The 57,671-nt window shown below is 38.8% G+C and carries 53 protein-coding genes and 2 pseudogenes (1 of these 55 running past the window's edge); 44 read left to right on the top strand and 11 right to left on the bottom strand.

Features of this window, described 5'->3' with window-relative positions; all coding sequences use genetic code 11:
• From miaB to lnt, 5 genes are all read left to right on the top strand, one after another.
• Positions 1-686, top strand: partial view of a tRNA (N6-isopentenyl adenosine(37)-C2)-methylthiotransferase MiaB gene (gene miaB, locus JEP36_RS10495; protein ID WP_198620398.1) — the final stretch only. It extends 745 nt beyond the left edge of the window; 686 of the gene's 1,431 nt are visible here — the last part of the coding sequence; the start codon falls outside the window, past its left edge; the stop codon is at positions 684-686.
• A 28-nt stretch (positions 687-714) separates the two neighbouring features.
• Complete coding sequence (locus JEP36_RS10490; protein WP_198620397.1) at positions 715-1,776, top strand: PhoH family protein; 1,062 nt, start codon at positions 715-717, stop codon at positions 1,774-1,776.
• Entirely contained in the window at positions 1,769-2,236 is a 468-nt protein-coding gene (gene ybeY, locus JEP36_RS10485) for an rRNA maturation RNase YbeY (RefSeq protein WP_151434555.1), read from the top strand. The genes JEP36_RS10490 and ybeY overlap by 8 nt, the downstream gene beginning before the upstream one ends.
• 71 nt (positions 2,237-2,307) lie before the next feature.
• Positions 2,308-3,189 carry a CNNM family magnesium/cobalt transport protein CorC gene (gene corC / locus JEP36_RS10480; RefSeq protein WP_023581153.1) on the top strand — a complete coding sequence of 294 codons (882 nt, stop codon included), beginning with the start codon at positions 2,308-2,310 and terminating at the stop codon, positions 3,187-3,189.
• A gap of 7 nt (positions 3,190-3,196) precedes the next feature.
• Entirely contained in the window at positions 3,197-4,723 is a 1,527-nt protein-coding gene (gene lnt, locus JEP36_RS10475) for an apolipoprotein N-acyltransferase (RefSeq protein WP_198620396.1), read from the top strand.
• A gap of 87 nt (positions 4,724-4,810) precedes the next feature.
• Here the strand turns inward: lnt and JEP36_RS10470 are convergent, their stop codons facing one another.
• From JEP36_RS10470 to JEP36_RS10455, 4 genes are all read right to left on the bottom strand, one after another.
• A complete protein-coding gene (locus JEP36_RS10470; RefSeq protein ID WP_198630175.1) occupies positions 4,811-5,314 on the bottom strand; it encodes a protein disulfide oxidoreductase in 504 nt (167 codons plus the stop codon).
• Positions 5,314-6,045 carry a DsbA family protein gene (locus JEP36_RS10465; protein WP_151434551.1) on the bottom strand — a complete coding sequence of 244 codons (732 nt, stop codon included), beginning with the start codon at positions 6,043-6,045 and terminating at the stop codon, positions 5,314-5,316. The genes JEP36_RS10470 and JEP36_RS10465 overlap by 1 nt, the downstream gene beginning before the upstream one ends.
• Complete coding sequence (locus JEP36_RS10460) at positions 6,045-8,084, bottom strand: protein-disulfide reductase DsbD family protein (RefSeq protein WP_198630174.1); 2,040 nt, start codon at positions 8,082-8,084, stop codon at positions 6,045-6,047. The genes JEP36_RS10465 and JEP36_RS10460 overlap by 1 nt, the downstream gene beginning before the upstream one ends.
• A gap of 84 nt (positions 8,085-8,168) precedes the next feature.
• On the bottom strand, positions 8,169-8,558 hold the full coding sequence (locus JEP36_RS10455; RefSeq protein ID WP_198620392.1) for a metal resistance protein: 390 nt from the start codon (positions 8,556-8,558) through the stop codon (positions 8,169-8,171).
• A 365-nt stretch (positions 8,559-8,923) separates the two neighbouring features.
• Here JEP36_RS10455 and JEP36_RS10450 point away from each other — a divergent pair, with 365 nt between their 5' ends.
• The 8 genes from JEP36_RS10450 (at position 8,924) to nadD (ending at position 17,239) form a co-directional block, all read left to right on the top strand.
• The gene (locus JEP36_RS10450; RefSeq protein WP_109374089.1) at positions 8,924-9,817 is read left to right on the top strand and encodes an amino acid ABC transporter substrate-binding protein; all 894 of its coding nucleotides are present in this window, start codon (positions 8,924-8,926) and stop codon (positions 9,815-9,817) included.
• A gap of 116 nt (positions 9,818-9,933) precedes the next feature.
• The gene (locus tag JEP36_RS10445) at positions 9,934-10,674 is read left to right on the top strand and encodes an amino acid ABC transporter permease (protein WP_099075884.1); all 741 of its coding nucleotides are present in this window, start codon (positions 9,934-9,936) and stop codon (positions 10,672-10,674) included.
• Positions 10,674-11,348: a glutamate/aspartate ABC transporter permease GltK gene (gene gltK / locus JEP36_RS10440; protein ID WP_006537724.1), complete on the top strand. Its 675-nt coding sequence runs from the start codon at positions 10,674-10,676 to the stop codon at positions 11,346-11,348. The genes JEP36_RS10445 and gltK overlap by 1 nt, the downstream gene beginning before the upstream one ends.
• Positions 11,349-12,074, top strand: a complete 726-nt coding sequence (locus JEP36_RS10435; RefSeq protein WP_109374086.1) for an amino acid ABC transporter ATP-binding protein — start codon at positions 11,349-11,351, stop codon at positions 12,072-12,074.
• A gap of 326 nt (positions 12,075-12,400) precedes the next feature.
• The gene (leuS, locus tag JEP36_RS10430; protein ID WP_198630173.1) at positions 12,401-14,983 is read left to right on the top strand and encodes a leucine--tRNA ligase; all 2,583 of its coding nucleotides are present in this window, start codon (positions 12,401-12,403) and stop codon (positions 14,981-14,983) included.
• A 12-nt stretch (positions 14,984-14,995) separates the two neighbouring features.
• Entirely contained in the window at positions 14,996-15,544 is a 549-nt protein-coding gene (gene lptE / locus JEP36_RS10425; protein ID WP_198620390.1) for an LPS assembly lipoprotein LptE, read from the top strand.
• A complete protein-coding gene (gene holA, locus JEP36_RS10420) occupies positions 15,541-16,575 on the top strand; it encodes a DNA polymerase III subunit delta (protein WP_198620389.1) in 1,035 nt (344 codons plus the stop codon). The genes lptE and holA overlap by 4 nt, the downstream gene beginning before the upstream one ends.
• On the top strand, positions 16,568-17,239 hold the full coding sequence (gene nadD / locus JEP36_RS10415; RefSeq protein ID WP_198630172.1) for a nicotinate-nucleotide adenylyltransferase: 672 nt from the start codon (positions 16,568-16,570) through the stop codon (positions 17,237-17,239). The genes holA and nadD overlap by 8 nt, the downstream gene beginning before the upstream one ends.
• A 10-nt stretch (positions 17,240-17,249) precedes the next feature.
• On the opposite strand, the gene JEP36_RS10410 is transcribed toward nadD, so the two are convergent.
• A complete protein-coding gene (locus tag JEP36_RS10410; protein ID WP_198630171.1) occupies positions 17,250-17,996 on the bottom strand; it encodes a YbgA family protein in 747 nt (248 codons plus the stop codon).
• Positions 17,997-18,511: 515 nt separating this feature from the next.
• Between JEP36_RS10410 and rsfS the strand changes: the two genes are divergently transcribed.
• The 10 genes from rsfS (at position 18,512) to crcB (ending at position 27,428) form a co-directional block, all read left to right on the top strand.
• On the top strand, positions 18,512-18,838 hold the full coding sequence (gene rsfS / locus JEP36_RS10405; protein WP_006537732.1) for a ribosome silencing factor: 327 nt from the start codon (positions 18,512-18,514) through the stop codon (positions 18,836-18,838).
• 2 nt (positions 18,839-18,840) lie between these two features.
• The gene (gene rlmH / locus JEP36_RS10400; RefSeq protein WP_004246050.1) at positions 18,841-19,311 is read left to right on the top strand and encodes a 23S rRNA (pseudouridine(1915)-N(3))-methyltransferase RlmH; all 471 of its coding nucleotides are present in this window, start codon (positions 18,841-18,843) and stop codon (positions 19,309-19,311) included.
• 38 nt (positions 19,312-19,349) lie between these two features.
• Positions 19,350-21,245, top strand: coding sequence for a peptidoglycan DD-transpeptidase MrdA (gene mrdA / locus JEP36_RS10395; protein WP_198620385.1), 1,896 nt, complete (start codon positions 19,350-19,352; stop codon positions 21,243-21,245).
• Between the two features lie 5 nt (positions 21,246-21,250).
• A complete protein-coding gene (mrdB, locus tag JEP36_RS10390; protein ID WP_198620384.1) occupies positions 21,251-22,363 on the top strand; it encodes a peptidoglycan glycosyltransferase MrdB in 1,113 nt (370 codons plus the stop codon).
• Positions 22,364-22,373: 10 nt separating this feature from the next.
• Entirely contained in the window at positions 22,374-23,375 is a 1,002-nt protein-coding gene (gene rlpA, locus JEP36_RS10385) for an endolytic peptidoglycan transglycosylase RlpA (RefSeq protein WP_198620383.1), read from the top strand.
• A gap of 122 nt (positions 23,376-23,497) precedes the next feature.
• Positions 23,498-24,709 carry a D-alanyl-D-alanine carboxypeptidase DacA gene (dacA, locus tag JEP36_RS10380; protein ID WP_198620382.1) on the top strand — a complete coding sequence of 404 codons (1,212 nt, stop codon included), beginning with the start codon at positions 23,498-23,500 and terminating at the stop codon, positions 24,707-24,709.
• 192 nt (positions 24,710-24,901) lie between these two features.
• Entirely contained in the window at positions 24,902-25,165 is a 264-nt protein-coding gene (gene ybeD, locus JEP36_RS10375; protein ID WP_036912266.1) for a DUF493 family protein YbeD, read from the top strand.
• A gap of 163 nt (positions 25,166-25,328) precedes the next feature.
• The gene (lipB, locus tag JEP36_RS10370; protein WP_109374076.1) at positions 25,329-25,973 is read left to right on the top strand and encodes a lipoyl(octanoyl) transferase LipB; all 645 of its coding nucleotides are present in this window, start codon (positions 25,329-25,331) and stop codon (positions 25,971-25,973) included.
• Between the two features lie 101 nt (positions 25,974-26,074).
• Complete coding sequence (gene lipA, locus JEP36_RS10365) at positions 26,075-27,040, top strand: lipoyl synthase (protein ID WP_198630170.1); 966 nt, start codon at positions 26,075-26,077, stop codon at positions 27,038-27,040.
• A gap of 13 nt (positions 27,041-27,053) precedes the next feature.
• Complete coding sequence (gene crcB, locus JEP36_RS10360) at positions 27,054-27,428, top strand: fluoride efflux transporter CrcB (protein ID WP_023581134.1); 375 nt, start codon at positions 27,054-27,056, stop codon at positions 27,426-27,428.
• A gap of 136 nt (positions 27,429-27,564) precedes the next feature.
• On the opposite strand, the gene cspE is transcribed toward crcB, so the two are convergent.
• Both cspE and JEP36_RS10350 read right to left on the bottom strand, forming a co-directional pair.
• Complete coding sequence (gene cspE, locus JEP36_RS10355) at positions 27,565-27,774, bottom strand: transcription antiterminator/RNA stability regulator CspE (RefSeq protein ID WP_023581133.1); 210 nt, start codon at positions 27,772-27,774, stop codon at positions 27,565-27,567.
• Positions 27,775-27,971: 197 nt separating this feature from the next.
• Entirely contained in the window at positions 27,972-28,445 is a 474-nt protein-coding gene (locus JEP36_RS10350; RefSeq protein ID WP_109374074.1) for a methylated-DNA--[protein]-cysteine S-methyltransferase, read from the bottom strand.
• Between the two features lie 283 nt (positions 28,446-28,728).
• Here JEP36_RS10350 and nrdH point away from each other — a divergent pair, with 283 nt between their 5' ends.
• From nrdH to JEP36_RS10335, 3 genes and pseudogenes are all read left to right on the top strand, one after another.
• Complete coding sequence (gene nrdH, locus JEP36_RS10345) at positions 28,729-28,953, top strand: glutaredoxin-like protein NrdH (RefSeq protein ID WP_023581131.1); 225 nt, start codon at positions 28,729-28,731, stop codon at positions 28,951-28,953.
• Between the two features lie 11 nt (positions 28,954-28,964).
• Positions 28,965-29,384 (top strand): class Ib ribonucleoside-diphosphate reductase assembly flavoprotein NrdI, encoded by a 420-nt coding sequence (gene nrdI, locus JEP36_RS10340; protein WP_198630169.1) that lies wholly within the window; start codon positions 28,965-28,967, stop codon positions 29,382-29,384.
• Positions 29,385-29,389: 5 nt separating this feature from the next.
• A pseudogene (locus tag JEP36_RS10335) lies at positions 29,390-30,292 on the top strand (ribonucleotide reductase N-terminal alpha domain-containing protein); the annotation flags it as partial.
• Between the two features lie 2 nt (positions 30,293-30,294).
• Here JEP36_RS10335 and JEP36_RS10330 read toward each other — a convergent pair.
• Positions 30,295-30,810, bottom strand: coding sequence for an IS630 family transposase (locus tag JEP36_RS10330; RefSeq protein WP_332872990.1), 516 nt, complete (start codon positions 30,808-30,810; stop codon positions 30,295-30,297).
• Positions 30,794-31,144, bottom strand: coding sequence for an IS630 transposase-related protein (locus JEP36_RS10325; protein ID WP_192529622.1), 351 nt, complete (start codon positions 31,142-31,144; stop codon positions 30,794-30,796). The genes JEP36_RS10330 and JEP36_RS10325 overlap by 17 nt, the downstream gene beginning before the upstream one ends.
• A gap of 60 nt (positions 31,145-31,204) precedes the next feature.
• On the opposite strand from JEP36_RS10325, the pseudogene JEP36_RS10320 reads away from it, so the two are divergent.
• The 6 genes and pseudogenes from JEP36_RS10320 to JEP36_RS10295 all read left to right on the top strand — a co-directional run.
• Positions 31,205-32,434 (top strand): annotated as a pseudogene (locus JEP36_RS10320) (class 1b ribonucleoside-diphosphate reductase subunit alpha); the annotation flags it as partial.
• Positions 32,435-32,458: 24 nt separating this feature from the next.
• Entirely contained in the window at positions 32,459-33,427 is a 969-nt protein-coding gene (gene nrdF, locus JEP36_RS10315) for a class 1b ribonucleoside-diphosphate reductase subunit beta (RefSeq protein WP_198630168.1), read from the top strand.
• 623 nt (positions 33,428-34,050) lie between these two features.
• On the top strand, positions 34,051-35,250 hold the full coding sequence (gene proV / locus JEP36_RS10310; protein WP_100159403.1) for a glycine betaine/L-proline ABC transporter ATP-binding protein ProV: 1,200 nt from the start codon (positions 34,051-34,053) through the stop codon (positions 35,248-35,250).
• Complete coding sequence (gene proW / locus JEP36_RS10305) at positions 35,243-36,442, top strand: glycine betaine/L-proline ABC transporter permease ProW (RefSeq protein ID WP_198626102.1); 1,200 nt, start codon at positions 35,243-35,245, stop codon at positions 36,440-36,442. Before proV ends, proW begins: the two co-directional genes overlap by 8 nt.
• Before the next feature lie 134 nt (positions 36,443-36,576).
• Positions 36,577-37,572, top strand: a complete 996-nt coding sequence (proX, locus tag JEP36_RS10300; protein WP_198630167.1) for a glycine betaine/L-proline ABC transporter substrate-binding protein ProX — start codon at positions 36,577-36,579, stop codon at positions 37,570-37,572.
• Positions 37,573-37,855: 283 nt separating this feature from the next.
• On the top strand, positions 37,856-38,206 hold the full coding sequence (locus tag JEP36_RS10295; protein WP_198620374.1) for a ribonuclease G: 351 nt from the start codon (positions 37,856-37,858) through the stop codon (positions 38,204-38,206).
• A 101-nt stretch (positions 38,207-38,307) separates the two neighbouring features.
• Here JEP36_RS10295 and JEP36_RS10290 read toward each other — a convergent pair whose 3' ends face one another.
• Positions 38,308-40,641, bottom strand: a complete 2,334-nt coding sequence (locus tag JEP36_RS10290) for a TonB-dependent hemoglobin/transferrin/lactoferrin family receptor (RefSeq protein WP_232805441.1) — start codon at positions 40,639-40,641, stop codon at positions 38,308-38,310.
• Between the two features lie 542 nt (positions 40,642-41,183).
• Here JEP36_RS10290 and JEP36_RS10285 point away from each other — a divergent pair.
• The 8 genes from JEP36_RS10285 (at position 41,184) to emrB (ending at position 50,736) form a co-directional block, all read left to right on the top strand.
• Positions 41,184-41,819: a CDP-alcohol phosphatidyltransferase family protein gene (locus JEP36_RS10285; RefSeq protein ID WP_198620373.1), complete on the top strand. Its 636-nt coding sequence runs from the start codon at positions 41,184-41,186 to the stop codon at positions 41,817-41,819.
• Positions 41,816-43,585, top strand: coding sequence for a bifunctional alpha/beta hydrolase/class I SAM-dependent methyltransferase (locus JEP36_RS10280; protein WP_198630166.1), 1,770 nt, complete (start codon positions 41,816-41,818; stop codon positions 43,583-43,585). Before JEP36_RS10285 ends, JEP36_RS10280 begins: the two co-directional genes overlap by 4 nt.
• 104 nt (positions 43,586-43,689) lie before the next feature.
• Entirely contained in the window at positions 43,690-45,021 is a 1,332-nt protein-coding gene (locus JEP36_RS10275) for a phosphatase PAP2/dual specificity phosphatase family protein (protein ID WP_198630165.1), read from the top strand.
• A gap of 10 nt (positions 45,022-45,031) precedes the next feature.
• A complete protein-coding gene (locus JEP36_RS10270) occupies positions 45,032-45,439 on the top strand; it encodes a hypothetical protein (protein ID WP_198630164.1) in 408 nt (135 codons plus the stop codon).
• A gap of 166 nt (positions 45,440-45,605) precedes the next feature.
• Positions 45,606-46,814 carry an MFS transporter gene (locus JEP36_RS10265; RefSeq protein ID WP_198620369.1) on the top strand — a complete coding sequence of 403 codons (1,209 nt, stop codon included), beginning with the start codon at positions 45,606-45,608 and terminating at the stop codon, positions 46,812-46,814.
• Between the two features lie 490 nt (positions 46,815-47,304).
• Positions 47,305-47,832 (top strand): transcriptional repressor MprA, encoded by a 528-nt coding sequence (gene mprA / locus JEP36_RS10260; RefSeq protein ID WP_023581117.1) that lies wholly within the window; start codon positions 47,305-47,307, stop codon positions 47,830-47,832.
• A 192-nt stretch (positions 47,833-48,024) separates the two neighbouring features.
• The gene (gene emrA / locus JEP36_RS10255) at positions 48,025-49,203 is read left to right on the top strand and encodes a multidrug efflux MFS transporter periplasmic adaptor subunit EmrA (protein WP_109374059.1); all 1,179 of its coding nucleotides are present in this window, start codon (positions 48,025-48,027) and stop codon (positions 49,201-49,203) included.
• Positions 49,204-49,218: 15 nt separating this feature from the next.
• A complete protein-coding gene (gene emrB / locus JEP36_RS10250) occupies positions 49,219-50,736 on the top strand; it encodes a multidrug efflux MFS transporter permease subunit EmrB (protein WP_109374058.1) in 1,518 nt (505 codons plus the stop codon).
• 90 nt (positions 50,737-50,826) lie between these two features.
• Here emrB and JEP36_RS10245 read toward each other — a convergent pair whose 3' ends face one another.
• Positions 50,827-51,990, bottom strand: coding sequence for a tRNA/rRNA methyltransferase (locus JEP36_RS10245; RefSeq protein WP_100159391.1), 1,164 nt, complete (start codon positions 51,988-51,990; stop codon positions 50,827-50,829).
• A gap of 231 nt (positions 51,991-52,221) precedes the next feature.
• Between JEP36_RS10245 and JEP36_RS10240 the strand changes: the two genes are divergently transcribed.
• From JEP36_RS10240 to JEP36_RS10225, 4 genes are all read left to right on the top strand, one after another.
• Positions 52,222-52,923 (top strand): tRNA-uridine aminocarboxypropyltransferase, encoded by a 702-nt coding sequence (locus tag JEP36_RS10240; RefSeq protein ID WP_196534197.1) that lies wholly within the window; start codon positions 52,222-52,224, stop codon positions 52,921-52,923.
• Positions 52,924-52,951: 28 nt separating this feature from the next.
• The gene (locus JEP36_RS10235) at positions 52,952-55,621 is read left to right on the top strand and encodes a bifunctional acetate--CoA ligase family protein/GNAT family N-acetyltransferase (RefSeq protein ID WP_198620367.1); all 2,670 of its coding nucleotides are present in this window, start codon (positions 52,952-52,954) and stop codon (positions 55,619-55,621) included.
• 178 nt (positions 55,622-55,799) lie between these two features.
• A complete protein-coding gene (gene pssA / locus JEP36_RS10230; protein ID WP_198630185.1) occupies positions 55,800-57,158 on the top strand; it encodes a CDP-diacylglycerol--serine O-phosphatidyltransferase in 1,359 nt (452 codons plus the stop codon).
• A gap of 131 nt (positions 57,159-57,289) precedes the next feature.
• Entirely contained in the window at positions 57,290-57,637 is a 348-nt protein-coding gene (locus JEP36_RS10225; RefSeq protein ID WP_198620366.1) for a YfiM family lipoprotein, read from the top strand.
• Positions 57,638-57,671 lie beyond the last annotated feature (34 nt).

Below are 57,671 nucleotides of genomic sequence, written 5' to 3'. Positions count from 1 at the left end.
ATATTGTTGCGGTTTATGAAGATACTCCAGAATTAGTCAGCTATTTACACTTGCCAGTGCAAAGTGGTTCTGACCGCATTCTAACATTAATGAAGCGTAACCATACTGCACTTGAATATAAGAGCATCATTCGCAAACTACGCAAAGCACGTCCTGATATTCTGATAAGTTCAGACTTTATCATTGGTTTCCCGGGTGAAACCCAAGACGACTTTGAAAAAACCATGCAATTAATTGCGGATGTTAATTTCGATATGAGCTTTAGTTTCATCTATTCAGCACGTCCGGGCACCCCAGCGGCTGATTTACCTGATGATGTCAGTGAAGATGAGAAGAAACAACGTTTATATCTGCTACAACAGCGCATCAATCAACAAGCAATGAACTTTAGCCGTGCAATGTTAAATACGGTACAGCGTATTCTAGTTGAAGGACCTTCACGTAAAAATGTGATGGAGCTTTCTGGTCGTACTGAGAATAACCGTGTGGTTAACTTTGAAGGTACACCAGATATGATTGGTAAGTTCGTTGATGTTGAGATTGTTGACGTTTATGCCAACTCACTACGTGGTAAAGTCATTAGAACGGAAGACCAAATGGATTTACGTATTCACGAATCTCCAGAATCCGTCATTGCACGTACACGTAAAGAAGATGAATTAGGGGTAGGTGTTTACCAACCTTAATTGATCAGATTGAACAAAAGGATAATCAGTGACAGTAATAGCACATGCACAGGTAGCGACCCAAGAAATCTTCTTAGAGCCAGCTGACAATGCCCGTTTAATGAGCCTATGTGGTCCATTTGACGATAATATTAAGCAACTTGAGCGCCGTTTAGGTATCGAGATTAATCATCGTGATAACCGTTTTAAACTCACGGGAAAATCATTGTGTGTCAATGCAGCCGCAGGAATTTTACGTCGCCTGTATGTGGAAACCTCGCCAATTAAAGGCGTGATCCCCGATATCGACCCTGAACAAATTCACCTTGCAATCAAAGAAAGCCGTGTGCTTGAGCAAAGTGATGAGCATGTTCCTGAATTTGGGAAATCAACCAATATTCGAACTAAGCGAGGTGTGATAAAACCTCGTACACCGAATCAGGCACAATATATTGCCAATATCCAGACTCATGATATTACTTTTGGTATTGGTCCTGCTGGTACAGGGAAAACTTATCTGGCTGTTGCTGCTGCTGTTGATGCTCTTGAACGCCAAGAAGTGCGTCGTATTTTATTAACGCGTCCTGCGGTTGAAGCGGGTGAAAAACTGGGCTTTTTACCGGGCGATTTAAGTCAAAAAGTCGATCCCTATTTACGACCACTTTATGATGCGTTATTTGAGATGTTAGGTTTTGAAAAAGTTGAGAAACTAATAGAGCGTAATGTCATTGAAGTCGCCCCCCTCGCCTATATGCGTGGACGCACATTAAATGACGCCTTTATTATTCTTGATGAAAGCCAAAACACGACCATCGAACAGATGAAAATGTTCTTAACACGTATTGGCTTTAACTCTAAAGCGGTTATCACTGGGGATATTACCCAAATTGACCTGCCAAGAGGCAATAAATCAGGCTTACGTCATGCCATTGAAGTTTTATCTGATGTTAATGACTTAAGTTTTAACTTTTTCCATAGTGAAGACGTTGTTCGCCATCCCGTGGTTGCCAAAATTGTTATCGCCTATGAAGCTTGGGAAACGGAAGATCAAAAACGCCGCCAAGCTATCAAAGCAGAAAAAGAGAAGCTTCAGAGAGAAAATCATGAGTGAAGTTATCCTTGATTTACAAGTAGCAAGTGAAAATGCGCAAGGGCTTCCTACTGAAGCCCAATTTATGACATGGTTAGAAGCGGTATTACCGCAATTTCAACCTGTAAGTGAAGTGACTATTCGTATTGTTGATGAGGCAGAAAGTCACGAACTGAATCTCACTTATCGTGGAAAAGACAAACCGACTAACGTGCTTTCTTTTCCCTTTGAGGCTCCGCCTGAAATTGAATTGCCGTTATTAGGTGATTTGATTATTTGCCGCCAAGTGGTAGAAAAAGAGGCGGTTGAGCAGAGTAAGACTGTTGAAGAACACTGGGCACACATGGTTATTCATGGATGTCTCCATCTTTTAGGCTATGATCATATTGAAGATGATGAAGCCGAAGAAATGGAAGGTTTAGAGACAGAAATCTTACAAAATTTAGGTTATGCAGATCCCTATTTGATTGAAAAAGAGTAACAGTTCTCTTATTTTTATGATAAATACTATATCTAATTAACCATTCAATGAGGAAAAATAGTTAAAACGCCATGAGCGACGACCAATCTTCGAGTAACGATAACCCTGGTCCTAAGAAAGGGTTTCTCACACTGCTTAATCAGTGGTTCCACGGTGAACCTAAAAACCGTGATGATCTGATGGAGCTTATCCGCGATTCTGAACAGAAAGAATTAATTGATCCCGACACCCGCGACATGCTTGAAGGGGTAATGGATATTGCTGAACAACGCGTTCGGGACATAATGATCCCTCGCTCGCAAATTGTCACACTAAAACGCAATCAAACCCTTGATGAGTGTTTAGATGTGATTATTGATTCAGCACATTCTCGTTTCCCAGTCATTAGCGAGGACAAAGATCATATTGAAGGCTTATTAATGGCAAAAGATCTACTGCCATTTATGCGTACCGACGCAGAGCCATTTAGTATGGATAAAGTCTTACGCTCTGCTGTTGTTGTGCCTGAAAGCAAACGGGTTGATCGCCTATTAAAAGAGTTCCGCTCTCAACGCTATCATATGGCGATTGTGATCGATGAATTTGGAGGCGTATCTGGACTCGTCACAATTGAGGATATTCTTGAACTTATCGTAGGCGAAATTGAAGATGAGTATGATGATGAGGATGATATTGATATTCGTCCATTAAGTCGTCACGCTTACTCAGTTCGAGCTTTAACCCAGATAGAAGATTTCAATGAAGCGTTCGGTACGCATTTCAGCGATGAAGAAGTTGATACGATTGGCGGTTTAGTCATGCAAGCCTTTGGTCACCTTCCTGCTCGTGGTGAAACTATTACCATTGATAATTACCAATTTAAAGTTGTTATGGCAGATAGCCGTAAGATCATTCAGGTTTATGTGCATATCCCCGATGATGCGCCAATCCCTGAACTAGGTAATGATGCATAGGATATCAATGAATAAGATCTCTTTCTTAAACCGCCAGTGGGTTCGCGCCCTTCTGGCGGTTTTTTTCGGTGCCATTGGCACATTAGCATTTTCGCCATTTGATTTTTGGCCTGCGGCGTTAATTTCACTACTTGGCTTATTACTGATAATCACTCACCGCACAACTCGTCAAGGCGCATTCCTTGGTTTTGCTTGGGGATTTGGGTTATTTGGTAGTGGCGTAAATTGGGTTTACGTCAGTATCGCTGATTTTGGTGGTATGCCGTTTGCGATAAATATCTTTTTAGTGATTTTATTAGCACTCTATTTATCACTCTACACGCTATTATTTGCAGGATTACTGAATAAGTTTTTTCCAAAACCAACGCTCTGGCGGTTTGTATTTGCAGCTCCTGCATTATGGCAAATCACTGAATTCTTAAGAGGTTGGGTGTTATCAGGTTTCCCTTGGTTGCAGTTTGGTTATAGCCAGATTGATGGCCCATTAAAAGGTATTGCACCTATTTTTGGTGTTACCATGATAACGCTACTCCTAACCATTATCAGTGGATTAATTGCGTTTGCACTCTATCGCAAATCGATTTATAGCGTCGTGGTTGCACTGCTTTTATTAGTATTACCTATCAGCTTTAAGTCCTATCAGTGGTATCAACCTTTGCCTGATGAAACGCAAGAAATTGCATTAGTCCAAGGTAATATTGCACAATCTTTAAAATGGGAACCAGGTACATTAGAGAGCACATTAAAAACCTATCTCACCTTAAGTCGCCCTTTTATTGGTAATGCAAATCTCATTATTTGGCCTGAATCTGCGATCCCTGATGTTGAAATTCAACAGCAAGGTTTTTTAGCAGAATTAGATAAGCAATTAAGAGAGCAAGATACCCATTTAATGACGGGAATTATTGATGCTCGACCGACATTAGAAGGTTATCGTTTCTACAATAGTGTCATCACATTAGGTGAACACTATGCTTATCAATACCCAGCAACAGATCGCTATAACAAACATCACCTTGTTCCTTTTGGTGAATATGTACCATTAGAATCGCTATTACGCCCACTTGCGCCTTTCTTTAATTTACCGATGTCATCATTAAGCCAAGGTGAATATGTACAGCCTCAGCTCACTGTCAATGATGCCAAAATAACCGCAGCTATTTGTTACGAAATTATTTTAGGTGAACAAGTCCGCGCTAATTTTAAACCCGATACACGATTCTTATTAACGATTTCTAATGATGCGTGGTTTGGTAATTCAATCGGCCCTTGGCAACATTTTCAAATGGCAAGAATGCGCTCTTTAGAGTTAGGAAGACCATTATTACGCTCAACGAATAACGGTATTACCGCCTTTATTGCAGCCAATGGTGATGTTATTTCTCAACTTCCTCAGTTTGAAGAAGGTGCTTTAGCAGAAAAAATCACACCAACAACTGGGTTAACCCCTTATTACAAGTGGGGTAATACACCATTGTGGATAATGGTTGGATTATTTTTTATCATCGCCTTTATTAAACGGCGAGTTGAGTAAAGCAAAATAAAATAACGGAATTCAATATAATAATGAATTCCGTTATTTTTAATCGATTAAAGCTTAAAATGATTGCTTGTATACCGTTCAAAGGCCAGCCCACCATAAACGTAGTTTTAATCCCCACGAAAATGACCAACCGCTCGTAAAGCCTACCATTTCCCCTTTATAAACAATAACAAATGAAGGTGTTGCACTAATTTCCCACTGCTGAGAAATCTCTCCTCGACTATCATTTATTACAGGAAAGACCAATCCTTTAGACTGAATACCGCGTTCTAACTTTGCGTTATCACCAGAACGGATCGCAACTGACGTCACATTATAACCATCTAGTGCTAACGAATTTACTGAGGGAGTTGTGAGTTTACAAACTCCACACCAAGTTGCCCAAAAATAGATTAATAAAGGCTTTTCAGCACTCAATTCAGCTAAAGAAACAACTTTATTATCAACAGTATATAGCTCAGGCAAATTCGTTAAGGCTGGTGGCGTAGGTTGACGCCACCAATCCATTGCAAAAGAAGCTAAAACGAAAATGACAATCAGAACAATCAGTTCTTTACTCCACTTTCGTAAGCGACTACGCATTATTTTTTCACTTTAGCCAGTTGTTCTTTCACAATCACTTCTAGCTGAGCGTAATCAACGGCACCAGGGATAACCATATCGCCAACAACCGTTGCAGGTGTACCTTGAATACCTAACTTACGAGAAAGATCTAAGTTGTTTTGTAACACTTTTAGGCTTTCATCGGTTAATTTCACTTTGCTTGTATTGGTTGTTTTCATTGCATCATCAATACTTGCGTTATCGAGCATTGTTTTCTTTTGCATTAAACGTTGGTGTAATGCTAAGAATGCTTTCGGATCTTCTTTCCAAACTGAAAGCACAGCTTGAGAGGCTTTTGCAGAACTTTCACCTTTAAATGGCAGTGGTTTAATAACCACGGCAACTTCAGGATAATCTTTTGTGATTTGTTCTAATAATGGGTCGAAGCGTTTGCAATAAGGACAGTTATAATCAGTAAAAGAAACCAACACTAACTTAGCGTCTTTGGCACCAATACGAGGGCTTGCTGCATCGTTATATAATGCGTCATGCTCTGCTTTTAATGCAGTACGGAATTGAGCTTGTTGCTCATCTGCTTTTTGCGCTTGTAATGCTGTGATAGCTTCTTCCAAAATTTCTGGATTTTTAATTAACGTATCACGAACCAACGCGCGAACTTCTTTTTCCTGATCCGCACTTAACGCTGCTGCTTGTACATTTGCACCAAAAAGTAACGAAGAGATAACCAGTGCAGAAAGTGTTTTTTTCATTATTGGGCTCCTTTAGCCTCAGAAAGAACTGTCAATGTTGAATCTTTATTTAAAATAGGAGGTAAAACCACGCCATCTTTATGGCAAGGTCCATAAACTTGGTTAAAAGGTACTGCAACTTGACCACGTTGTTTTAAAAATTGAGTGATCTTATCGGAGGGTTTAGTCCAATCCCCTCTTAATGCAACAATATCTGGCGCAGAAAGTGCAGTTTGGATCTCTTCTCGCAATAATACATTGTATTTGTTTGCTTTGCAGGTTACACACCAATCTGCTGTTACATCAACAAATACGCGTTTATTTTCTGCTAATGCTTGGTGTATCGCTTCTTCTGATAAAGGTTGCCAATTTATCGTATCTTGACCCGCAAGTGTTTGGCTTGCTGGTTGCTCCACAAATAGATAGGTGCTTCCCCCTAAAAGGAAGGCTACCACGGTAGAAATCAATAATACTTTTTTGCCATAATGTTTTGCGATAGCAAACAATAACAACAGCCCAATAATAACAAAAATACCTGCAACTATTGGCATTCCTAAGTGAGGGATCAAGAGCGTTATTAGCCAAATACTCGACAACAGCATCATAAAGCCCAAAACAACTCTTAGGCGATTCATCCATTTACCTGGTTTTGGTAGTACTTTGGCGATAGATGGAAAGATTGCCACTAAGATCCAAGGCAAACTCATTCCAATTCCTAGGGCAGTAAAAATAAGCCATAGTTTATTTAGAGGCGCTATAAGTGCATAAGCGACTGCGGTTCCTAAAAACGGTGCTGAGCAAGGTGTCGCGAGTAAGGTTGCAAATGCACCTTCCCAAAAGTGTCGGCTATATCCTTGTCCACCCGCTGTTGCCATTTTAGTATTCATATTGCTACTTAAACGCAGTTCAAATAATCCGAATAGATTTGCGGTAAAAATAGCGGTAACTAATACCATAAAGCCAATAAACCAAGGACTTTGGAATTGGATCCCCCAACCTAAAGCTTCTTGGCTATAACGTAAGCCTGTCATAAACAGAGCTAGCGCCCAAAATGAGACTAAAATACCTAAAACAGAAACAGAAAATTGCTTGCGAATAACGCCTTTATCACGATTTTCGAGATGTAAAATTGATCCCATTTTCATCGCAAGTACGGGTAATACGCAGGGCATTAAATTCAGAATTAAGCCGCCCAATAGTGCAAAAGCAAGAATACCCCAAAGCCCAATACCTGAATTAGAAGATGGAGCAGTCTCCTCTTTTCCATGCCCTATTATGTCATTAACTTGGCGAGAGAAATCTTGGTCAGTAATAACAAAAGAAAGTACCTTACCTGAGATATTACCAGCAGCATCCCCCCAATCATCTATCACATCAACCGTGACAAATAAGTTTTTATCTTGATGCTTTAATTTTGGAATACCGTAAAGCATACCTTCAGGAGGATCGAGATAAATATTAGGTTTAACCCAAGCACCTTGCTCTTTTTGTAAAGAGATAGTGAGTTGGCTATTGTTATAACCAGAAGAAACTGATGATATTAATCCCGTTCCAACAGGAATTTTGGCCATTGCCTGATTATATTGCCATTCAAAATCAGCAGGCACAGGTTCGGTAAGATCTAAATCTAAAGTGTAGTCAGTCAGAATGCAGACACTACTACATGTTGATAAAGTTAAAACCCCTGTTAAACGATCAGCGTGAACAGGAGATAACTCAATGGGGAAAATAACTTGTTTATCATAACCTTGCGTGTGAATACCTGCTACATCAAAAGCTGAAGGCGAAGGCCAATGCCAAATCATTGCACTTACATCTTGCGACCAATTAATTTCAGGGGCAACACCACCTTCTCCTGGAGAACGCCAATACGTTTTCCATCCAGACTCAAGCTGTACTTCAAGTAAAACTTTCACATCACCTGTTGGGAACTTTTGTGCTGTCGCCCTAACTTGTGCATGAGAATTATCAGGCGTGGTTAACCAGCCTGTATCTGCTGCTTGAGAAGTAGATAAAGTAAATAGCGTTAATATCAACGCCATAACAAAAGAACGAAACATAACAACTCCCTAAAAATTCCTACAACGCTACACATAGAGCCACGTCCAAAATAGACGAGCAATCTTTTAGCTAAAAGGAAATTTCTAATCCCTCAAAATACAATAATGAAGGTGAAGTCTGATTGGTGGAGGTGGATGATAGTGTTTTTTCTGATTACGCTGACGCGATACATAGATAGCAGCCATGCTTAACAATAGTAATACAACCCATGAATGGAAAAATGGCTCTATTGTTAATGGAGGAACAGATAATAATGATTTGGCGCTTAATTCACAGGTAGACAATGAAAAAGTGTGCTCTGTTACGCTATTCTCATCAGCAATTGGTGTTGATAGTGGGTATTGTGTTTGAGCAACAGCTGTTGCTAAGCGCTCACTAATGATGTGGGCACCTAATGAACGCTGAACAATGCAACACAAGATCAGCAAAACTGTTATCACCACTAGCCAGCGACCTGACCGCCAATTACTCATAGATGTTCCTCATCAATATGACTCGCTATCTTAACGGTAATCCACAGACAAACAACTCCTTAAGACAAACTTTACAAATCCCTACTTAGTTTATTTTTCGCATCATCTCAAATTTTCATCTTTAACCTTTATTTCTATAAGGTTTCTACTACAATAATTTTAAATATTGAAAACAACTTCCAAAAAAATAATCAACTACATTTGATTTCATTCTTTTATTGGGAGATACCTCTCGTATTTCACAAATTGCACTTCCCAACAGTATGTTATTTGTTCTATCTATTAACATTATCAAAACAAATTAAAACAAAAAAGCAACACAAAGCAAAACACCAATATCACTTATCACCACGACAGGAGTTATTATGCGCATGCGTAAACTAGCATTATCATTAATGATCTTAGGGGCGGCAGGAGCAGTACAGGCAGAAGAACTCACTGGAACCTTAAAGAAAATCAATGACAACGATATTATTATTGTTGGGCACAGAGAATCCTCTGTTCCTTTCTCTTACTATGATAATCAACAGAAAGTCGTTGGCTATTCGCAAGACTATTCCAACCTAATTGTGCAGGCTGTAAAAGACAAAATAGGCAAACCAAACTTACAAGTTCGCCTCATTCCTATTACGTCTCAGAATCGTATTCCATTATTACAAAATGGCACATTTGATTTTGAGTGTGGCTCAACAACCAACAATGAAGCTCGTCAGCAACAAGCTGGTTTCTCTAATACTATTTTCATCGTAGGTACACGTTTACTGGCGAAAAAAGACAGTGGAATTAAAGATTTTGCTGACTTGTCAGGTAAAAACGTTGTCGTAACATCAGGAACAACGTCTGAAATGTTACTCAACAAATTAAATGATGAGAAAAAGATGAATATGCGCATTATCAGCGCAAAAGATCATGGAGACTCATTCCGTACACTTGAATCAGGTCGTGCTGTTGCCTTTATGATGGATGACGCATTACTAGCTGGTGAGCGTGCTAAAGCGAAAAAACCAGGTGAGTGGGAAATTGTAGGAACCCCGCAATCTGAAGAAGCTTATGGTTGTATGTTGCGTAAAGATGATGCTCAATTCAAAGCACTAATTGATGAAACTATCGCTCAAGCACAAAAATCGGGTGAAGCAGAAAAATCGTTCAATCGCTGGTTTAATGCACCGATCCCACCTAAAAACCTTAACTTAGAATTCACCATCTCTGATGAAATGAAAGCATTATTTGCATCACCAAATGATAAGGCATTGAATTAAAAATACATAAGTAATTGATGCAAAATAAATAATTATAAAGTATCTGTTGGACAGACAGATCAGTGAAGTTTGGGGCAGCCGTTCCCTGCCCCTCTTTTTTCACCGGAGGTGAAATCATGTCGATTGATTGGGATTGGGGGATATTCTTCCAAGAAGCCCCTTTCGGAAACACCACATACTTAGGATGGCTGATTTCTGGCTTTCAAGTCACCATTGCCTTATCTTTATGCGCTTGGATTATTGCCTTTCTTGTCGGTTCTTTATTCGGAATTTTACGCACAGTACCTAATCGCTGGCTTTCAAGCTTAGGCACTGTTTATGTTGAGTTATTTCGTAACGTACCACTTATTGTTCAATTCTTTACGTGGTATTTAGTTATTCCTGAACTCTTGCCTCAATCTATTGGCGACTGGTTTAAAATGGACTTAGCGCCCAATGTGCAATTTTTTGTTTCATCAGCACTCTGCTTAGGTTTATTTACCGCCGCGCGTATGTGTGAACAAGTTAGAGCCGCAATAAACTCATTACCCCGCGGACAAAAAGCCGCAGGTTTAGCATTGGGCTTAACTTTACCTCAAACTTATCGTTATGTTTTATTACCCAATGCATACCGAGTCATTATTCCACCAATGACATCCGAAATGCTCAATCTCGTGAAAAACTCAGCGATTGCCTCTACTATCGGACTTATTGATATGGCGGCACAAGCAAATAAACTCCTCGACTATTCCGCGAAAGCGTATGAGTCATTCACAGCAATCACTCTGGCCTATGTATTTATCAATGTCATCATTATGCTAATAATGCATTGGCTTGAAAAACGCGTTCGCTTACCCGGCACAACAGGAGGTCAATAATGTACGAATTTGACTGGAGTTCTGTTGTTCCAAGCCTACCATTTTTAGTCGATGGAATGGCTATCACACTAAAAATCACTATCACTGCTATTGTGGTCGGTATTTTATGGGGAACGGTGCTTGCCGTTATGCGCCTATCTACCTTTAAGCCTATTAGCTGGTTTGCAGCCGCTTACGTTAATACCTTCCGTTCTATCCCATTAGTCATGGTATTGCTGTGGTTTTATTTAATTGTGCCTAACATATTACAAAATGTTCTAGGACTTTCACCTAAAAGTGATATCCGTTTAATTTCAGCAATGATAGCGTTCTCTTTATTTGAAGCGGCCTATTACTCTGAAATTATAAGAGCAGGTATTCAAAGTGTTAGCAAAGGACAATTTTCAGCCTCACTCGCGTTAGGTATGACCAAATCACAAACCATGCGTTTAGTGATCCTACCTCAAGCCTTTCGAGCCATGATCCCGCTTTTACTGACTCAAGGAATTGTATTATTCCAAGATACATCCTTGGTTTACGTTTTAAGTCTTACTGACTTTTTCAGAACAGCGGCAAATATTGGAGAACGAGATGGTACACAAGTTGAAATGATCCTCTTTGCTGGTTTTGTTTATTTTGTCATTAGCTTCGCCGCTTCGATGTTAGTGAACTTTCTTAAAAAAAGGACTACCTAGATGATTTCCCTAAAAGACGTATCCAAATGGTATGGTCAGTTTCAAGTACTGACTGAATGTTCCACTGAAGTTAAAAAGGGGGAAGTTGTTGTTGTCTGTGGACCTTCTGGATCAGGTAAATCAACACTGATCAAAACAGTGAATGGCTTAGAGCCGATACAACAAGGCGAGATCTTTGTTAATGAAATCAAAGTAAATGACAAGCATACTGATCTTGCTAAATTACGAGCAAAAGTGGGTATGGTTTTCCAACATTTTGAACTATTCCCTCACCTCTCTATTATTGAAAATCTTACACTGGCACAAGTTAAAGTGCTTAATAGAGAGAAAGGTGCCGCAAAAGAGAAAGGATTAAAGCTATTAGAGCGAGTAGGATTAGCAAGCCATGCTAACAAATATCCAGCTCAGCTTTCTGGTGGCCAACAACAACGTGTCGCCATCGCTCGCGCATTATGCATGGATCCTATTGCAATGTTATTTGATGAACCTACATCAGCACTTGATCCTGAAATGATTAATGAAGTACTTGATGTAATGGTAGAGCTTGCAAATGAAGGTATGACAATGATGGTAGTGACCCATGAAATGGGTTTTGCTAAAAAAGTTGCTGACCGTATTATTTTTATGGATGAAGGTCGAATTGTGGAAGATAGACCTAAAAATGACTTTTTTGATAATCCAAAATCAGCGCGAGCAAAAGATTTCCTCGCTAAAATTCTACACTAACCCCCACATCTCCTCTGCTGGCGTGCTTTTTCAGCACGTCAGCCCCAAATAATAATTTCGATTAACCTCGCAACTAAATATCAAATAATCTTCTTTTTTCGCAATATTCCTATTATTTTTTCAGAAAATACGCATTTATTGTCTTTTTGCTCTAACTCTTTCCAAGATATCTCGCAATTGTCTTGAAAAAGTTATGCAAACAGTGGCTTTCATTGAGATCAATAGTTGTGGCTATTAGACAAAATCAGCTATGCTATGCAAGTCTTAATTTCATAATAGCGGTTACCCTCCGGTAGCCATTAATTCACCATAGGATTATCGGTGCCATGCAAGAACAATATCGTCCCGAAGATATAGAGCAAACTATCCAGGAACACTGGGAAAAGAACAATACATTTAAAGTGACAGAAGATAATAACAAAGAAAAATATTACTGCCTGTCAATGCTACCTTATCCTTCTGGCCGACTACACATGGGACACGTCCGTAACTACACCATTGGTGACGTGATTTCCCGTTATCAACGTATGCTAGGTAAAAACGTCTTACAGCCTATTGGTTGGGATGCGTTTGGCTTACCAGCAGAAGGTGCCGCAGTAAAAAATAAAACCGCCCCTGCACCATGGACTTACGAAAACATCAATTACATGAAAAACCAGTTAAAAAAACTGGGTTTTGGTTACGATTGGGATCGTGAAGTCACTACCTGTACACCAGAATATTATCGCTGGGAACAGTGGTTTTTTACTAAGTTATATGAAAAAGGCTTAGTTTATAAAAAGACCTCTGCTGTTAACTGGTGCCCACACGACTTAACAGTTTTAGCCAACGAACAAGTTATCGATGGCTGCTGCTGGCGTTGTGATACCCCTGTTGAGCGTAAAGAAATCCCACAGTGGTTTATCAAAATTACCGAGTATGCCGAAGAGCTGTTAAACGATTTAGATACGTTAGATGAGTGGCCTGAACAAGTTAAGACCATGCAACGTAACTGGATTGGTCGCTCTGAAGGTGTCGAAATTAAATTTGATGTTGCTGACAGCAACGACACAATAACCGTTTATACAACGCGTCCAGATACATTTATGGGTGTCACTTATGTTGCAGTTGCAGCAGGTCACCCATTAGCGCAAAAAGCTGCTCAAAATAATCCTGAAATTCAACAATTCATTGATGAATGCCGTAACATGAAAATGGCAGAAGCCGATATGGCAACAATGGAGAAAAAAGGGATTGCAACAGGCCTTTACGCTATTCACCCATTAACTAAAGAAAAAGTCGCTATTTGGGTTGCTAACTTTGTCTTAATGGAATACGGCACGGGTGCTGTAATGGCGGTTCCAGGTCATGATGAACGTGACTGGGAATTTGCAACTAAATACAATTTACCAATTAAAGCTGTTATTGCAGATGCTGAAGGTAACCAACCAGATGTCTCTGCCAGTGTATTCACTGAAAGAAATAGCCTGATTAACTCTGGTGAATTCACAGGTCTTGATAACCAAGCTGGCTTTAACGCTATTGCTGATAAACTGGCACAAATGGGTGTTGGTGAGCGCAAAGTTAACTACCGTTTACGTGACTGGGGTGTTTCTCGTCAACGTTACTGGGGTGCGCCAATTCCAATGGCGACTTTGGAAGACGGCACTGTTGTTCCTGTTCCTGAAGATCAACTGCCAGTTATCCTGCCAGAAGATGTCAAAATGGACGGGATCACTAGCCCAATCAAAGCAGATCCTGAGTGGGCAAAAACCACAATTAATGGTCAACCTGCGCTGCGTGAAACGGATACTTTTGACACCTTTATGGAATCTTCTTGGTATTACGCTCGTTATACCTGCCCTGATTACGATAAAGGCATGTTAGATCCTAAAGCAGCTAACTATTGGTTACCTGTTGACTGGTATATTGGTGGTATTGAACACGCCATCATGCACTTAATGTATTTCCGCTTCTTCCATAAACTGATGCGTGATGCCGGTTTAGTAAACTCGGATGAACCAGCAAAACGCTTACTGTGCCAAGGCATGGTATTAGCGGATGCGTTCTATCACACTGGTGAAGATGGTGCTCGCCATTGGGTATCTCCTACTGAAGCGATTGTTGAACGTGATGAGAAAAATCGCATCATTAAAGCGACTGACAGCGAAGGTCATGAATTGACTTATGCTGGCATGAGCAAAATGTCTAAATCTAAAAATAACGGTATCGACCCACAAACTATGGTTGAACGTTATGGTGCAGATACCGTTCGTTTATTTATGATGTTTGCTGCTCCACCAGAATTAACACTGGAATGGCAAGAATCTAGCGTTGAAGGTGCAAACCGTTTCTTACGTCGTTTATGGCGTTTAGTTCACGAGCACACTCAAAAAGGAGCGACACAGTCTCTTGATCTTTCTACACTGACAGAAGAACAAAAAGATTTACGTCGTGACTTACATAAAACGATTGCGAAAGTATCTGATGACGTAGGTCGTCGTTTAGCCTTTAACACCGCGATTGCTGCCATTATGGAGTTAATGAATAAATTAACTCGTGCAACACAAGAAACAGAACAAGATCGTGCATTAATGCAAGAAGCATTAGAAGCGATTGTTCGTATGCTTTCTCCAATCATTCCTCATGCATGTTTTGTTATGTGGCAAGCATTAGGTGGCAAAGAAGACGTTGATGTTGCGCCATGGCCTGTTGCTGATGAAGAAGCCATGATTGATGACACTAAACTGATTATCGTTCAAGTGAATGGTAAAGTTCGTGGTCGTGTTACTGTTCCGGCTAATTCAGAAAAAGAATATGTTCAGGAAATGGCGACAAAAGAGTACAGTGTTGCAAAATACTTGGAAGATGTGGCTATTCGTAAAGTCATCTATGTTCCAGGCAAATTACTGAACATCGTTGTTGGCTGATAAGGAGGCCTAGTGCGATATCTATTTTCGCTATTTTTCGGTTTGGCGGTGTTAATCACCGCTGGCTGTGGTTTTCACCTTCAAGGTAAAACTCAGGTTCCAGCAGAATTAAAAACGCTTTATCTTAGCTCTGGTGACCCTTATGGCCCATTATCTCGAGTAATGCGTCAACAACTTAGACTTAGTGGTGTTCAGCTTGTTGAGGATCCAACAGCCAATATCCCTATTCTTAAAATCGTCGGCTCATCAGAAAGTAAAGAAACCGTATCTGTGTATCAAGACGGTAAATCAGCAGAACGTCAGTTAACATTTGTGCTTGATGCGCAAGTGATTATGCCTGATGGTACGATTTACCCAATTTCATCACAGGTTTCACGCCCATTCTTCGATAACCCATTAGAAGCATTAGCGAAAGATGCTGAAAATGACATTATCAAGCAAGAGATGCGTGAACAAGCGACAGCAATATTAGTGCGTAAATTATTGGTTGTTCACAACGCTGAACGCCAAAAAGCCGTACAAGCTGAGCAGGCAAAACAGATAATCTCACCAGCCAAATGATCCGCTTATATCCAGAACAACTGAATGCGCAGCTCCAAGAGGGGCTGCGCCAAAGTTACCTACTCTGGGGTAATGAACCTCTATTACTCCAAGAGTCTCAAGATGCTATTCAATCCGTCGCTAAATCCCAAGGATTTATCGAGCATTATCAATTTACCCTTGATAATAATACAGACTGGAATGAAATTTACTCGCTTTGTCAATCGCTAAGCCTTTTTTCTCAAAGACAATCTCTTTTACTGCATTTACCTGAAAATGGCCCCAATGCAGCGATGTCAGAGAAACTCACTCGCCTATCTCAAGAATTGCATCAAGATTTATTGTTGATTTTACGTGGCAATAAACTCACAAAAGCGCAAGAAAACAGTGAATGGTTTAAAACATTAAGCCAACATGGAACCTATGTTTCTTGTCTGACACCTGAGCTTGATAAATTACCTACTTGGGTTGCGCGTCGAGCAAAACAAAAAGGGTTAGCGCTGGATGAACAAGGTAATCAATTACTTTGCTACTGTTATGAAGGAAATTTACTAGCACTAGCACAAGCCATCGAGCGCCTTTCGCTGTTGTACCCTGACGGTAAATTAACGCTCCCAAGAGTCGAAGCGGCGGTCAATGACGCGTCACATTTTACCCCTTATCACTGGGTTGATGCATTACTTGCAGGGAAAACACAACGTGCATGGCATATATTGCAACAACTCAAAAGAGAAGACTCTGAACCTGTTATTTTACTCAGAACTTTACAACGTGAGTTAATGCAGCTGATTACGCTACATCGTGAATCTAAAACAGCTTCATTAAAAACGATTTTTGATAAACATCGAATTTGGCAAAACCGACGCCCAATATTCACAGCAGCACTACAACGTTTATCTGAACATCAATTGCTGACAGCAATACGATTACTTGCAACAATTGAAATTACTATTAAGCAAGATTACGGACAGACAGTTTGGCCCTCGCTCAGTGCTCTGGGCTTATTACTTTGTGGAAAAGCACTACCAGAAGGATTTGTCAGTCATGCCTAGAACCAATCACTCAACACATTTAATTAACCAAGCCATCGCTTTATATGGTGGTACATTTGATCCTATTCATTATGGGCATTTGCGTCCTGTTGAAGCACTCTCAGGATTAATTGGTTTAAAAGAAGTGATTTGGTTACCTAACAATATTCCTCCTCATCGCCCTCAACCAGAAGCATCCTCTCAACAACGTCTTGAAATGGTGCGTCTTGCGCTTGAGCCGTATTCCTCCTTTAAAGTGGATACCCGCGAGCTTGAAAAACCAACCCCCTCTTATAGCATCGAGACATTAAGAGACTTCAGACAAGAAATTGGCGAGAAACAACCTTTAGCCTTTATTATTGGTCAAGATTCATTGCTTTCAATAAATACGTGGCACAAATGGGAAAGTTTATTAGACGTGTGTCATTTATTAGTTTGTGCTCGTCCTGGTTATCAAACTCATTTTGAATCAGCGCAAATGCAAGCATGGTTGGAAAAGCACCAAACCAAACAGCAAGAAGATATTCATTGCTTACCCGCAGGTAAAATATTCCTCGCTGACACACCACTTTATAATATTTCAGCGACAGACATTCGAGCTCGCCACAAAGCAGGTTTAGATTGCCACGATTTGCTACCCAACTCCGTTGAAAACTATATTCGCCAACAACAACTTTATAAATAACGTATTCTTTTTAAAGTTGTTCTCTTAAATAATTAAAAGCAGATGGATAAGGCGAAAAATAGCGTTGGTTAATCAAATAGTCATCGGGGTAAATGGTTAACCAATATTGGAGTAAATCATAAGGTTTAGAGAAAGGCACGACACCTTGACGATATAGCAAAATTGTCTGTGATATTTCTTGTTTCTGTTGCGAACTCAGATCTCGCTTAAAGTACCCAGCCATATGCATTAATGCATTAGTTTGTCCTTCTCGACTTGGTGCAACGCTTAATGCCTTCATTAACTTTTGTTGATATTTAGATGCAATTTCATCAAGAGAGATTTCGTCAGAAAGATTAGCGATATAACGCCCTAATTCACGATAAGCCACTTGTGAATAAGCCATAATTAAATATTTATATCGACTATGAAATTTAATCAAAGCCCCTTTACTTAATGATTGATTAACCTGTTGTTGATAATCGCATAATGCAAAGAATTGAGTAAGAAAGTGATCGAGAACAATAGGCTGCAAAAGTTGCCCAAGACTTAATTGAGGTAAAATAAAACTTGATGGCGAAACAAGTCTGTCCCCTTCTTTTCCGATATAACCATAAATCGGCAACGGATGATCTCTGTTTTGGAGATCTATCCGCATAATGCCTATTTTTTCATCTTTAACGACACGACAAAGTAACGCTAACTTTTCTTGTAATTGGCGATCGCTGTTACTCACAATTTCTGAAGATAGCCCGAGATAATTTTCTTTTCTTTCCATTCTTTTTCTCTCTAACTAAAAAGTATGAGTATTAGTCTGTATAATCTAAACGTAACAAAGTCAAAACACGCTAATTAGGTGTTTAATCAGCATTGACAGACGAGGTTTAGCTGTTATTCTCACCCTCTGTTCCCTTAAGGGAACTGTAAGGTAAAACTGTCGTCTAAACGAAAAAGTTCTTATCTGCCTTCTTTTTGTTATTTATTATGACGCAGTTAATGGGCATATATGAATTTTTCTAAATCAAACGTCGAAAAACAAGAAAATGAGATTTATGTTCTTGTTATTGCTAACTGGAATTAATCATCCAGTAAAATAGATTTATTGGTATAAATTCCTTTAAAATAGCATTCATATTCTAAATAATTTGAGATGCAGTTAGACAACAAGTGGAGTAAGTCGCTAGGCATATGCCACAGTATATAACTAGTGCGAATAAATGTAGTCAACAACGCTGCAACTTGAAGTATCACGAGTATGTTATTTTTCGATTGAATTAACTCATTAGATTAAAGGTGATCCTTTTGCAAGGCTCTGAATTACAGCAATTTATTATTGATAAACTTGAAGATTCTAAAGCTCAAGACATTATTGCATTAGATGTCCGCGGAAAATCAAGTGTAACTGATTACATGATTATTTGTACGGGTACATCAAGCAGACACCTCATGTCTGTTGCAGATAATCTCGTTGATGATTGCCGCGAAGCGGGATTACAACCTTTAGGTGTTGAAGGACAAGGCGTTTCTGACTGGATTGTCGTTGATCTTGGTGAAGCCATGGTACACGTCATGCAAGAAGATAGTCGCCGTATGTACGAACTTGAAAAACTCTGGAGCTGAGTTTGAAATTACAGCTCATTGCCGTTGGTACAAAAATGCCGGACTGGATACAGACCGGCTTTATGGATTATCTTAATCGATTCCCAAAAGACATGCCTTTAGAACTTATCGAGATCCCCGCAGGTAAGCGTGGGAAGAATGCGGATATTAAACGTATTCTCGAAAAAGAAGGTGAACAAATGTTAGCAGCAGTAGGTAAAGGAAATCGTATCGTCACTCTCGATATTCCTGGCGCTCGCTGGGATACGCCAAAACTTGCAGAACAACTTGATCGATGGAAGCTTGATGGTAGAAATGTCAGCTTACTCATTGGTGGCCCCGAAGGATTAGCACCCGCTTGTAAAGCTGCGGCTGAACAAAGCTGGTCTTTATCTCCTTTAACAATGCCACACCCCCTTGTTCGTGTCGTGGTTGCTGAAAGCCTTTATCGAGCATGGAGCATTACCACAAACCATCCTTATCATCGTGAATAATCAATAAATTGGCGGGTCAGTAAGTGAAGTCAAATGGGATGAAAAGAAAAAAACGTACCCCGTTTCGAGATTATACTGCGGAATCAAAGCTATTTATCCGTCGTGTGATTGTCGCATTTTCAGTAATTATTATATTGAGTGGAGTTTTGGTTTTTAACCTCAATCACTTACAGATCGCTCGCCATGATGATTATCAAACACGTTCAAATGATAACCGAATTAAATTAGTACCGATTGCTCCCAGCAGAGGCATTATTTACGACCGCAAAGGTATCCCTCTTGCGCTCAATCGTACTATCTATCAATTAGAAGTTGTGCCTGAGAAGGTAACAAACTTACAAGAAACACTTGAAAGTTTAAGGGATGTCGTTGACTTAACGGACGAAGATATTGCTGCATTTGAAAAAGAGCGCAAGCGCTCACGTCGATTTAGTTCTATTGCCTTAAAAACAACATTAAGCCAAGTACAAGTCGCACGTTTCGCTATCAATCAATACCGTTATCCTGGCTTAGAAATTAAAGGCTATCAACGTCGCTATTATCCTTATGGTTCAGCATTAACGCATGTAATTGGTTATGTCGCAAAAATTAACGATAAGGATGTTGAACGCCTTGATAAAGAAGGTTTATCACCTAACTATGCTGCGACTCATGATATCGGCAAGTTAGGCATCGAACGTTATTATGAGTCTGTTTTGCACGGTACAACAGGCTATGAAGAAGTTGAAGTTAATAGTCGTGGTCGAGTTATTCGCCAGTTACACGAGCAACCTCCACAGGCAGGTAAAGATATCTATCTTACCATCGACCTTGAACTGCAAACCTATATTGAAACATTACTCACCACAAGCCGAGCTGCGGTTGTAGTAACCGATCCTCGCAATGGTGAGATTTTAGCGCTTGTATCGAACCCTAGTTATGATCCTAACTTATTTGTTGGTGGGATTTCGAACAGCGAATATCAAGGGTTACTAAATAACCCAGATAGACCGTTGATCAACCGTACAACCCAAGGTCTTTATCCACCTGCATCAACCGTAAAGCCGTTTATGTCTGTTGCTGCATTAAGTGAAGGTGTAATCACAGCCAATACAACAATTCATGATCCCGGGTGGTGGCAACTTCCTGGCTCTGAAAAACGTTATCGAGATTGGAAACGTTGGGGACATGGAAAACTTAATGTTACAAAATCTATCGTAGAATCTGCGGATACCTTCTTCTACCAAGTTGCTTATGATATGGGAATTGATCGTATATCAACTTGGATGGGGCGCTTTGGTTATGGCGAATATACAGGTATTGATCTATCCGAAGAACGCAATGGCATCATGCCAACGCGTGAGTGGAAACAGCAACGTTATAAAAAGCCTTGGTATCAAGGTGACACGATCCCCGTAGGGATTGGGCAAGGTTATTGGACAGCAACGCCAATTCAAATGGCGAAAGCTTTAATGACATTGATTAATGATGGTCAAGTTAAAACCCCTCACCTACTTTACGGTACAAAACTTGGCAATGAAATGTTGCCTTATGTTGATACCGAAACACGCCAAATTGGCGATATCAACTCAGGTTATTGGGAATTAGCAAAACACGGTATGTATGGTGTGGCTAACTTCCCTAATGGTACAGGTCGCCGAAGTTTTGCTGATGCGCCTTATAAAGTAGCAGCAAAATCGGGAACTGCACAGGTGTTTAGTTACGAAACCTACAATGCGAGCCAATTGGCTGAACATCTTCGTGACCACAAACTGATGATTGCCTTTGCGCCTTATGATAAGCCGACCGTAGCCATCTCTATTATCCTAGAAAATGGTGGCGCAGGCCCTTCTGTCGGTGATATTACAAGACAAATTCTTGACCACATTCTCCTTGGTGATAACAACACGGTATTGCCAGCTTCTCCACCAGCACCGCGTGGTTCAGAGGAATAATACTCATGACTGAAAATAATAAGAAAAAATCCTTCTGGACACGGATCCATATCGATCCTCTATTCTTACTTTGTATTATTGCTTTATTAGGATACAGCGCATTTATTATGTGGAGTGCCAGCGGGCAAGATCCAGAAATGATGCAACGTAAGTTAGGACAAATAGCAATGGGATTTATGGTCATGATCATCATGGCACAAATCCCTCCCCGAGTTTATGAAAGTTGGGCGCCTCATCTCTTTTTCTTTTGCGTTATCTTATTGATCCTCGTTGATGTTTTCGGACAAATCAGCAAGGGAGCACAACGCTGGCTCGATTTAGGTATTGTACGTTTTCAGCCCTCAGAAATTGCTAAAATTGCCGTTCCTTTGATGGTGGCGCGATTTATGAATCGAGATGTGTGCCCACCTACGTTACGTAATACCGCCATTGCTCTGGTCATTATTTTTGTTCCAACATTATTAGTTGCAGCTCAGCCCGATTTGGGGACATCCATCCTTGTTGCTGCTTCAGGGCTATTTGTTCTTTTCCTTGCTGGAATGAGCTGGCGTCTTATTACTATCGCAATTGTACTTGTTGCCGCCTTTATCCCCATACTTTGGTTTTTCCTCATGCATGATTACCAGCAAGCACGGGTAATGATGCTTCTGGACCCCGAATCAGACCCGCTTGGCGCAGGATATCATATCATCCAATCTAAAATTGCCATTGGTTCTGGTGGATTACATGGAAAAGGATGGTTACAAGGCACTCAATCTCAATTAGAATTCTTACCAGAGCGCCATACAGACTTTATTTTTGCTGTATTGGCTGAAGAACTCGGGTTAATTGGTGTTTTGATACTACTAACTCTCTATGTACTCTTAATCGCGCGAGGCCTTTACCTTGCGACGAAAGCACAAAATACATTTGGTAGAGTAATGATTGGCGGGTTAATGCTAATTTTCTTTGTCTATGTTTTTGTCAACATAGGAATGGTGAGTGGCATCCTTCCTGTTGTGGGGGTTCCGTTACCGCTGATGAGTTATGGAGGCTCCGCCCTTATTGTGTTAATGGCAGGGTTTGGTATCGTGATGTCAATTCATACACACCGAAAACTACTATCGAAAAGTTTATAATGAGGTTTTTATGCGTCTGCAATGGGTTTTGATTGGTATCAGTACATTGCTACTGTCAGGGTGTGTTATTGATAAGCCGAATACCAATAAACAGCCAGCACCATTACCCAATGTGCCAGCTCAACGTGTTCTCGGTGCAGAGCCTCGTTACGAGCCTTATCACCCTACGGCAAATCAAGATTACCGAAAAAATGGGGTGGTTTACCGTATTGTGACTGATCCTGCAAACTTCAGTGAACGAGGAGAAGCGGTTGTCTATGATAGTTTAGCGATGAGTCGTTTAACTACCATTGGTGAGCGCGTAAATCCCTATGAATTTGCCGCTGCGCATCCTACATTACCGATCCCAAGCTATGCGAAAATCACAAACTTGCTCAATGGGCGCACAATGGTTGTACGTATTAACGACCGAGGCCCCTATGTTAATGGAAAACAAATCCAAGTTACGCCAGCGGTTTCTGATAGCTTACGTTTAATGCCGACAACTCCATTGCTTATTGAAGGAATTGTTGTTGACCAAACTGGCCATATGAGTGGTATTGGTACACATGGTGCGCAGATAGAGAAAAAAACAACGGCATTACCTGAGCGTCCTAATTTTAATGCTCAACCAGCAACGCCAGCGCCATTAGCGACATCAACGCCTACCAACAACAATATGCCAGTTGAGCCACCTGCTCCAACGCCAGTTCCAGCCCAAACTACAACGCCAGCGCCAGTTCCAATGCCCGCTCCAGTAGAGACAGAAACAAAAGCGCCAAAACCAGTATTATCCTCAAATTCCATAGCACAAGGCTTTTATGTTCAAGTCGGTGCTCTCAGTAATGAAAATAACGCACAACGTTGGCTAGATGATTTAGCATCATCAGTTAGCACCCAAGGTGTGATCAATAAAACAGATGGATTATATAAAGTGCAACTCGGCCCTTATTCATCTAAGGATCAAGCCGAAGTGATAAAAAGCAAGCTGAAACAAGTTAAAGATATCACTGGGTTTATTATTACCCAATAAAGGATAATTTTACGTAAAATCCTTTTTATATCAGCAAATTCAAGCGTAGAATCGTCTGGATTTGCTGATATTTTATTTATCAGTCCCTATTTTTCCCTGAATTTTCGGATTAAACAAACAGAATGAAACAGATACTCCCAGCAAAATTACTAAGAACAAGCCTATTAAGTGCCACTTTTGCTTTACTCACAGTAAGTCATCAAAGTATTGCGGAAGATTCCCTAAAAACAATGATACCCGCTGTTCCTAGTATCGAAGCCGAATCTTATATTCTTATTGATTATAATTCTGGGAAAGTACTGGCTGAAATGAATGCCGATGTTCGCCGTGATCCTGCAAGTTTAACCAAGATGATGACCAGCTATGTTATCGGTCAATCTATTCGTGCAGGTAAAATCTCTAATAGCGATATCGTACCCATTGGTGAAGAAGCATGGGCAACGGGTAATCCTGTTTTTCGTGGCTCTTCTTTAATGTTCTTAAAACCGGGTGATCAAGTTACAGTTGCACAGTTAACTCGCGGCATTAACTTACAATCAGGTAATGATGCTTGTGTCGCAATGGCCTCTTATGTTGCGGGCAGCCAAGATACGTTTGTGACCATGATGAACGATTACGTTAAACGCCTAGGTTTACAAAATACACAATTCCAAACCGTTCATGGTCTTGATGCCCCAGGACAATACAGCTCGGCTCGCGATATGGCGCTAATTGGTGCGGCATTAATTCGTGATGTACCTGATGAGTATGCTATCTATAAAGAAAAAGAGTACACCTACAACAATATCCGCCAAACTAACCGAAATGGTTTGTTGTGGGATACCAGTTTAAACGTTGATGGTATTAAAACAGGCCATACTGCATCTGCTGGCTATAACCTTGTCGCTTCTGCAACTGAAGGCGATATGCGTTTAATTTCTGCGGTTATGGGTGGTCACTCATCTAAAGGTCGTGATGCCGAAAGTAAAAAATTACTCACTTGGGGTTTCCGTTTCTTTGAAACTGTAAAACCATTGCAAGTGGGTAAAGAGTTCGCTGCTGAGCCTATCTGGTATGGCGAAACAGATAAAGTACAATTAGGGGTAGATAAAGATGTTTATTTAACTATTCCTCGTGGTCGTTTAAAAGATTTAAAAGCAAGCTATGTTCTTGATAATGTAGAATTACATGCACCCGTGACCAAAAACCAAGTTGTGGGAACAATTAATTTCCAACTTGATGGTCAAGTTATTGAACAACGTCCGCTTGTTGTGATGAATGAAGTAAAAGAAGGTGGCTTCTTTAGTCGTATTATCGACTACATCAAATTATTATTCTCACACTGGTTTGGCTAAGGCTTGAAAAAGGTAAATGTGACCACATATAACTATTATCTAGATATTGGCACAAACACATTTACCATTTACCCTAATTACCAGTATCGCATTCCTTATTATTTAAGGAATGCGCTTTTTATTTGCTAAGATTAGGTGTAGACATAAATTATTAAAACAACAGCACCTGTTGTCTTAAGGAATTACATTATGATGAAAACAAAATTAAACGAACTGTTAGAGTTCCCATGTTCTTTCACTTATAAAGTGATGGGTCACGCAAAACCAGAATTAGTGGATCAAGTCGTTGAAGTTATTCAACGCCACGCTCCTGGTGATTACACACCTTCAGTGAAACCAAGTAGCAAAGGTAATTACCACTCTGTTTCTATTACCATCAACGCAACTCATATCGATCAAGTAGAAACGTTATATAAAGAATTAGGTGAACTTGAACTGGTACGTATGGTTCTGTAATCTCTTCTTTTAATAGATAACTTTTTAAAAGCGCCTTTTATCATTAAGGCGCTTTTTCTTATTCTGCATCCCTTCATTTTTAATCCTACCGAGGAAAAAAAACATCTCAATCTGGTAGTTCATTTACTGGAGCGTTATACTGCTCTTCACAATTACGCTACAAATGAAGATTTTCACGGTGCAAGACAAGACAATCATTATTCGCCAATTAGGTGTGAAACCCTATTTACCGGTTTCTGATTCTATGCATCAGTTTACGGAAAAACGGGAAAGTCACACACCTGATGAAATATGGCTCGTTCAACATGAACAGGTTTTTACCCAAGGCCAAGCAGGTAAAGCTGAACACTTATTAAATACGGGGTCTATTCCTGTTATTCAATCTGATCGTGGTGGTCAAGTGACTTATCATGGCCCAGGTCAACAAGTAATGTATGTTTTAATTGATTTAAAACGCAATCATGTAGGTGTTCGTCAATTAGTCACCGCTCTTGAAAACACCGTTATTGATACGCTAGCGGAGTTTAATGTAGAAGCTTATGCTCGTGTTGATGCGCCCGGCGTTTATGTAAAAGGTGATAAAATTTGCTCTTTAGGATTACGCATTCGTAAAGGTTGCTCCTTTCATGGACTTGCGCTCAATATCGATATGGATTTATCCCCTTTTGCACGAATAAATCCTTGTGGTTATTCTGATCTAAAAATGACGCAGTTAATTGATTTTGCACCAAATACGACAACGACACAGGTAGCACCGTTATTAGTTAAGCATTTTTGTACACAACTAGGATTCCAACCACAGCAATAAAAATGCTATAATTTTTTTAACATTTGTCATATTTTTTTAAAACCCTGATTACCTCAGTCACATCGTGTTAATCACTCTAGATAACTGGAACTGGCACAATTATGAGTAAACCTATTCAGATGGAACGCGGAGTTAAATATCGCGACGCCGATAAAATGGCACTTATTCCTGTTAAAACAGTCGCTACAGAACGTGAACAACTGCTACGCAAACCTGATTGGATGAAAATAAAGTTACCCGCTGACTCAAGTAAAATTCAGGGTATCAAAGCAGCAATGCGTAAAAATGGTCTTCATTCCGTCTGTGAAGAAGCCTCTTGTCCTAACCTTGCAGAATGCTTTAACCACGGAACAGCAACCTTTATGATCTTGGGCGCAATCTGTACACGCCGTTGCCCATTCTGCGATGTTGCTCATGGCCGCCCAAATACCCCCGATCCGCAAGAGCCAGAAAAACTCGCTCAGACGATTAAAGATATGGGGTTACGCTACGTCGTAATTACTTCCGTAGACCGCGATGATTTACGTGATGGCGGTGCTCAACATTTTGCTGATTGTATTGCTGCGATTCGTGCAAAAAATCCAACGATCCGTATTGAAACATTAGTCCCTGACTTCCGTGGTCGTATGGATAAAGCACTTGAGATCCTCACAGACACACCACCTGATGTTTTCAACCATAACTTAGAGAACGTTCCTCGCGTTTATCGTCAAGTACGCCCAGGTGCTAACTATCAATGGTCATTGACATTGTTAGAGCGTTTTAAGCAAGCTCACCCTGATATTCCTACTAAGTCGGGTTTAATGGTCGGCCTTGGGGAAACCAACGAAGAAATTATTGACGTTATGCGTGATCTGCGTAAACATGGGGTAACGATGCTGACATTAGGGCAATATTTACAGCCAAGTCGTCACCATCTTCCTGTTCAACGCTACGTCAGTCCTGATGAGTTTGAATATATGAAAGAGCAAGCACTTGCGATGGGCTTTACCCATGCAGCTTGTGGGCCGTTTGTTCGCTCGTCTTATCATGCTGATCTTCAAGCTCAGGGGATTGAGGTTAAATAACAATTAATCTCTCATGCTTAACATTGCAATTGCTGTATTTATAGGTGGTGGTTTAGGTAGCGTATTGCGCTGGCTGATTAGCTACCGCCTAAATTCTATTTTTCCTCATTTTGCTACGGGCACCTTTATTGCTAATTGTATTGGTGCTTTTATTATTGCCTTTGGTATCGCTTGGTTTAGCAAAGCGCCACATATTGATCCTATTTGGAAAATTATGCTAACTACGGGCTTTTGTGGCGGTTTGACAACATTTTCAACCTTTTCTGTCGAAGTTGTCGCACTCTTAACTGAAGGAAAGATAGGATGGGCATTAAGTACGATGGGTGCTAACTTGGCGGGTTCATTTTTAATGACCGCATTTGCGTTTTGGTTACTACGAGAGATGTAATACTCGGAATGTAAAAAATCGTTAAAAAACAGGTTTTGCTCTAGGTATATAAAAACCGGTTAAAAAACAGGTTTTGCTCTAGAAATATAAAAACCCGTTAAAAAACGGGTTTTTACTGTCTCAAAGAAGTCGTTAATTAGATAGCGACAACGTTTGCAGCAGATGGCCCTTTCGCGCCGTCAGTAACTTCAAACTCTACTTTTTGACCTTCAGCAAGGGTTTTAAAGCCTTCTGATGTAATAGCGGAAAAGTGTACAAATACATCTTTGCTGCCATCTTCTGGAGTGATAAAACCAAAACCTTTAGTTTCGTTAAACCACTTAACGTTACCTTTTAATTTAGACATCAAGTTTACCTTTAAAATAGAAAATAAACGCAAGCGTTTTGCGTTGGCTATAGTAAAACAAAAATGATGATTCCCTGTCCACAGTCTAGATCACGAAACTCACATTTTTTTTCTGCCAAATGATTAATATTCAGACAAATCCCATGCCTTAACGCATAGTTCACTTAAGAAACAATACTTAATACTTACAATCTGAACTATTCATCAATTTCTACTTTTTCATAGTGAAGTAGCCAACGCTTAATATCTAATCCACCAGTATAGCCGACCAACTTACCGTTATGACCAATCACTCGGTGGCAAGGAATAATTAAAGAAATTGGATTGCGCGAGTTTGCCATTCCTACCGCTCTGCAATAATTGATCGAACCTAATGTAAGCGCTAATTTTTTATAGCTCCAAATTTCACCATAAGGGATTGTCTGTAATGTCTTCCAAACACGGCTTTGAAATTCAGTTCCTTCAGGCGCTAATGGCACTGAAAACGTCGTGCGTTTACCCGCAAAATACTCTTTTAATTGTTGCATACATTGGTTAATCACGGGGCTTGTGTTTACAGCAACCTCTTTATCATTCACAAAATAGAGACTTGTGATCCCTTTTTCATTTGCAGTGATAGAGATATAGGGTTTTGGAAAGCCTTTCGGTGCATCGAGATAGTCTTGGTACATAATGTTTTCTCTGCTGATTTGTCTTTAATAACAAGATTAAATCATGCTTGATTGGTAAAGCAATCATCTAATTACTCGTATATCTAATAAAAATTGATCAATCGAGCGATCTAAAAATAAAATTAATTCACTAACTATTTAATTTTAATGATAATCATTATCAAAAATGAAAATCACCATATATTGTGTGGTTGAAAATAAATAAATCTATATATAGTATTTAAGGACTTCTCATTATGGATGTGAAAACAGACGCATCCATATTTTTATAAGGGTTATTTTTATGTCTGTTATCCTCTATACCAAACCGAATTGCGTTCAATGCAGTGCCACAGAACGCGCCTTAAAACAGAAAAATATTCCGTTTGTTGCAGTTGATCTCACCAAAGATACACAAGCCCTCGCTCACATTGTTTCTATGGGATATCGCCAAGTACCTGTAGTTGTTCACGGTGAACAACATTGGTCGGGTTTCTGCCCTGATAAAATCAGACAGATCACGCTCTAAAGGAGCATCTCATGCAAACTGCACCTTTGATCTATTTTTCAAGTCGTTCTGAAAACTGCTATCGCTTTGTACAAAAGCTCAATTTAAAGGCGACCAGAATTATTGAAGATGAAACCTTGCTTGCAACACAACCTTTTGTGTTGCTTTGCCCAACTTATGGCGGTGGCGGTACTAAAGGTGCAGTGCCTAAAGCGGTTATTCAGTTTTTAAATATTCCTGAAAACCGTCAATTAATACGTGGAGTCATTGCTTCTGGAAATACTAACTTTGGTGCAGCTTACGGATTAGCAGGCGATATTATTGCACAAAAATGCCAAATCCCTTTTTTGTATCGATTTGAATTATTAGGTACGCCAGAAGATGTAAACCGCGTAAAAACAGGTTTAAGCACATTTTGGTCAAGCCTTACTGACCAATGCGTCACGAGATAATTAACATGACACAATCAACAGAACAACTGGATTACCATGCATTGAATGCCATGCTAAATCTCTATGATGAGCAAGGTAATATTCAGTTTGATAAAGACAAATTAGCGACACACCATTTTTTTCGTCAGCATGTAAATCAAAACACAGTATTTTTTCATGATCTAAGAGAAAAATTAGAATTCTTAGTTCAACAACACTATTACGAAGCTCAAGTGTTAGAACAGTATGAATTTGCCTTTATCAAACAGCTATTCAAACATGCTTATAGTAAAAAGTTTCGCTTTCAATCGTTCCTTGGCGCTTTTAAGTATTACACCAGTTACACCTTAAAAACATTTGATGGCGAGCGCTACCTTGAGCGCTATGAAGATCGCGTTTGCATGGTGGCTCTCACGCTTGCACAGGGTGATACTGATCTTGCACTTCATCTTGTTGATGAAATCATTAGTGGCCGTTTTCAACCCGCAACACCGACTTTTTTAAATTGTGGAAAGCAACAGCGTGGTGAATTGGTTTCCTGCTTTCTACTGCGTATAGAAGATAATATGGAGTCTATCGGTCGTTCGATAAATTCCGCATTACAACTTTCTAAACGTGGTGGTGGCGTTGCATTTTTGCTGACTAATTTACGTGAAGCTGGTGCCCCCATTAAACGTATAGAGAATCAATCTTCTGGCGTTGTTCCTGTTATGAAGATGCTTGAAGATGCTTTTTCCTATGCCAATCAGTTAGGCGCAAGACAAGGAGCTGGTGCTGTTTATCTTCATGCACATCATCCAGATATTTACCATTTTCTTGATACAAAAAGAGAAAATGCGGATGAAAAAGTGCGAATAAAAACCCTCTCTTTAGGCGTTGTTATCCCTGATATCACATTTGAATTAGCGAAACGCAATGAAGATATGTATAGTCAGCTCAAAATAAAATTGTTATGGTTAGGGCAAACATCATAAAACAATTTGGATAAGTCGTTTTCCATCCAGCCTTGGCGTAGAAACTTCACCTGAGCCCATTTCTTTTCGATAGGGTTTAGGTCTGGGCTGTACGGCGGCAACCAAAGAATACGATGCCCGTGCCTGTTTAGTAGCTTTTGAATGCGTTTGCTCTTATGAAATTTGGCGTTATCCATCACAATCACGCATTTGGTTTTAAGACTTGGGATTAGGGTTTGTTTGCACCAGTTGTAGAATATGCTGCTGTTGATGTTTGTCTCAAAGTAATCAAGCGCAAACAGCATCTTTTCATACAGAGCACCAATAACGTTGGTTCGCTTTTTACCTTGCCAGTTGTAGCTATCGATACAAGGCTTACCAATCGGTGCATAACCATGAGAGCGAATGGTTTCAGACTCAAAGCCGCTTTCGTCCATATATACAATGGGGTAGCCTTGCTGCTTAAAGTGCTCAAGCTTATTCTGATACGCCACTCTTTTGATCGGACAGGCTTTTGGATGTTCTAAAGTCTTTTTTTTGACTGATGCCTAGGCGCTTTAGGGCATGATGAATGCCTGTTTTACTACAGTTTAAACGACGTGCTCGCTCGTACTGATAATCATCAGGATGTTCTTTGACATCATTGAGTAGCACGTCATCTGGTATTTTATAGGGTTTGGTTTGCCTGGTTGTTTTACTATGAACACGTCTCTTCCAGTTTTGTATGGTGGTTGGGCTGAGGTTATAGAATTTAGCTGCCTCGGCAAAGGTCATACCCTCGTCTAAGCTTTTTAGTACTTGTTTGCGGAAATCTAGTGAGTAAGTCATGGTCTTTATAATAACAATTGAATTTGTTAATTATTTTATAACATTTTTAAGTAGGATTGACTATATCTCTTCTCACCTTATGATGTACAGCGTGTTTATGGCGTACCTATGTCAGAGATCAGTATTAGTGAAAAATACAGTGAAATGGTGAATAACGCGCAAATTCGTAAGAAAAAAATTAAAGCGAGAGAGTTTTTCCAAACACTTGCCGAAATTCAATTTGAATCTGGCTATCCTTATATCATGTTTGAAGATGCAGTAAATCGCGCCAATCCTATCGCTGGTAGAATTAACATGAGCAATCTTTGCTCTGAAATCTTACAAGTCAACAGCGCAAGTGAGTATCACCCTGACTTAAGTTATCGCCATATCGGTCATGATATCAGTTGTAACTTAGGTTCTATGAATATTGCTATGGCAATGGACTCACCTAACTTTGCACATACCGTCAGCACTGCAATTAGGGCATTAAGTAATGTCTCTGAAATGACGAAAATTGAGTCCGTTCCTTCTATTGAAAAAGGTAATCTCGCTTCTCATGCCATTGGTTTAGGGCAAATGAATTTACATGGCTACTTAGCCCGTGAAGGAATTTATTATGGCTCTGAGGAAGCGTTAGATTTTACTAATATCTATTTTTATACCGTCACTTACTATGCGTTATTAGCTTCAAATCAATTAGCGATTAAGAAAAAGCAGCACTTTAAAGGCTTTGAAAATTCAAAATACGCAACGGGTGAATATTTTAATAAATATGTATCACAACAGTGGTTGCCTAAAACTCAAAAAGTCCACCAGCTATTTAGCCAATCTAATATTCATATTCCAACACAGGAAGATTGGCAGACTCTCAAGCAATCTATTATGACGCATGGGATCTATAATCAAAACTTACAAGCAATACCACCGACAGGGTCTATTTCCTATATTAACCATTCTACATCAAGTATTCATCCTATTGCCGCGCCAATAGAGATCAGAAAAGAAGGTAAGATTGGGCGAGTTTATTACCCTGCTCCCTTTATGACCAATGAAAACCGTCAATATTATCAAGATGCATATGAAATTGGAGCTGAGAAAATTATCGATACCTATGCCGAAGCTTCACAACATATCGATCAAGGGTTATCACTGACGTTGTTCTTTTCTGATGAAGCCACAACAAGAGATATTAACAAAGCGCAAATTTACGCATGGCGTAAAGGTATTAAAACCTTGTATTACATACGTATTCGACAATCTGCATTAGCAGGTACTGAAATCAAAGGCTGTGTTTCGTGCGCACTTTAATAATAACAATAAGGAGAACATAGCATGTCATCACCTTTATTAAGCCACGTTAATGCGATTAACTGGAATCGCATTGAAGATGAAAAAGATTTAGAAGTTTGGAACCGTTTAACCATGAATTTTTGGTTACCTGAAAAAATTCCACTCTCTAATGATATTCCCTCATGGAACACGCTGACTCAAGCTGAAAAACAACTGACGATCCGTGTTTTCACAGGGTTAACTTTGCTTGATACGATCCAAAACACCGTAGGCGCACCTACTTTAATGCCAGATGCACTCACGCCTCATGAAGAAGCAGTATTATCTAATATCTGTTTTATGGAAGCGGTTCATGCTCGTTCTTACAGTTCGATATTTTCTACACTCTGCTTAACAACCGATGTCGATGAGGCATACCGTTGGAGTGAGGAAAATCCTTACTTACAAAAGAAAGCAGAAATTATTTTGCGTTATTATCAAGATAAAGATCCTTTAAAGAAAAAAATCGCCAGCGTCTTTTTAGAATCCTTTTTATTTTATTCAGGATTCTATTTATCAATGTATTGGTCAAGTCGAGGGAAATTAACTAATACAGCTGATTTAATTCGTCTTATTATTAGGGATGAAGCCGTTCATGGTTATTATATTGGCTATAAATTTCAAAATCAGTTATTAAATAAATCAGAATTAGAAAAACAAGATATTAAAGATTTTGCTTTCTCATTATTATTAGATTTATATGACAATGAAGTGAAATATACCGAAGATCTTTACGACACTGTAGGTTGGACAGAAGACGTCAAAAAATTTCTTCATTATAATGCAAATAAAGCATTAATGAATTTAGGGTATGAAGCTTTATTCCCTGATGAAATAACTGATGTCAGTCCTGCAATTCTTTCTTCATTATCACCAGATGCAAATGAAAATCACGATTTCTTCTCTGGTTCAGGCTCATCTTATGTTATTGGAAAAACCATTAACACTGAAGACGATGATTGGGATTTTTAAGGTTTATTAGCCTAGTTGAAGTTAAGATAAATAACACAATACATTCAATTTAATTATGTATCACATATAAAACATAATACACTGAAAAATATAGACTATTTTTTGGTGTATTTTTATTTGTTCACTAAACAATCTAATTGATTGATTTTTGCCGTTCAATATTGTCAAAAAATCAATTTTTTTCGAATAATTTTAGCTTACATTAAGTAGATAGAGCTTATAATAAGATAACAAACATTAATTTAACTAATACATTATGATTTTTTTTCATTTAATTTTCATCTCTTTTTCCCTTTTATTTTGATATTGAGTTTTCATTTTTATTGAGATCCTAATCAAAATAACAATATCTCTAAAAATAAAGTTATTTCAGTTAGTTAGAAGATAATATCTCTTTTAATAAATTTTATTTATTTCACTTTATTTAATTATTAATCATATTAAAAATAAAGAAAAAACAGCCAAATTATTTAATTAATTATAATTAACATAGGGTTGTCAGACTCAATCATTGTGGTAGGGTATTTCTCTTACTAAAATTCTTATTTAGGAAAAATAACAACACTTATTTATTAATATTTAATTTATTCCTTTCAATATTTAAATAGGAAACACTATATTGCATGGCAATTAAACTCGAAGTAAAAAATCTCTACAAGGTATTTGGCGAGCACCCTAAACGCGCTTTTGAATTATTAGAATCAGGTATGAATAAAGATCAGATTTTTGATAAAACAGGGCTTACGGTGGGCGTTCAAAATGCAAATCTGGCAATTGAAGAAGGCGAAATATTTGTCATCATGGGGTTATCTGGTTCAGGTAAATCCACTCTAGTCCGCCTTCTCAATCGTCTGATCTCTCCGACAAAAGGAGAGGTGCTTATTGATGGTGAAAATATTGCCACCATGTCAGATAAAGAATTACGACAAGTTCGTCGTAAAAAAATCAGTATGGTGTTTCAGTCATTTGCATTGATGCCTCATATGAATGTGCTTGATAACACTGCATTTGGAATGGATCTCGCGGGGTTAAGCAAAGACGAGCGTTATAAAAAAGCGATGGATGCCTTAGAGCAAGTCAACTTGGGTAGTTACGCAAACTCTTGGCCTGATGAGCTTTCTGGTGGGATGCGTCAACGTATCGGCCTTGCGCGTGCGCTTGCTAATGATCCTGATATTTTGTTAATGGATGAAGCCTTTTCAGCACTCGACCCGTTAATTCGTACTGAAATGCAAGATGAGTTATTAAGCTTACAAGGCGATAAACAGCGAACCATTGTCTTTATCTCTCATGATCTGGATGAAGCGATGCGTATTGGTGACCGAATTGCCATTATGCAAGGTGGCGTTGTTGTCCAAACGGGAACACCAGATGAGATACTCAACAATCCAGCAAACGATTATGTGCGTACGTTTTTCCGTGGTGTTGATATTAGCCACGTATTTAGTGCAAAAGATATAGCCAAACGTCGCCCAGAAACCTTACTGCATGTTGCGCCCGGTTTTGGTCCTCGATCTGCATTAAAAGTACTCGAAGATGAAGATAGAAACTTTGGCTATCTCATTGAACGAGGAAGAAAATTTGTTGGTATTGTTTCAGTCACATCTCTTGAAGAGGCACTCAAGAATAAACAACCTATTGAGTCAGCTATTTTACCTGAGCCTTGTGCCATTAATGGTGATACACCGTTAAACGAGCTGATTTCAACGGTTGCACAATCTCCCTGTGCAATTCCTGTTATTGATGAAAAAAACCGTTATATCGGCTTAATTTCTAAAGGAATGTTACTACAAGCACTGGATAAGGAGACGCCAAATGAGTAATACAACAGATCAAAATACAGTTTTGGATACAAAGATCCAAGAGGCTGCGACAAACGAAACTGCACAAGAGACAACCAATCACGTAAATGATGATCCTTGGGCAACAACAGATACTAGCGCAACAGAAAGCGATCCTTGGAGCAGTGCTGACAGTATATCAACAGATGCCGATCCGTGGGGTGCAGGCAGTGGTACTGACAATATTGACACCTCATCCGCTGGCAGTGATTGGCTAGATGCCGCATCGACGGATGTCGCACCCGATTCTTTCAATCTTATGGATCCGTTTCACAATACGCTGATCCCATTAGATTCATGGGTTACCGATGCGATTGACTGGATTGTGTTGCACTTTCGCCCTGTTTTCCAAGGTATTCGTGTACCAGTTGATTTGGTATTAAGTGGTTTTGAAAATTTCTTAACCTCAATGCCAGCACCTATCGCCATTATTCTGTTTTCTCTGATTGCATGGCAACTTTCAGGCAAAGTCATGGGTGTCGCATCCTTTATCTCATTAATCTTAATTGGTGCGATTGGTGCTTGGTCTGAAGCTATGGTTACCCTTGCATTGGTACTCACTTCATTACTGTTTTGTCTTATTATCGGGCTCCCATTAGGAATATGGTTAGCTAACAGTGATAGAGCATCCAAAATTGTTCGACCTTTACTGGATGCAATGCAGACAACACCTGCGTTTGTCTACTTAGTGCCTATCGTCATGTTATTTGGTATTGGTAACGTACCCGGCGTTGTGGTCACCATTATTTTTGCCTTACCTCCAATTGTGAGATTGACTATTTTAGGGATCAAACAAGTCCCTGAAGATTTAATTGAAGCGGCACAATCATTTGGTGCAAATCCTCGTCAAATGCTGTTTAAAGTGCAATTACCGCTCGCCATGCCAACGATTATGGCAGGTGTAAACCAAACACTGATGTTAGCGCTTTCAATGGTTGTTATTGCATCAATGATAGCCGTTGGTGGATTAGGTCAAATGGTATTACGCGGTATAGGTCGCCTTGATATGGGACTTGCTGCCGTAGGAGGTGCAGGTATTGTTATCCTCGCCATTATTCTTGACCGATTAACACAATCTTTAGGTCAAAACAGCCGTCATAAAGGCAATCGATGCTGGTATATGACAGGGCCTATCGGTTTAATTTGTCGACTCTTTGGCAAAAAAGCATCGTAATAAATATTTTCACTATTTATTTAAAATCAGTATCAAAAATCAATAAAGAACAACACGTTCAATCAATACAAGAAATAGAGGCGACAGTTCGCTGTCGCTATTTATCTCTTACCATCACAACAGAAGGAAAAACTATGCGTAATCCAGTTATCTGGGCAACAGTATTGTCCGCCACACTGATAAGCACCCAGTTATCCGCTGCTGATTTGCCTGGAAAAGGGATTTCGGTTCAACCCGTGCAAAGTACGATTTCTGAAGAAACCTTTCAAACATTAATCGTCAATAAAGCACTAGAACAATTAGGTTACACTGTTCAGCCAATTAAAGAAGTTGACTATAACGTTGCTTATTCCTCTATCGCCAATGGTGATGCAACTTTTATGGCAGTCAGTTGGGTTCCTCTTCATAATTCACAATATGCAGCGGCAGGAGGTGATAATACCTTTTATCGTAAAGGGGATTATGTCGTTAATGCAGCTCAAGGTTACTTGATTGATAAAAAAACAGCAGAGAAATATAACATTACGAATATTGAGCAATTAAAAGATCCTAAAATTGCCAAATTATTTGATGCCAATGGTGATGGCAAAGCTGATTTAACAGGTTGTAATCCGGGATGGGGTTGTGAAGAAGCGATCAACAACCACTTAAAAGCCTATGGATTAGAAAAATCTGTTACACATAACCAAGGCAATTACGCGGCAATGATGGCAGATACCATTACTCGCTATAAAGAAGGCAAACCCATTTTTTATTACACATGGACGCCTTACTGGATAAGTGATGTATTAAAACCGGGTAAAGATGTTGTTTGGTTACAAGTCCCCTTCTCTTCGTTACCAGGTGATGATAAAACCGATACCACATTAGCAAATGGTAAAAACTACGGCTTTCCACCAAGTACTATGCATATTGCAGCAAATAAAAAATGGGCTGAAGAAAATCCCGCTGCGGCAAAACTCTTTGAAGTGATGAAAGTGTCTGTTGCCGATATTAATGCGCAAAACTTGCGTATGCATAATGGTCAAAAATCACAAGCAGATATTGAACGTCATGCTAATGCATGGATCAAAGCCCATCAAAAAACCTTTGATGGTTGGATTGAACAAGCTCAGGCTACTGCAAAGTAATCAATAAATAATCTTAAATTAAGATTATCACAAAACAGGTCACATTATTGTGGCCTGTTTTTATTTATAAAAAACTAAAATTACATGTAATTAGGCAAAACGAGTTTATATAAAAATTAAAAGATCTTAATACAACTTTATTATTAAGATTATTCTTTTTATTAATGGCAAAGATATACCTGTCTTTCATTCTCTCATTTATTCAATTATGATTATTCCTTTCTCCAGTTGCCATTTTGGCATTTTCATTTTTATATTTATTATTTTAAATAAGGAATAAACTGTGTCTTACACTAACAAACCAGTACCTGAAGAAATTAAACGTTGGAACTGGGGTGCTTTCATGTTTAATATTATTTGGGGTTTCGGTAATAAATCCTATCTTCCATTATTAGTACTTGTTCCTTTACTTAATCTTGTTTGGATCTTTGTCTGTGGTATTAAAGGGAATGAATGGGCTTGGAAAAGTGGTGATTACGATTCTGTTGAAACCTTTATGAAAGTGCAAGAAACATGGAACAGAGCGGGCTTTATTTACTTTATTATTAGTATCATTATGGCTGTTCTTTTCTTTATTTTCTTCTTCACTACCATGATGGCAATGATTGCAACTTCTGCATCACACGGTTATTAATTCAATATCTTGAGTATTGAATTCTAAATGACAATAAACCCCATAATATCTATGGGGTTTATTTAAGCGACCAAAGGCCGCAGTTTTTATTTTCAGTAATATTAGAAACGTTTTACCACAGTAAATCGATAATCACGTCCTACACCTGAAACTGATTCACCTAAATAAGGGTAATAATCACGGTTAAATAAATTTGCGACCGTAAAACGAACCTCAGTATTATCTATAAAAGAAGGTTCCCAATTCGCAAATAAACCGTGGATTGCATAACCTTTACTTTTTGGTAATGACCAATAGCCAGCATCAGGATCAGCATCTATTGGCGAGCGGCGTTGAGCGCCAATAAAATCGCCCGTCCATCCCATATTGACATTAATACTTGGTACTTTTACACCAAGGGTGGCATGTAAAGCGTCAGGCTGGATCTCTGCAATCCATGTTTTTTGACCAAACCACGGATCACGCGGTGATTGGTCACGTTTTCCTTTCATTGTTGAATACGCTAAACGACCGAATACATTAGGGCTATTATAAAAGGCTTCAATTTCCAACCCTTGAATATGGTAACCCGGTAAATTACGGTAATTACCTATTGAAGGCGGACAATTTCCATTATGCCCATCCACTTTTTGGCTTTCACAATAGACACCACGGCGGCGGAAGATTTCGTCTTTACCACGAGTATCAAACAGTGTTGTTCTTAATTGCAGTTGGTCTTCTTGCTGAATAACACTTTCAAAGTCTGCAATTGCACCAATTCGTGCAGCTCTTACTGTTTCTTTATCTAGGTGGCGACTTGTTCCCGTTAAGCTAGAAACACTTCCTTGAACTTCATACTGCTCATCAATCAATGGCGCTCGCCATGTGTAGGTTAGATCACCAAAGAATCTGAAATTCTGATTCATTTTCCATAATAAACCTAAGTGAGGCGTTGCCCCGCTATAAGTCACATCCGAATAATCATGGCCATAATAGGGATCAGGATCTTGATAAGTGATAGCTCGGCTTCCTTTACCTTGATTTTTAACGATATCGTAGCGAACACCTGGTGTTATCGTCAGGTTTCTATAACTCATCGAATCTTGAAGATAGAAACTGGTTGTCGTTTGCGTACCTTCTGGCATATAAGGAGGCGCATAATATCCATAGTTATAATTTGGATTCTTAGCTTTATCACGAGTAAACATTAAGACATCACGATCATTACGATGCCAACGTGTTCCCACTAATACTTTATGCTCTAAAGCACCTTGCATAATAGTGCTTTCATTTTTAATTTCAATTTGATGATTTCGATAATCTACCCAACTTTGATTTCCCATGCTGCTGCTAAAATAGGAGCTTGCTGTCTCTGGGCGACTATCGTTTTGCTTAGTTTTTGAATAACCGTAGGTAAGCGTTAAATTAATTAGATCAGAATCAACTGGCTGAATATTCCATTTCACACTGAAGGTGTCATCTTTTTGATCACGATAAACTAATTTACGTTTCATCGCCGCATCAAAGCCATATTTATCCACTTCAGCTTGGCTAGGTTTAGCTAATTCATCCCGTTTAGCCGCCCAAGGTGTCCAACCATCACTTTCTGATCGTGATGCTGATAACGTTAATGTTTGTGCTTCAGTTAAATAGATATTCGTTTTAATTAAAAAAGAATCTTGGTCTGACTGTGAATAGCCAAATTTAGTCCCATCCGGGCGTCGCAGATCATCACTTTCACGGCGGTTGAAATAGAATAATCCGTCAGCTTGACCATCAAGTAATTTGCCATATACCGCACCACTATAACGATTTTGTCTGTCGTTAGTATGATGTCCGTATTTTAAAAACATCCCAATATTCTGATCGGGTAATAATAAGTCATCGGGATCTTTGGTTTCAATTCTCACCGAACCACCAAATCCGCCATTTCCTTGAGTAATATTATGAGGCCCTTTATCAACATCAATACGACGTATTAATTCAGGATCAATAAAAATTGAACCTTGACGATATTTCTCAAAGGTTTTAGGTGTACCATCAAGGGTGATTTTAATATCTTCAGGATTACCCATCCCCCAGATATTTAATGTTTGACCTCCTGGTCTGGGTGAACCCGATGATGAAATTCCGGGTAATTTATCCACCAGCTCTGCAATATTATTAGGCTGAATTCTATCGATATCTTTTAATGTCAGAACGGTACTTCCTGCATCAACACTCGAATTGAGCTCACCTGATACATAGATAGGCTCAAGAGTAATCTTTTCACTCGATTTTGGTTGTACAGGACTCTCCGACTTTGTGGATGTCGTTATTTCTGGTTTTACACTTTCAGTTGCATAGCTATTTAACGAAGTGAGTGAAGTCAATAATAATGCAATCGCTGATGACGAAAATGAAAATATCCCAATTCCCTGACGATAAGCATCATTTTTTGCTAAGAAATGGATCATAATAGTAGTATCTTTTTGTATGGTTATTAGTTTGATAGATGGTTAGAGCTGTAACTAACAGCGCTAATTATGATAATGATAATAATTATCTAGTTTTTTTGCATTTATCACTCAATACAGATAACTACTCTATTGATACACTCCTGTTAGATTTAAATTTTATCTAAAATGATATTTTTAATAAATTAAACTAATTTCATTAGTTACTATAAGGTATTTGATATTCCTTATTTCATTCCTCTCATTTAATTCTCTAATTATAATTACGAATATATTACTAAAGAAAATTTAATCATTCTTAAAATAAAAAGAATAAAACAGACACGGAACAGTCTGATAATTACAATTATGCGTATCTTATTTTCCCTTTTTTAAGGCGCTAAATAATTATTAATTCAAGTAAATTTCAAATATTAGTTTTATGTTTAAATCTTAAATAAATTAAACCATTGAAATAAAGATATTCAATGGGATAAAAATCAGCTAATAATAAAATAATAATTTTGAGGCAATATACGCACTTTTGAACACAAGGATGCGTCATGACAATTTATGACCTAAAACCCAAATTTCAATCTCTATTGCGCCCTTATGTAGAACAGTTATTCACAAAAGGGATCACCGCAAATCAGGTCACGCTCTCTGCTTTACTGTTATCCATTGCCGTTGGTGGGTTACTTTTACTTTATCCTTCCCCTCGTTTATTTTTATTACTCCCTTTTGTCCTCTTTTTTCGTATGGCGCTTAATGCCATAGATGGCATGCTTGCACGAGAACATAATCAAAAAAGTGCGCTTGGGGCGATATTAAACGAAGCCAGTGATGTTATTTCAGACATTGCACTCTATCTACCTTTTGCTTTTATTTTTCCACAAGCCTACTGGTGGATCATGCTGACACTTTTTTTAATGATAATGACTGAGTTCTTAGGCGTTCTAGCCCAAACTATTAATGCTTCTCGTCGTTATGATGGCCCGATGGGAAAAAGTGATAGAGCTTTTATTTTTGGTGCTATTGCGTTTTTTATCGGATTATTCCCCTCACTGACATTATCAGAAAGCACACATTATCTTTTTATTATTATTAATTTATTACTTTTGTTGACTTGTTATCACCGAATTCATCGCGCACTAAAAGAAGCAACGATGACAGATAAAGATAAGGATACATCGTTATGAATCAACAGCCGCAATATCAAACTCAAAGGAATATGATTGAGTCTGAATTTACCACCAGCGATAAGACACCGTTGTATTATCGTCATTGGCCTGCTCAAATTACCACTGAGCCAAAAGCAATTATTTTATTTCACCGAGGACATGAGCACTCAGGCCGTGTTGCTCATCTCGTTGATGAGCTAGATCTTCCTGATTTTTCAATGTTTGCTTGGGATGCTCGTGGGCATGGTAAAAATGAAGGTGCTCGCGGTTATAGCCCATCAATGGGAACATCAATAAAAGATATAGACGAATTCGTTCATTACGTTTCTTCTAACTATAATATTCCAATGGAGAATATTCTGGTTGTTGGTCAAAGTGTAGGTGCCGTTTTAGTTACTGGTTGGGTACACGATTACGCTCCCAAAATTCGTGGCATGGTGCTAGCTTCTCCTGCATTTAAAGTGAAATTATATGTTCCTTTTGCACGCACAGGTCTTGCCTTAATGCAAAAAGTTCGCGGGCTTTTTTATGTTAATTCGTATGTGAAAGCGAAATACCTAACCCATGACCAAAGTCGTATCGACTCTTTTAACCAAGACTCACTAATCACTCGCCCTATTGCTGTCAATATTTTATTAGAGCTTTATAAAACAGCAGATCGTGTTGTTGAAGACGCAAACGCGATTACTTTACCAACACAGTTATTTATTTCAGGCAATGATCATGTTGTTCACGCCAAGCCTCAACATCTTTTCTATGAACGTTTAAACACATCAATTAAAGAAAAACATGTTCTACCAAGCTTTTACCACGATACCTTAGGTGAGAAAGATAGAGTTATCCCTATCAATAAAATGCGCAGTTTTATTGAAAAATTGTTTGCACAACCACTTTATCAACATGATTACCAATATGAAGATACTTGGAGCCATAGTGCAGATGTTTATCGCACATTACAAACCCCTCTTCCTACATATTGTCCAAAAAGACTTTATTACAAAATACTTAGCCGTTCTATGAGCACTTTAGGTAAAGCATCTGAAGGTGTTGCTCTGGGTTACGATAAAGGTTTTGATTCTGGATCAACTCTGGATTATGTCTATCGTAATCAACCGCAGGGAAAAGGCTTATTTGGTCGTGTCGTTGATAGACAATATTTAAATAGTATTGGTTGGCAAGGCATTCGCCAACGAAAAATTAATATTGAAAATACAATTCGTTATGCCATTCGCCAATTAATACAAAATAATATGCCTGTGCATATTATGGATATCGCCGCAGGACAAGGTCGCTATCTTTTTGATGCTGTTAATGATTATGGTAAGGTCGATTCGATTTTAATGCGCGATTATAGCGCTATTAACGTTGAACAAGGCAGAATGGTGATTAAAGAACGTCACTTAGAAGATAAAGTGCGTTTTGAAGAAGGTAACGCTTTTGATGCAGAAAGCTTGAGTACTGTTTCGCCTTCACCAACATTAGGTATTGTCAGCGGGCTCTATGAATTATTCCCTGAAAATCATCTGTTAAAAGAGTCTTTAAAAGGGCTATCGCAAGCCATACCAAGTGGCGGTTTATTAATTTATACCTGTCAACCTTGGCACCCCCAACTTGAAATGATTGCGCGTGTATTACCGAGTCACCAAAATGGACAACCTTGGATCATGCGTTGCCGTAGTCAAGGTGAAATGGATGCTTTAGTTAATGAAGCTGGTTTTGAGAAGTTAGATCAACAAATTGATCATTGGGGTATTTTCAGTGTATCAATAGCAAAACGTCGCTAACGGAATGCACCATCAATAACTGAGCTATCGCTATATGGCAACATATAGCGATAGTTTTAAGTTGTTGTAAAAATAGAAACATAAACAAAGAAAGGAATTTTAGTATGGGTGGAACCCAACACACTCAAATAACATCATCGAGAAAAAGTATCTGGCTTGCTGGTATTGTATGGCTGTTGTTTCTTGCCCCATTTTTCTATTTAACTTATATGCAAGTTAACACTTACACTTCCACTTTATCTGATATTCCTTCTTTTGTTTATTCGTGGGAAAAAGCGATTCCCTTTTTACCTTGGACAATCATTCCTTATTGGAGTGTGAATATTGCCTATGGTATTTCACTGATTATTTGTACAACATTGAGAGAACAATTTATACATGGGCTACGTTTAATTGTGGCCTCTCTTATTGCTTGTGCTGGTTTTTTATTATTTCCTTTAAAATTTAGTTTTATTCGCCCAACAACAGAAGGATTTTCTGGTTGGTTATTTACCCAATTAGAAGGTTTTGATTTACCTTATAATCAAGCTCCTTCTTTGCACATTATCTTATTGTGGATACTTTGGTTACGTTTTCGCGCACATACGCCTAAATCATGGCAATGGTTTTTAAATTTATGGTCATTGCTTATTGCTGTTTCTGTACTGACAACATGGCAACATCACTTTATTGATATTATTACAGGCTTTGGTGTTGGCGTATTTATCTGTTATTTATTGCCAATAAATTCACGTTGGAAATGGCATTTTACTGGCAGCAAACGCAGTTTACGTATTGGTAAAAACTATGCGTTATCCGCAATAGTGTTCTACCTGTTATCTTTTGGTTTACAAGGTTTCTTTTGGTTTTTTCTCTGGCCTGCAATCACATTAACTTTTGTGACTTTAGGTTATTTAGGGGCAGGAGCTTCTATTTTTCAAAAAAATGCACAGGGTGAAATTCCCCTTTCTGCACAGATAATCCTATTACCTTATCGCTTTTTTGCTTGGTGTACTTATCGCTATTATTTAACTTGCTGCCAAACACCCAGTTTAGTAACTGAAGGTATTTTATTAGGTGGACGCCCACTTTATAAATTAAAAGCGAATGCAGTTTTTGATTTAACCTGTGAATGGCCAAGAAACAAATTTAGCCAAAATCAGCTTTATTTAGCCCAACCTCAAATCGATTTATTACCATTATCTCCAGATGATATCAGCAAAGCCATGTTGTCTATGGAACAACTTAGCCAAGTAGGTACTGTTTATATTCATTGCAAATTAGGCTATTCACGCAGTGCCACCATTGCGGTTGCATGGCTCGTTTACAATGGCACAGTAGATACTTTGGAAGACGCAATAAAACAGGTGTATCAAACACGCCCTCAAGTGATCTTAAATTCAGAAACACAAGAGGCATTACAAATTTGGTATTCATGTTTCCAACAAAATAGATAACGAGGGAACTATGCTGACAACAAAAACTAGCGGTAAAGTCATTGTGTCTTTAACTCAAAGTTGGCGCTACTTACTGCTGTTATCACTGTTACCTTATATAAGCACATTGCCTGTATTTAGCCTTTATTTTCACAATAAATTGGCTTTCTTTATTGCTTCTCTTTTATTTTTATTTACTCAATATCATCTTTTTCGTTTATGGCTTGATAGCCATTTTTTTCAAGCTCTTTATCGTTATCAAGACGATGTTAGTTTTGATGAAAGTCTCTCTATATTATTTCCTAAACGTCCCCAAAAACAGACTATGGAAGCCCGTTGGCTAGGGACTAAACGCCTATTTTCTTTTGCCGTGATTGGCGTTTCAATTCAATGGATATGGTGTTTGGCTATGCTCTTTTTTACGCTTTTTAGTTATTAACAAGCAAAACCCAATGTTTATTTATTATATAAAACAATATGTTATAAAAATATATTCTAAGGTTTTGTATCAAATTAATTGAACATCTCTATCACAGTAATTCTTTTCTCAAAAAAATGACTCATGTTACTATCATTTACCTTACAAATGATTTGTTACGAGTATTATGGAAAACACCGCACCACAAACATCGCTAAGCAAAGGCCTTATTTTACTTATGGCGGTTGCCACAGGTATGGTTGTTGCCAGTAACTACTATGCACAACCTCTACTTGATTCAATCGCAAACTATTTCCACATATCTGCTACTTTGGCTGGATTTATTGTCACCACCGCACAATTAAGTTATGCCATAGGGTTAATGTTATTAGTGCCTCTTGGCGATATTTTTGAACGTCGCTCACTCATTATTACCATGACATTAATTTCAGCAAGTGGCCTATTAATTACCGCCATGGCATCTAATATTTGGGTGATGTTAATAGGAACTGCACTCTCAGGCATGTTCTCCGTTGTAGCTCAAATTCTTGTTCCTTTTGCTGCAACGCTTGCCGCGCCACATCAACGTGGAAAGGCTGTCGGAACGATTATGAGTGGCCTTTTACTCGGGATCTTACTGGCGAGAACCGCATCTGGGTTAATGGCGTCATTTACTAATTGGCAGGGTATTTTCTGGATAGCCAGTATTTTTCTGGCGATTTTAGCCATCACCTTATGGCGCTGTTTACCCACTTATAAAAGTGAAACCAACTTAAATTATTTCCAATTGCTAGGTTCTATTTTCAAATTATTTGCAACAACTCCCGTATTAAGAACTCGCTCATTAGTTGGTGCGCTTATTTTTGCTCACTTTGGTTTATTGTGGACCTCAATGGCCTTTTTATTGGCTTCTGATCCTTTTAATTACTCGGATGCTGTGATTGGTTTATTTGGTCTTGTAGGTGCCGCAGGTGCATTAATGGCGGGTAAAGCGGGTGTATTAGTAGATAAAGGAAAAGGCAAGAAAACCACCACAGTAGGATTAATCATCCTCTTTCTTTCTTGGGGTTTTATCATTGTTGCACCTTATTATCACTGGGTTGGGCTCATCAGCTTTATTATTGGCGTTGTCCTGCTAGACTTAGCTGTTCAGGGTGTTCATGTCACCAATCAGAGCACCATATACCGTATTTTACCTGATGCTAGAAACCGCCTGACTGCCGCTTATATGACAAGTTATTTTATTGGTGGTGCGCTAGGATCTTTACTATCAGGTTATGCTTATCATCAATATGGATGGACAGGTGTTTCTATCGCCGGATTAGTCATTGGTGTTATCGGTCTGATTGTTTGGTTTTTAGGTTATAAAAATGATCCAATAATCCACGCCGAATAATTTTTAGACCCAAGGATGGGTTATATTATTTCTTCACCCCCCACTAATCAGAATAAAATGTGAATGTTTTAACAGCGTGATTACTATTAATGTATATCATCATCCCATTCTTTATTAAGAAAATTATATCAATCCACCCAATAAAGCACTGTATAAATAATTTCATTTAGATACTATCTACATACCAACCATTGATAGTGATAATAAATTTATTACGTGTTTTATCGTAAAAAATGATCCCTTTTTTCGCAAATAGACTACTATTCATTGTCAGATAAGTGATAAATTGATTTTATTAACTTATTGCAAAGAGATAAGTACCTATCTTTTTTTTGTGTTATCATTCAGAAAATTTATGAATCAGGTAACATAATCAAAAAAACATAGTGACTATAAATAATAAAAATTGCTAAATTGTGTGTTTAATATACCATTTAACATGTTGATAACAAAATTATCCTAATTTTCGAAACTAACAAGGTGTCTAAAAATGGAAAGCTCATTTACGCCAACAGAAGAATTACTAAACACTCGCGCTACACAACAGAAATCGCTTAACAAAGATATTCCTTATCAAGAAATTTTGTTAACTCGCCTTTCTATGCATGTTCAAAGCAAACTTCTTGAAAGTCGTAATAATATGTTGAAGTCTCAGGGTATTAACGAGACATTATTTATGGCACTAATGATTTTAGATACGACAGAAAATCGTAGTATTCAACCATCAGAATTAAGTGCAGCTTTGGGCTCTTCAAGAACAAATGCAACCCGTATTGCTGATGAACTTGAAAAGCAAGGTTGGATTGAACGTCGTGAAAGTCATAATGACCGCCGTTGTTTACATCTCCATTTAACTGATGCAGGTGAAGAGTTTTTAAATAGCTTATTACCACCGCAGCATCAGTGTTTAAAACAAATCTGGTCTGTATTAGATCAATCCGAACAAAGACAGCTTGAAACGCTAATGCGTAAGTTATTATTACAATTAGATACTTTGGCTGAAAAAGGTTGTGAATAAGTAGCATAATAAATAGTTTTATTGATCTAATCCTATTTACGCCATAAATCGGCAAACATACTTACCCATTAGCATTTATAATTTACCTTCACGCTAATAATTATTCTAAGATTGACTTTATAATTATGTTTCCAGTTTTAATACTGGAAACATATCTAATGATGTTTTTCTGGTTTTATGGAGATCTTCTAAATGAGTGTTAATGAGGAAAATACCCCCCCTCAGGCTCCCATTCGCAATAAAAAACGAACTCGCCGAAATGTTCTACTGTTGCTAACCATCCTATTTATTGTTGCTGGCGCAGCTTACACAGCTTATTGGTTTTTGGTGCTAAGACATCATGAAACGACAGATAATGCTTATGTGACTGGTAATCAAATCATGGTGATGCCACAGATTTCTGGTTCTGTTACCACCGTTTATGTGGATAACACTGATTTTGTAAAAGCGGGTGAACCCTTAGTTTTATTAGATTCAAGTGATGAAAAACTGGCATTAGAAAAAGCAAAAACAGCATTAGCTAATAGTGTTCGCCAAATGCATCAGCAAATCATCAACGGCCGTCAATTAAAAGCAAACATCGTTTTACGCGAAACAGAGCTCACTAAATTACAGAATGATCTTCGTCGCCGTGAAGTTTTAGGCGAACGCAATGTTATTGGTAAAGAAGAACTTCAACACGCCAGAGAAGCTGTTTCTACTGCAAGAGCGGCTTTAGAAGTTGCAAGAGAGCAATATAATGCTAACCAGGCAATTATATTAAATACACCAATTGCAAAACAACCCTCTGTTTTACAAGCATCAACTGATGTTCGTAATGCATGGCTTGCCTTAGAACGTACTAAAATTTTAAGCCCAACAGATGGCTATGTTTCACGTCGTAGCGTTCAAGTTGGCGCACAAGTCTCACCAGGTAAACCGTTAATGGCCGTTGTTCCTGTAACGGGTATGTGGATTGATGCCAATTTTAAAGAAACCCAGCTCGCCAATATGCGTATTGGCCAACCAGCAAAAATCACAACAGATTTTTACGGCAAAAAAGTTATTTATCACGGTACGGTATTAGGTTTAGATATGGGAACAGGGAGTGCTTTCTCATTATTACCTGCGCAAAATGCCAGTGGTAACTGGATAAAAGTCGTTCAACGTTTACCCGTTCGTATTTCATTAGATGAAAAAGAATTAGCAGAAAAACCATTACGTATTGGTCTTTCTTCTGAAGTGACTGTCGATACGATTAACCTTGATGGGAAAGTATTATCACACAGCGAACGCCAAACACCTGCTTACCATACTGATGCTTTAACCATTGATATGTCAGAGATTAATAAACTGATCAATGAAATCATTGAACAAAATGCAGGACAATAAAGGCGAGGTGTAAAGGTGATCAAAGAGCCATTACAAGGAGGAAAACTTGCTTTAATGACCATCGCCCTTGCGTTGGCAACCTTTATGCAAGTTCTCGATTCTACAATCGCTAACGTAGCCATTCCAACTATTGCAGGAAACTTAGGTGCCTCTAACTCACAGGGGACTTGGGTTATTACCTCTTTTGGTGTGGCGAATGCTATTTCTATCCCAATTACAGGTTGGTTAGCAAAACGTATTGGTGAAGTTCGACTCTTTATGTGGTCAACGGCACTTTTTGCGTTAACCTCTTGGCTTTGTGGTATTTCACAAAGTCTTGAAATGCTTATTTTCTTTCGTGTGCTTCAAGGTTTAGTAGCTGGACCACTTATTCCTTTGTCACAAAGTTTGTTATTGAATAACTATCCACCAGCAAAACGAAATATGGCGCTTGCACTATGGTCAGTGACTATTGTTGTTGCACCGATTTTAGGCCCTATCTTAGGTGGTTACATCAGCGATAACTATCATTGGGGATGGATATTCTTTATTAACGTTCCATTTGGTGTGTTGATTATTATGTGTATATCAAACACCTTATCTGGGCGCGAAACAAAAACTGAAATTAAACCAATAGATACCATTGGCCTTGTTTTACTCGTCGTGGGTATAGGTGCTTTGCAAATCATGCTTGATCAGGGTAAAGAGCTCGATTGGTTTAATTCAACAGAAATTATAGTCCTCACTATTGTGGCGGTGGTCGCACTTAGCTTCTTAATTGTTTGGGAGTTAACAGACGATCATCCAGTGATAGATCTTTCACTCTTTAAGAGTCGAAACTTTACCATTGGTTGCGTCACACTCAGCCTCGCCTATATGATCTATTTTGGTACTATTGTTTTACTGCCACTACTTTTACAAGAAGTCTTTGGCTATACAGCAACATGGGCTGGATTAGCATCAGCATCCGTAGGTTTATTGCCTTTAATTATCACACCAATTATAGGTAAGTTTGGTGGTAAAGTGGATTTACGTTATATCATCAGCTTTAGCTTTATTATGTTTTCTGTGTGTTTTTATTGGCGAGCTTATACCTTCGAACCAGGAATGGACTTTGCCACTGTGGCATGGCCACAATTCTGGCAAGGTTTAGCAGTTGCGTGTTTCTTTATGCCATTAACGACAATGACATTATCTGGGTTACCACCAGAAAAAATGGCATCAGCGTCAAGTCTTTCGAACTTCTTAAGAACATTGGCAGGGGCAATTGGCGCATCGTTAACCACAACAATTTGGACACAAAGAGAATCACTTCACCATGAAACCTTTGTAGAAAAAATTAATCCACTCGATCCAGATTCGCAAATGGCGTACCAACAAATGAATGATCTGGGTCTTTCAAATGAACAAGCGTCAGCGTATTTAGCTAAGACTATTACAGAACAGGGATTGATTATTTCAGCCAATGAAATTTTTTGGTTAGCAGCAGGTATTTTTCTTATCATGATGATTGTGGTTTGGTTTGCTAAACCGCCATTCTCACCAGGAAAATAATGCTATTAGCGTAGATCTTATAAATAAAAATCCCGCTTAAAAATCATAATGATTAAGCGGGATTTTTTATTCTTTAAAGCAATAAAGCGATTAGCCTTGGTGCTGACGCCACCATTCTGCTAATAACACACCAGAAGCCACTGAGACGTTTAAACTTTCAACGTGCCCAGTACCACCGATGTAAATGCTCATATCACCTTGATTTAATGTGCTTTCACTTAAGCCATCTTTCTCTTGACCTAAGATCAGTACCATTTTCGCTGGTAATTGTGCTTTTGATAATGGCACACTGCCTTTATGGCTTGATGTTGCCACCAGCGTATAACCCGCTTTTTTAAATTTATCTAAAGTTTGAGCAAAGTTATCAGCATCAATACCTTGGATATATTCAGCACCACCTTCTGCGGTACGAACAGCAGCACCAGATTCTAATACAGCGGAATCAGGAGAGATAACCCCTTTCACACCAAAGTGCGCACAACTACGCATAATTGCACCGACGTTATGTGGATTTCCCACATCTTCAAGTGCTAAAACGCAATCATGTTCAGGTGCATCTTTCAAATAGGTTTCTGCATCATGACCAACACGTTTTTTAATTAAGAAGCATACGCCACCATGGTGATCGGTACGAGCGGCTTTGACCATCTCTTCTTCTTCAACAACATGATAGGCTTTACGATTTGCAGCCATCCATTTTAGTGCATCACGAAAACGTGGTGTCACATCTTGTAAAAACCAAGCACGAACAATAGCATCAGGACGATTTTTAAACATAGCCTGACACGCATTTTCACCATAAATGCGCGTTTCTTCTAAACGTTGGCGGCGCAACTGTTCAGGATCGATTTGGCTCTTACCAGTAATGCCATCGTGCTCTTTAATTGCCTCTTCGCCAGCAGGGCGAGAAACTGTTTTCCATGGAGAAAAACTTCCGCCTTCGCTATCGCGAGAAGGTTTTGATTCATTACGTGATGCGCCACGCCCTGAAGGCTTACCTGCACCGCGGTCATCACGACGAGAAAATTTGTTATCACCACGTCTGTTATCGCGATTTTTATCGTCGCGGTTATCACCACGTCTATTATCACGATTTTTGTCGTCACGGTTATCACCGCGTTTGTTATCACGGCTATCACCACGACCATTTTCAGGACGGCGGGATGGTTTTTTAGGTTTATTATCGGCATTGTCCTCACTACGGACATACATTACTTTTACCTTGCCGTTTTTACCTTCATAAGAATCGTTCATTTGTCTCTCCAACTGCAATAGGGGCGCAGATTACATGATAGTTTAGCAACTGTCACCGAGAGAATCACGCACAGGAATCGATAAACTAATCAGGATCAATTGATAATTAACTCCATCTCATGCATAACCAATATATCAGTATGATTTTTATGATAAAAACAGACTGAATAGTTTGTTTGTTTTGAACATGATAATATTCGATTCTTTTTTATGAGTATTGGTCAATCTGTTATGCGTGACAATGCAGTCTCTCGACTTCGTCAATATCGACTTTCGATTTCGACTCGCCCTTTTAAAGCACGAGGTTTTCGTACCAAACGTTGCTCTTTTTGCTTATTACCTGAAAAACAATGTCTTTGTGACACGATTGTCAATCAACCTGCAAAAAGCCAATTTTGTTTATTGATGTATGACACCGAAGTGATGAAGCCAAGTAATACGGGGAAATTAATTGCCGACGTATTGCCAAACACGCAGGCTTTTTTATGGTCCCGAACCGCTCCAGAACAGGCCTTGCTTGATCTAATCAATACACCAGATCGGCAAGCTTATGTTGTCTTCCCTGAAAGCTATGCGTCAAATGAACGTGTTGTATACAACCAACTCCCTGCAAATAGCAAACCACCTTTGTTTATTCTCCTTGATGGCACTTGGAGTGAAGCACGCAAAATGTTTCGCAAAAGCCCTTATCTCAATTCATTACCCCTCTTTTCTTTAAATGAGGCAAGTAAATGTGAGTACATACTTCGCCAAGCAGCAAGGGAAGATCAACATTGTACAGCAGAAGTTGCAGCTTCTATTTTAGAGAATGTCGGCGATATTCAAGCCTCACAACAACTTTTTTCTCATTTTAGTTACTTTCGTCAACAATATTTACTTGGAAAACCAGACCGGAGTCAGGCAAAAGAAGATCAAATCAGCTACATTGAATAGCAGTTGATAATGAAACTCTGGAGTGGATATGAGCCAACGAGGTCTTGAAGCACTATTACGTCCTAAATCTATTGCGGTGATCGGTGCCTCTGAAAAATTAGGTCGAGCAGGAACCACCATGATGAAAAATTTGCTCAGTGGTGGATTTAATGGCCCAGTGTTTCCGATTAATCCTTCTCGTGGCTCTGTATCTGGTGTTTTCACTTATCCTTCTATTGATAAATTGCCTCAAGTTCCTGATCTCGCGATTATTTGTACACATCATCGCCGCAACCTTGAGCTACTAAAACAATTAGGTGGATCTGGTTGCAAAGCCGTGATTGTGCTTTCTGCACAACCTGAACAATTTCAGCCAATAAAATTACTTTGTCAGCAATATCATATCCGTTTACTTGGCCCAAATAGTTTGGGGCTTTTAGCTCCGTGGCAAGGTTTAAATGCCAGCTTTTCACCTCTTCCCGTTAAAAAAGGAAAGTTAGCTTTTATTTCGCAATCAGCGGCTGTCGCCAACACGATTTTAGATTGGGCTTATTATCGTAATATCGGCTTTTCCTATTTTATTGCGCTAGGTGATAATCAAGATATCCAAGTCGATGATTTATTAGATTTTCTAGCAAGAGACAGTAAAACCAGTGCTATTTTATTGCATCTCGAACATATAAAAGATGCACGACGATTTATGTCAGCATCTCGTAGTGCTTCGCGTAATAAACCCATTCTGGTGATAAAAAGTGGTCGTACTCAAAAAGCTCAACTGTTATTGGGCGATACACCGAGTTATGACGTGGCTTATGATGCCGCTTTTCAACGTGCGGGTTTATTACGAGTACAAGATACCCATGAGATGTTTTCTGCCGTTGAAACACTTAGCTATATGACGCCTTTAAAAGGCGAAAGATTAATGATTATGAGTAATGGCTCTGCACCTGCTGCAATGGCAGTTGATGAGCTATTTTTGCATTCAGGAAAGCTCGCACAACTTACAGATGAAACAAAACAAAAACTACAAAGTGTTATTCAAGAAGAAAATGCCATTCGCAACCCGCTAAACTTAGGTGATGATACAACGGTTGAACGTTATATTTTGGCATTGAATTGTTTGTTAGATAGCCATGATCATGATGCTTTACTCCTTATTCACACACCGAGTGCCATTGCTCCTAGCATTGAAACTGCGCAACGAGTCATAGAAGCCATCAATAAACACCCTCGACGTAAATGGCTTACCGTTTTCACTAACTGGGGCGGAGAGTATTCCTCTCAGCAATCACGCAAATTATTTAGTGAAGCAGGAATTCCAACCTATCGAACACCTGAAGGTGCCGTCACTGCATTTATGCATATGGTGGAATATCGCCGTAACCAGAAGCAGTTAAAAGAGACACCGGCATTACCTTTAGATGTCAAAATGAATACGCAACAAGCACATCGTTGCATTGAAGAGGCATTAAAAAATAAGCAATATCGATTAGACACACACCAAGTTCAGCCAATTATGGAAGCTTACGGCTTTAATACTCTTCCTACTTGGATTGCCCATAATGCACAAGAAGCTGTCAATATTGCTGAAAAGATTGGTTATCCTGTTGCGCTGAAGTTGCGTTCTCCTGATATCCCTCATAAGTCCGAAGTACAAGGTGTTATGCTTTATCTTCGAGACAGTACAGAAGTATCATCAGCAGCTCATGCTATTATAGAGCGTGTTACAGAACTCTACCCTCAAGCACAAATTCAGGGATTATTGGTGCAAAGTATGGCGAATAGAGCTGGCTCTCAAGAACTACGAGTCGCAATAGAGCAAGATCCTATTTTTGGTCCATTAATTGTATTAGGTGAAGGGGGAGTTGAGTGGCAAATAGAAACTAAAGCTGCAGTTGCTTTACCACCTCTTAATATGGCGCTTGCCCGTTATCTAGTTATTAATGCGATAAAAAGCGGAAAAATACAGCCTAGAAGCGCTTTACAGCCTCTAAATATATTAAGTCTAAGCCATTTATTGGTGCAGGTTTCTCACTTACTTTTAGATTGTCCACAAATTGTCAGATTAGATATTCATCCTCTACTGGCTTCAGGTAATGATTTTACACTACTCGATGTCGCGATGGAGTTAGCGCCTCTACAAGGCGATCCTCATCAAAGGCTCTCTATTCGCCCTTATCCCAATGAATTAGAAGAAACCTTCTTTCTAAGAGATAACAATCCTTGCTTTATCCGCCCTATTTTGCCGGAAGATGAACCGTTACTTAAAACCTTTATAAACCAAGTAACAAAAGAAGATCTTTATTATCGCTATTTTAGTGAGATCAGTGAGTTTACGCATGACGATCTCGCGAATATGACCCAAATTGACTACGATCGAGAAATGGCTTTTGTTGCAATCCGAAATCCAGAAGATCGGCCTGAAATCATTGGTGTTGCCCGTGCAATGGCAGATCCGGATAATCAGCATGCAGAATTTGCTATTCTTGTGCGTTCTGATTTAAAAGGAAATACTTTAGGTCATCAACTTATGACTAAACTTATCAACTATACTAGAGAACATGGCATTAAACGTTTGACCGCGATAACCATGCCTGAGAATCGCAACATGATAAGTTTAGCGAAAAAACTGGGATTTTCTGTTGAAGTACAATTTGATGAAGGAATAGTCAATCTTGATTTGCAGCTTGGAACATCAAAAGATAGCCCAACGCTATAATCATAAGAGAAAGTTTCTTTATGTGATTGTTCACGCATCCTTTGATAAATTAGCTATATATGATGATTTTATGCGTACATCCCATATAACTAATGTTATGATCAGAAGATCGGTTAAAGAAAATCTACATGGACGATGGCTCCATCTGCCATCATAAACAAGAGAATTAAGCACTGTGATGTTGTCTAAACTAAAACTTGCTAAGCATCAACAACACCTTGCACAACTGCCTAAATTAGCTCAGTCAGTTGCTGATGTTGAAACGCTTTATCAGACGTCCGCGTTTCGCAGCACCTTATTGAAATATATTGCTCAAGCAAAGAAAGAGATCTTTATTACGGCTCTTTACCTAGAGCACGATGAGGCTGGTGAAGAGATCCTTGATGCGCTTTACAGCGCAAAACAACAACGTCCTGAATTATCCATTACAGTTATTGTTGACTGGCACCGTGCTCAACGTGGGCGTATTGGTGTCTCTGCTGATGCAACGAATGCAGATTGGTACTACCACGTTGCACAGCAACACCCTGATGTCGAGATCCCTATTTACGGTATTCCCGTAAACACTCGTGAAGCATTAGGTGTATTACACCTTAAAGGCTTTATCTTTGATGATACGGTTATCTATAGTGGCGCAAGTATTAATAATGTTTATTTGCACAAACTGGATAAATATCGTTATGACAGATATCACATCATCCAAAATAGCGAATTAGCCTCCACAATGAAGCAGTTTATTGTGACTGATCTTTTGCAATCAGAAGCGATTCAACGATTGGATATCAAAAATAGAGTTCGTTGTGCCGAAATTAAAAACTGTATTCGTCAATTTCGTTTCAATTTACGCACTCGTGATGGCTATGATATTAAAGCCAATGCGTCTAACAACGAGCTGGCAGTAACACCTTTAATGGGTTTAGGTAAGAAAAATATCTTAAATAAGACAATTTCTCACCTTATGGCTTCTACTGAAGAAAAGCTTGTTATTTGTACACCTTATTTTAATTTACCTGCGATCCTTGTACGTCAAATCAGTCATTTATTAAGAAATGGCAAGCAAGTCGAAATTATTATTGGTGATAAAACTGCAAATGACTTCTATATTCCACCAGAAGAGCCATTTAAAATTATTGGTGCTCTACCTTATCTCTATGAGATCAATCTGCGTAAATTTACCCAACGTTTCCAACGCTTTATTGATAATGACCAATTAACAGTAAGACTTTGGAAAGATAACGATAATACCTATCACCTAAAAGGCATGTGGGTTGATGATAGCTGGCAATTAATTACTGGTAATAATCTTAATCCGCGTGCATGGGGATTAGATTTAGAAAATGCCATATTAATTCATGATCCTAAACATGAATTACATGAGCAACGACACAATGAGTTAGCCTGTATTCGCCAACATACTATTGTCGTAAAACATTACCAAGATCTAGAAAATATTAAACTTTATCCTCTAAAAGTGAAGAAATTAATCAAACGATTACGACGTATTCGTGTTGATAGATTAATTAGCCGTATACTTTAAACGCTAACGCTTCCCGTCCTAAAGCCTTACTTAAATATCAGTAAGGCTTTTTTGTTTTCTAAAATTATCTTCTATACTTAATAAGCACTTATATTAAAATATTTTTATCAGTGAAAAGGCTTTTATTTTTTATGAAACTAAGGCTTAAATGTGGTTCTCTGATCATTTTATTATCAATAATGACTTTAACGGGTTGTCAGTCATTTCATTTTGCCAATGATAATTGGCAAGGCAAAGATAAAGCTCAACATTTTTTATTTTCTATGGTTGCTTCAGCGGGCGCAAATGCGTATGCAGATCATCAAAATTATGGTCATAGAGAAGGATTATTAATTGGGCTCTCGTTTTCGATTAGTTTAGGTGCAGCAAAAGAGCTTTATGATAGTCGTCCAGAAGGTACTGGCTGGAGCTGGCATGATTTTGCTTACGATGTTGCGGGAGCTGCGGCGGGTTCATTGCTTTATCAGCAATTAAAATAGTGTTTTATTCCTCAAAAATAAAATAGAGACAGAG

Source organism: Proteus sp. PR00208 (assembly GCF_016238545.1).
GTDB lineage: Bacteria > Pseudomonadota > Gammaproteobacteria > Enterobacterales > Enterobacteriaceae > Proteus.
The sequence above is the reverse complement of the archived record's forward strand: the minus strand, read 5'-3'. Positions and strand labels throughout refer to the sequence as shown.

Bases quoted from the DNA above. Each gene is read 5' to 3' on its own strand.
- JEP36_RS10225 (WP_198620366.1), top strand. From the start codon at position 57,290: ATGAAACTAAGGCTTAAATGTGGTTCTCTGATCATTTTATTATCAATA.
- ybeY (WP_151434555.1), top strand. From the start codon at position 1,769: ATGAGTGAAGTTATCCTTGATTTACAAGTAGCAAGTGAAAATGCGCAA.
- nadD (WP_198630172.1), top strand. From the start codon at position 16,568: ATGCCTAGAACCAATCACTCAACACATTTAATTAACCAAGCCATCGCT.
- proV (WP_100159403.1), top strand. From the start codon at position 34,051: ATGGCAATTAAACTCGAAGTAAAAAATCTCTACAAGGTATTTGGCGAG.
- JEP36_RS10410 (WP_198630171.1), bottom strand. From the start codon at position 17,996: ATGGAAAGAAAAGAAAATTATCTCGGGCTATCTTCAGAAATTGTGAGT.
- JEP36_RS10350 (WP_109374074.1), bottom strand. From the start codon at position 28,445: ATGTACCAAGACTATCTCGATGCACCGAAAGGCTTTCCAAAACCCTAT.
- JEP36_RS10445 (WP_099075884.1), top strand. From the start codon at position 9,934: ATGTCGATTGATTGGGATTGGGGGATATTCTTCCAAGAAGCCCCTTTC.
- gltK (WP_006537724.1), top strand. From the start codon at position 10,674: ATGTACGAATTTGACTGGAGTTCTGTTGTTCCAAGCCTACCATTTTTA.
- JEP36_RS10275 (WP_198630165.1), top strand. From the start codon at position 43,690: ATGGGTGGAACCCAACACACTCAAATAACATCATCGAGAAAAAGTATC.
- cspE (WP_023581133.1), bottom strand. From the start codon at position 27,774: ATGTCTAAATTAAAAGGTAACGTTAAGTGGTTTAACGAAACTAAAGGT.
- crcB (WP_023581134.1), top strand. From the start codon at position 27,054: ATGCTTAACATTGCAATTGCTGTATTTATAGGTGGTGGTTTAGGTAGC.
- proW (WP_198626102.1), top strand. From the start codon at position 35,243: ATGAGTAATACAACAGATCAAAATACAGTTTTGGATACAAAGATCCAA.
- lnt (WP_198620396.1), top strand. From the start codon at position 3,197: ATGAATAAGATCTCTTTCTTAAACCGCCAGTGGGTTCGCGCCCTTCTG.
- mrdA (WP_198620385.1), top strand. From the start codon at position 19,350: ATGAAAAGAAAAAAACGTACCCCGTTTCGAGATTATACTGCGGAATCA.
- JEP36_RS10265 (WP_198620369.1), top strand. From the start codon at position 45,606: ATGGAAAACACCGCACCACAAACATCGCTAAGCAAAGGCCTTATTTTA.
- leuS (WP_198630173.1), top strand. From the start codon at position 12,401: ATGCAAGAACAATATCGTCCCGAAGATATAGAGCAAACTATCCAGGAA.
- JEP36_RS10455 (WP_198620392.1), bottom strand. From the start codon at position 8,558: ATGAGTAATTGGCGGTCAGGTCGCTGGCTAGTGGTGATAACAGTTTTG.
- proX (WP_198630167.1), top strand. From the start codon at position 36,577: ATGCGTAATCCAGTTATCTGGGCAACAGTATTGTCCGCCACACTGATA.
- pssA (WP_198630185.1), top strand. From the start codon at position 55,800: ATGTTGTCTAAACTAAAACTTGCTAAGCATCAACAACACCTTGCACAA.
- lipA (WP_198630170.1), top strand. From the start codon at position 26,075: ATGAGTAAACCTATTCAGATGGAACGCGGAGTTAAATATCGCGACGCC.
- emrA (WP_109374059.1), top strand. From the start codon at position 48,025: ATGAGTGTTAATGAGGAAAATACCCCCCCTCAGGCTCCCATTCGCAAT.
- JEP36_RS10290 (WP_232805441.1), bottom strand. From the start codon at position 40,641: ATGATCCATTTCTTAGCAAAAAATGATGCTTATCGTCAGGGAATTGGG.
- JEP36_RS10285 (WP_198620373.1), top strand. From the start codon at position 41,184: ATGACAATTTATGACCTAAAACCCAAATTTCAATCTCTATTGCGCCCT.
- JEP36_RS10240 (WP_196534197.1), top strand. From the start codon at position 52,222: ATGCGTGACAATGCAGTCTCTCGACTTCGTCAATATCGACTTTCGATT.
- JEP36_RS10465 (WP_151434551.1), bottom strand. From the start codon at position 6,045: ATGAAAAAAACACTTTCTGCACTGGTTATCTCTTCGTTACTTTTTGGT.
- JEP36_RS10280 (WP_198630166.1), top strand. From the start codon at position 41,816: ATGAATCAACAGCCGCAATATCAAACTCAAAGGAATATGATTGAGTCT.
- JEP36_RS10470 (WP_198630175.1), bottom strand. From the start codon at position 5,314: ATGCGTAGTCGCTTACGAAAGTGGAGTAAAGAACTGATTGTTCTGATT.
- lipB (WP_109374076.1), top strand. From the start codon at position 25,329: ATGAAGATTTTCACGGTGCAAGACAAGACAATCATTATTCGCCAATTA.
- holA (WP_198620389.1), top strand. From the start codon at position 15,541: ATGATCCGCTTATATCCAGAACAACTGAATGCGCAGCTCCAAGAGGGG.
- JEP36_RS10435 (WP_109374086.1), top strand. From the start codon at position 11,349: ATGATTTCCCTAAAAGACGTATCCAAATGGTATGGTCAGTTTCAAGTA.
- JEP36_RS10450 (WP_109374089.1), top strand. From the start codon at position 8,924: ATGCGCATGCGTAAACTAGCATTATCATTAATGATCTTAGGGGCGGCA.
- JEP36_RS10325 (WP_192529622.1), bottom strand. From the start codon at position 31,144: ATGACTTACTCACTAGATTTCCGCAAACAAGTACTAAAAAGCTTAGAC.
- JEP36_RS10235 (WP_198620367.1), top strand. From the start codon at position 52,952: ATGAGCCAACGAGGTCTTGAAGCACTATTACGTCCTAAATCTATTGCG.
- nrdF (WP_198630168.1), top strand. From the start codon at position 32,459: ATGTCATCACCTTTATTAAGCCACGTTAATGCGATTAACTGGAATCGC.
- ybeD (WP_036912266.1), top strand. From the start codon at position 24,902: ATGAAAACAAAATTAAACGAACTGTTAGAGTTCCCATGTTCTTTCACT.
- corC (WP_023581153.1), top strand. From the start codon at position 2,308: ATGAGCGACGACCAATCTTCGAGTAACGATAACCCTGGTCCTAAGAAA.
- nrdH (WP_023581131.1), top strand. From the start codon at position 28,729: ATGTCTGTTATCCTCTATACCAAACCGAATTGCGTTCAATGCAGTGCC.
- JEP36_RS10270 (WP_198630164.1), top strand. From the start codon at position 45,032: ATGCTGACAACAAAAACTAGCGGTAAAGTCATTGTGTCTTTAACTCAA.
- dacA (WP_198620382.1), top strand. From the start codon at position 23,498: ATGAAACAGATACTCCCAGCAAAATTACTAAGAACAAGCCTATTAAGT.
- mprA (WP_023581117.1), top strand. From the start codon at position 47,305: ATGGAAAGCTCATTTACGCCAACAGAAGAATTACTAAACACTCGCGCT.
- JEP36_RS10245 (WP_100159391.1), bottom strand. From the start codon at position 51,990: ATGAACGATTCTTATGAAGGTAAAAACGGCAAGGTAAAAGTAATGTAT.
- JEP36_RS10460 (WP_198630174.1), bottom strand. From the start codon at position 8,084: ATGTTTCGTTCTTTTGTTATGGCGTTGATATTAACGCTATTTACTTTA.
- mrdB (WP_198620384.1), top strand. From the start codon at position 21,251: ATGACTGAAAATAATAAGAAAAAATCCTTCTGGACACGGATCCATATC.
- nrdI (WP_198630169.1), top strand. From the start codon at position 28,965: ATGCAAACTGCACCTTTGATCTATTTTTCAAGTCGTTCTGAAAACTGC.
- rlpA (WP_198620383.1), top strand. From the start codon at position 22,374: ATGCGTCTGCAATGGGTTTTGATTGGTATCAGTACATTGCTACTGTCA.